The organism is Ideonella sp., assembly GCF_041287625.1.
Taxonomy (GTDB): Bacteria; Pseudomonadota; Gammaproteobacteria; order Burkholderiales; family Burkholderiaceae_C; genus Ideonella.
In genome coordinates, this window is sequence record NZ_JBGGNH010000063.1 from 1 (window position 1) to 55,482 (window position 55,482).

Here is a 55,482-nt window from a genome sequence, read left to right on the forward strand (position 1 = left end):
ACCGACCATGTCGTCCATGCCCTGCACCATGCCGCGACGGCTGGACAGGTCGCCCATCACGTTGCCGGCGTAGTCCTCGGGCGTCTCGACTTCCACCGCCATCATCGGCTCCAGGATGACCGGCGACGCCTTGCGCATGCCATCCTTGAAGCCCATGGACGCGGCCATCTTGAACGCGTTTTCGTTCGAGTCCACTTCGTGGTACGAGCCGAAGGTCAGCGTGACCTTCACGTCCACCACCGGGAAGCCGGCCAGCACGCCGTTCGGCAGCGTGTCGATGAGGCCTTTCTCCACCGCGGGGATGAACTCGCGTGGCACCACGCCACCCTTGATCGCGTCCACGAACTCGAAGCCCTTGCCCGGCGCCTGCGGCTCGATCGTCAGCACCACGTGGCCGTACTGGCCCTTGCCGCCGGACTGGCGCACGAACTTGCCTTCCACATCGGAGACCGACTTGCGGATGGTTTCGCGGTAGGCCACCTGCGGCTTGCCGACGTTGGCTTCCACGCCGAATTCACGCTTCATGCGGTCGACGATGATTTCCAGGTGGAGCTCGCCCATGCCGGAAATGATGGTCTGGCCCGACTCTTCGTCGGTGCGCATGCGGAATGACGGGTCTTCCCGGGCGAGCCGGCCCAGCGCAATGCCCATCTTTTCCTGGTCGGCCTTGGTCTTGGGCTCGACAGCCTGCGAGATCACCGGCTCGGGGAAGACCATCTTCTCCAGCGTGATGATGGCGTCCGGGTCGCACAGCGTCTCGCCGGTCGTCACGTCCTTCAAGCCCACGCAGGCGGCAATGTCGCCGGCCAGGATTTCCGAGATTTCCTCGCGCTGGTTGGCATGCATCTGCAGGATGCGGCCAATGCGTTCCTTCTTGCCGCGGATCGGGTTGAAGACCGAGTCGCCAGACTTCAGCACGCCCGAATACACGCGCACGAAGGTCAGCTGGCCCACGTACGGGTCCGTCATCAGCTTGAAGGCCAGCGCGGCGAACTTCTCGCCGTCGTCTGCCTTGCGGACCACGTCCTTGTCGTCTTCGTCATGCCCCGGCACCGGCGGAATGTCCAGCGGCGAGGGCATGAAGTCGATCACCGCGTCCAGCATGCGCTGCACGCCCTTGTTCTTGAACGCGGTGCCGCACAGCATCGGCTGGATCTCGCCGGCGATGGTGCGCGCGCGCAGCGCCTGCGTGACCTCTTCTTCGCTCAGGTCGCCGCTTTCCAGGTACTTGTCCATCAGCGCCTCGCTGCTTTCGGCCGCAACCTCCAGCATCTTCTCGCGCCATTCCTGGGCCAGCTCGGCCAGCTCGGCGGGAATCTCTTCGTAGCTGAACTTCATGCCCTGGGACAGGTCGTCCCAGAGGATGGCCTTCATCTTGATCAGGTCCACCACGCCGCGGAACCCGTCCTCGGCGCCAATGGGAATGACCACCGGCACCGGGTTGGCCTTCAAGCGGTCGATCATCATCTGGCGCACGCGGAAGAAATCGGCCCCCACGCGGTCCATCTTGTTGACAAAGGCCAGGCGCGGCACCCGGTATTTGTTGGCCTGGCGCCAGACGGTTTCGCTTTGCGGCTGCACGCCGCCCACCGCGTCGTAAATCATCACCGCGCCGTCCAGCACGCGCATCGAACGCTCGACCTCGATCGTGAAGTCCACGTGGCCGGGCGTGTCGATGATGTTGATGCGGTGCTCCGGCCGGGCCAGGTCCATGCCTTTCCAGAAGCAGGTCGTGGCCGCCGAGGTGATGGTGATGCCACGCTCCTGCTCCTGCTCCATCCAGTCCATCGTCGCCGCGCCGTCATGCACCTCACCCAGCTTGTGGTTGATGCCGGTGTAGAACAGGATGCGCTCGGTGATGGTGGTCTTTCCCGCGTCGATGTGCGCGGAAATGCCGATGTTGCGGTAACGCTCGATGGGGGTTTTGCGGCTCACGGTGCGACCCTGGAAAGTTGGCCTTGGAGAGGTGTCTCGGGTCTGGCGGCCCGAAACGCTGGCTTCGGCCGTTTCGCGGGGGAGACGGCCGGGACACCAGTATGCCGACAGATGGCGCGTCGTGTCATGGCGGCCACGGTCATGCGGGCTTGCGCAGGCGGCGATGCCGATGAAACCCGGCTCAGCGGCGCGCGCGCTTTGCCGGCAAGGCCAGCCCTTGCTGTACCGTGCACTGGATGTCCCGCACCGTGCGTTCACGCAAGGCATCGCGGTCATGGAGTGGATAACGGGCCACGCCCAGCGACAGCAGCAGGTAGCCCAGCATCTGCGCCACCATCGCGTCGGTGCTGAGGCCCAGCGCCGCGTCGCTGGGAGGCGTGGCGGCGCAGGCGGCCACGCGCTCGCGCGTCAGCTTCACCATCTGCACGTAGACCGGCTGCTGCTCCATGTCCACCGTGTCTCCGCCCGCGGTCTGGCCGGCGGACATGTAGATCATGCGGAACTGGTCCGCGCGCTGCTCCCAGAAACCCAGGAAGCTGCGCACGTGGGCTTCCAGCAGCCTCAGCGGCGTGCGCCGCCCTTTCTTCACCGCCTGCAGCTCGGCCAGCAGCGCCTCGAAGATCTCCATCCACAGGCCTTCGAGCAAGGCCTGCTTGTTGGGGAAGTAGCTGTACAGCGCCATCGTGGAGAGCTTGAATTCCTGAGCCATGCGGCGCATCGACAGTGCGGCCAGGCCTTCGTCGCGGTAGATCAGGCGCGCACGTTCCAGCAGCGCGTGCTTGAGGGCCGCCATCTCGGCCGCGCTGCGGCGCAAGCGGACGGGTGCGGGCGGCTTGCGCAAGGGCTTGCTGCTCATTGGGGAGGGGGTGGACTCGGCCATTTGGGGTAGCCCCACACGGTAGTGCAAGCGCGATCTCGGCCAAATGGGCGAGAACCCCTGTGCTTTTATGGGGTTTCCACTATCGTACGCGTACAACAATATCGATTAGCAGGCATGCTTGTGACATTGCATGCCGGATCTGTCCTTCTGTATCGAGACCCACTTCATGCAATTCCTCCACCGCATTTCTGTCGGGGCCAAGCTGGGCCTGGCCTTTGCCGCTGTGCTGCTGATCACCGGTGCATTGGGCGTGCTGTCCATCGTGCAGCTGGGCCGGGTCAGCGACACCGCCAGCGACATGGCCGACAGCTGGATGCCCTCGATGCGTGCCGCGCAGACCGCCAGCCTGGAAGTGGCCCGGCTGCGCACCCGCGAGTACCGTTTCCTGCTGACCGACGAGGCGCAGCGCCCGGCCGTCATCGAGCAGTTGAAATCGGCCGCCGCGGCCGTCGAGCTGCAGCTGGCCAACTACGCCAGGCTGGTCCAGTCTGATGACGAGCGCAACCAGCTCACGCGCACGCAGGAAGACTGGGCCGCCTACCTGAACAGCGACCGGGCGATGCAGGACGCGATGGCCAGGGGCGACAAGGACCTGGCCAGCGAACAGCTGCTCAAGCGCGGCGTGCCCAGCTATGACGCGCTGCTGGCCAGCCTGAATCAGCTGACCAAGATGAACGCCGATGGCGCCGAGGCGGCCAATGACCTGGGCGACCGGATCTACGCCAGCAGCCGCTGGATGGTCATCGGCATGACGGTCGTCGCAGTGCTGCTGGGCGCGGGCCTGGCCTTTGTCATCACCCGCCTCATCACCCACCCGCTGGCCGACGCGGTGCGTCTGGCCGAGGCGGTCGCCCAGGGCGACCTGACGCGCAGCCTGCGCGTGGTCGGCCAGGACGAACTGGCCCAGTTGCAGGGCGCGCTGCTGCGCATGGTCGAGCGGCTGAAGTCCGTCGTGACCCAGGTGCGCAACGGCGTGGATTCCGTCTCCAGCGCCTCGTCGCAGATCGCCACCGGCAACCATGACCTGTCGGCCCGCACCGAGCAGACGGCGGCCAACCTGGAGGAAACTGCGTCCAGCATGGAAGAGTTGACGGGCACGGTGGGGCAGAGCGCCGACACGGCACGCCAGGCCAACCAGTTGGCCAGCTCCGCCGCCGAGGCGGCCGCACGTGGCGGCGCGGTGGTCGGTGGCGTCGTGCAGCGCATGCAGGAAATCAGCGATTCGTCCCGGAAGATCGCCGACATCATCGGCGTGATCGACGGCATCGCGTTCCAGACCAACATCCTCGCCTTGAACGCCGCGGTTGAGGCCGCCCGCGCAGGCGAGCAGGGCCGCGGCTTTGCGGTCGTCGCTTCCGAAGTGCGCTCGCTGGCGCAGCGTTCGGCCGAAGCGGCCAAGCAGATCAAGGGCCTGATCGCCAAGTCGGTCGAGACGGTGGAGGCCGGCTCTACCGACGTGGCCCAGGCTGGCCAGGTGATGGACGAAATCGTGACTGGCGTGCGGCGCGTCACCGACTTGATGGCCGAGATTGCCGCGGCGGCTTCCGAGCAGCGCGACGGCATTGGCCAGGTCAACCAGGCGGTGGCCAACCTCGACCAGATGACGCAGCAGAACGCGGCACTGGTCGAAGAGTCGACTGCTGCGTCTTCCTCGCTGCAGGAGCAGGCGCAGCGCCTGGCCGAGGTGGTGGCTGTCTTCAACGTGGGCACGCCAGCCAGGGTTTGAGTGGCATTGAAGGCCTGCCGGCGTGCAGGACGGGCGAAACAACAACAAGGTTCAACACGATGCGGTTCATCCGGTCAATTTTTACGGCCCCGCTCTTTTCCGGGGCTGCGGGGTGGGCGATGTGGGCCTGCATGGGCGCTGCCCATGCGCAGGCCGCTCCGCCAGACCAGGCGCTGATCGAGCAGGGCCGCAAGCTGGCAGTCGCTGCCGATTGCGCGGCCTGCCACACCACTCCCAAGGGTGGCGCGGCCTTCGCTGGCGGCTACCCCATTGCGTCGCCGCTGGGAACGATCTACGCGTCCAACATCACGCCGTCCAAGGCCGGCGGCATTGGTGACTACACGCTGGCCGACTTCCAGCGGGCGCTGCGCCAGGGCATTCGAAAGGACGGGGCGCATCTCTATCCCGCGATGCCGTACACCTCGTACACGCAGCTCAGTGACGCGGACACCAACGCGCTGTACGCCTACTTCATGCATGGCGTTGCCGCGGTCGACCAGAAGGCCCCCGAGACCGAGCTGCCGTTCCCGTTCAACGTGCGCCTCTCGATGGCTGCGTGGAACAGCATGTTCCTGAAGGACGAGCGCTTCGTGCCGGATGCCTCGAAAAGCGCCGAGGTGAACCGTGGCGCCTACCTGGCTGGCGCGCTCGCGCATTGCAGCGCCTGCCACACGCCACGCAATGCCTTGATGGCCGAGCAGATCGGCAAGTCGTTCCTGGCGGGCGGCTCGGTCGGCCCCTGGTTCGCACCCAACATCACGCCGGACACGGCCAGCGGCATTGGCGGCTGGACCGAGGCCGAGCTGGTGCAGTACCTGAAGACCGGCCGCGTGGACGGCAAGGCCCAGGCTGCCGGCCCGATGGCCGAGGCCATCGAGCACAGCCTGCAGCACCTGCCCGACGAGGACCTCAAGGCCATCGCGGTCTACCTCAGGCAGGCGCCGGCGGTGCACGGCGGTGAAGCCAAGCCGCGATATGCCTACGGCGAGCCATCGAAGGCCGAGGTCGAGATGCGCGGCTTGAAGGCCGGTGACGCCGGTGCCGACGCTGGCTGGCGCGTCTTCAGCGGCAGTTGCGCCCACTGCCACCAGGCCAACGGCGATGGCAACGGCCAGTACCCATCGCTGTTCCACAACACCGCCACCGGTGGCGACCGGCCGGACAACCTGATCGCCACCATCCTCTACGGCGTGGACCGCACGGTTCAGGGCCAGCCGCATTTCATGCCGGCCTTTGGCGACGGCGCCTCGTACGTGGACCGCCTGAGCGACCAGCAGATTGCGGACCTGAGCAACTACCTGCTGAGCCACCACGGCAACGCCGCGGTGAAGGTCAGCGCGAGCGAGGTGCAGACCTTGCGCGCTGGCGGCAAACCGCCGCTGCTGGCGATGGTGCGGCCGGCCATCCTGCCGAGCGGCGTCGTGCTGCTGTTGTTGTTGATCGTGCTGGTGGTCCGTCGCCGCCGCGCCCGCTAGGAGCCAAGCCATGAGTCCATCCGATCCAGACGGCTTCGAGCCCGTCCAGTTCCCCTTGTCCCGCCGCGCACTGATCGGCGGCGCTGCCATCGCAGGCGCTGCCTTTGCGCTCGGTGGCGCGGCCTTGCTCGGCACCAGCAATGCCTTTGCCGCGGCCGCGGCGAGCGCGGACTTCCTGCGCCTGTCCGAATTCCTGACCGGCGGCCAGCCGCTGGAGCCAGGCCTGGCCACGCGCTACCAGGCCGCGCTGGCGCGCCATGACGCCAAGTTCGGCGAGGCATGGTCCGCGCTGCAGCGCTACGTGGCCGACAGCAAGGAGACCAGCGTCGACAGCCTGCTGGCCCGCGCCGACCTGGGTGAGCCGCTGCGCAAGACCATCACGCAGATCGTCTCCGCCTGGTACCTCGGCATCGTCGGCAACGACGTCGACGCCGAGCTGATCAGCTACGCACAAGCCTTGATGTACCGGCCCACGCAAGACGTGCTGGTCATTCCCACCTACGGCGGCGGCCCCGACTCCTGGGGCCGGAAGCCGGCCGGGGTGGTGGCGCCAAGTACCGAGAAAGCAGCATGAGCAGCCAAGAATTTGATGCAGACCTGATCGTCATCGGATCGGGCGTGATGGGTGGGCTGATCGCCAGCCGGCTGGCTAAGGCTGGCAAGTCGGTGATCATCCTGGAAGCCGGGCCGCGTGTGCGCCGCGCCGAGATCGTCGAGACCTTCCGCAATTCGCCGGTCAAGCTCTCGCTGGCCAACACCAAGGCCCAGGGCGCCGGCTCGCCGTTCCCGAACCCGCCGCACATCCCGTCCACCTATGGCGACTACCTGCAGCAGACGGGGCCGGTGTCGTACCCCACCAAGTACCTGCGCGTGGTGGGCGGTACGACCTGGCACTTCGGCTCGGCGCTGTGGCGCATGATCCCCAACGACTTCAAGCTGAAGACGCTCTACGGCCGGGGCCGGGACTGGCCCATCGGCTACGACGAGCTGGAGCCGTATTACTGCGAAGCCGAGGCCGAGCTCGGTGTGTCGGGTGTGGATGGACAGGACGAAAGCGGCCATGGCGGCCAGGCCTGGCCGCCGCGCTCGAAGCCTTTCCCGATGAAGGGCCTGAACGAGCCGTATTTCATGACGCGCATGGCAGAGATGCTGGCGCCCGGCGGCTACAACCCGGTGATCGAACCCCACGGCCGAGCCACCCGGCCTTACGGCAACCGCCCGGTCTGCGCCGGCAACAACAACTGCAACCCGGTCTGCCCCATCGGCGCGAAGTACGACGGTTCGATGCACATCGACCTGGCCGAGCGGCATGGCGCCAGGCTACTGGACAACGCCGTTGTCTACAAGATCGAGCACGGGGCCGACAACAAGATCACCGCCGTCAACTACAAGCAGCCCGACGGTACTTCGCACCGCCTCACGGCACGCCATTTCGTGCTGGCGGCGTACGCGATCGAAGGCCCGAAGCTGCTGTTGATGTCGACCTCGGAGAAGTTCCCGAACGGCATTGCCAACTCCTCGGACCAGGTCGGCCGCAACCTGATGGGCCACACCGGCATCAGCGTCAACGCGATGATGAACGAGGACGTCTGGCCGGGCCAGGGGCCGACCGAGCTGCTGGTCTACCTGAACTACCGCGACGGCGAATTCCGCAAGGACATCCCGAGCTACAAGACCAAGTTCCGCAACACCGTGCCGACCTCGCAGATCGCCTCGGCGCTGCTGGCCAAGGGTGTGCTCGGCAGCAAGCTGGACGCCGAGATCCGCCGCCAGTCCGCGCGTTCGATCAACATCGCGGTGGACCTGGAAACCGAGGCCCAGCCGCAGAACCGCATCGTGCCGAGCAAGAAGCGTTTCGACGGCATCGGCCTGCCGGTGCCGGAGATCTACTACAGCGTCAACGACTACTGGAACGCCGGGCGCGACTTCGCGGTCAAGGACCTGACGCGCATGACCCAGTTGCTGAACGCCGACATCCTGAAGCTGGACACCAGCCACCAGGACCGCCAGCACATCATGGGCACCACCATCATGGGCGACGATCCGAAGGACTCTGTGGTCGATCGCGACTGCCGCACGCACGACCATCCGAACCTGTTCATCGCCGGCACCGGCGTGATGCCTTCGGCCTCCTGCATGAACCCGACGCTGACCGGCGCCGCGCTGAGCCTGCGCATCGCCGAGGCTTTGCTCAAGGAGATCTGAGCAAAGCCACACTGCGGCCAATCGCCGCAGCGCCGCAGGCCAGGACGGTCAGTCGTACTTCAGGTACTTGAAACGCGGATCGTCGGGCGTGCCTTGCAGCGCCGAACCCTCCGCGGCGCCCGGCTGCCACAGGACGACCTCCTCGATCTTCTTCGCGAGCTCGAAGTCCTTGTCGGTGATGCCCTTGGCGGCGTGGTTCATCAGCTTGACCGTGACGAAGGCATACGAGACGGTGAGGTCCGGATGGTGCCAGGCTGCTTCCGCGAGGTGGCCCACCGTGTTCACCACCATCAAGGTGCCTTTCCAGCCGCTGGTCTTGAACTTGCGGCGAATCCAGCCGTCTTCGAAGGACCACTTCGGCAACTCTTCGGACAAGCGTGCCGTGATCTCCTCCACGGTGTAGACCTCGTCTGCAGTCTGTTTGCGCCAGCTGGTCATGTCAGTCTCCCACGGAAAGAAGCAAGGGGACGGCCATGCTACCGCCCGTGGCGCCGCATGACACACTGTCCCTCTGGCGATACAGCGGGGCGGATCGGTGCCTGCCTCGCCGGGGCGGGTCGTCCCGAAGGCGCCAGGAACGGAGATTGCTCCTGGGTTGTCGCGCAGATGCCGTTTGACAGGGCGGCGCCTCACGATCATGGGCCATGCCGTTCTCGCCGTTCCGCCTCGGATGCACTTCGATCTCTCCAACACAGTCACGCTGAGGGCGCCGGGTCGCCTGCATCTGGGGTTTCTGGATCCATCTGGCTCACTGGGACGTCATTTCGGCAGCATCGGGTTGGTGATCGAAGGCTTCGAGACCGAGGTCGAAATCAGCGCTGCACTTGCGGATCGCATCACCGCCGACACGCCCGAAGGCGACACGCAGATGGCCCGCGCCGGCGCTTACCTTTACACGCTGCGCGAGCGCAGCGGCCGGCGTGAGCCGTTGCACCTGCGGCTGCTGCGGGTGCTGCCCGCGCATGGCGGATTCGGGTCCGGCACCCAGCTCGCGTTGGCGATTGCACGTGCATTCGCCCAGTGGCATCGGCTCGACGTGAGCACGCCCACGCTGGCGCACTGGCTGGGCCGCGGCCAGCGTTCCGGCATCGGCATCCACGGTTTCGACCAAGGAGGCCTGCTGGTCGACGGTGGGCCGACCGCGGATGGCCGGCCCGCACCTTTGCTCTCGCGCATCGCGCTGCCCCAGGCCTGGCGCATCGTCGTCGTGCAGGACGGACGCGAGCGCGGCCTGTCGGGCGGCGATGAGAAGGGCGCGATGGCCGGGCTCGCGGCCATGCCGGCCGAGCGTGCCGCCGAGATCTGCCACGAGGTGCTGATGCGCGTGCTGCCCGGCGCCGCCAGTGCCGAATTCGACGTCTTCGCGCGCGGCGTGTCACGCGTGCAGCAACTGCTGGGTGAACATTTCGCGCCGGCCCAGAACGGGTGTACCTACACCAGCGCCGCGGTCGGGCGCTTGATGGATTGGGTTGGCGCAAGTGCGCATCAGGCCGCGATCGGCCAGAGTTCCTGGGGCCCGACCGGGTTTGCCATTGTCGAATCGCAGGCGCATGCCGAGTCGCTCGAACGTGCCATGCGCTCGGCCGATCTGGTAGAACCCGGGCTGGTGCTGCGCATCGTCGCGCCGCGCAACCGTGGCGCCGAGATCACCGACCTTCGCGTGGCGCGGCGCGCGCGCTGAGCGAGCGCCATCCGTCCGCCCTTCTCATTCACGCCTACCGATTCAAGCCATGGAACGTCCCCGCATCCTCCACCTGTTCACGCCCGGGCGCCAGGCGAGCCCGTTCGACGTCAACATGGCGGCCGATGCCGGCTACCAGGTCATCACGCCTTACACCGATGTCGGTGTTGACGGGGTCACCGCGCTGACGCAGGACGCGATCTTCTCGCGCGGCCCGAAAGGGGTGTCGCGCACCGGCATCTTCATCGGTGGGCGCGATGCACTGCTCGCGGCCGACATGCTGGAACGCGCGAAGAGCGCAATGTTCAATCCCTTTGTCGTGTCGCTGATGGCCGACCCGAGCGGGGCCTACACCACTGCTGCTGCGATGTTGGCGTGCGTCGAGGCGGCCATGCAGCGTCACCACGGGGTGGACCTGAGCGGTCAAAACGTCCTGGTGCTTGGCGGCACGGGGCCGGTCGGCCGCATCGTCGCCGTGCTCGCGGCGCAGGCCGGCGCCAGCGTGCGCGTGGCCAGCCACAGCGGCCTGGAGGTCGCGCAAGCGGCAGCGCAAGAGACCGGCAAGCGCTTCGGCGTTGCGCTGCGCGGCGTGTCGGGCACGGGCGCCGAGGCCGTGCGCGCGGAGCTGGCCGAGTCGGCAGTCGTGCTCGCCTGTGCGGCGGCCGGCGTGCAGGTCGTGTCGACCGAAGACCTTGCGTTCGCGAAACGCCTGAAGGTTGCGGCCGACGTGAACGCGGTGGCGCCGGAGGGCATTGCCGGCGTCGGCGTGATGGACGATGCCAAGCCTCTGGCGGGTGTCGAGGGTGCGGTAGGGATCGGCGCGCTGGCGGTCGGCAATGTCAAATACCAGACCCAGCACCGCCTGCTGATGAGCATGCACCAGGGCAAGAAGGCGGTGGTGCTGAGCTTTCCGGAAGCGTTTGCTGCCGCGCGCGCGTTCCTCGCCGAGCAGGCCGCGCAATCCGCGTCCGAGCCGACCGCCTGAGGCGATCGCCCCCTGTGGCTGCGCTGCTGGCCGTCGCGGCCCTCTCTGCCCGCATGCTGGCCGAGGCGGCTGTGCTCGACGGCCATCAGGTCATCGCACTCGACTTGTTCGGCGACGCCGACACGCGGCGCGCCTCGCAGCGCTGGCAGCCGATCGGCGCGGCGGGTTCGGTTCAGATCGACGGAACACGCCTGCTCGATGCGCTGCAGGCGCTGGCGCGTAAGGGTGGGGACGAGGTCGTCGGCTGGATCCCTGGCAGCGGCTTCGAAGGGCAGCCCGACCTGCTCGATGCCGGGGCGCAGTTGCTGCCGCTGATTGGCACGCCGGCCGAGGCGGTGCGCCGCGTGCGTGATCCCGCCTTGTTCTTTGAGGTGCTCGAGGCGCATGGCATTGCGTACCCGCCGGTGCGGGCCGATGCCCCGGCCGACACCGATGGATGGCTGCTGAAGGACGCGCGCGCCAGTGGCGGCTGGCACATCCGCCACGCGCACACTGCCCGCGACGGCGCATCGGCCAGCGTCTGGCACTACTTCCAGCGCGCGATGCCGGGTGTCCCGATGTCGGCGACCTTCATCGCCAACGGCGACCGGGCGAGCCTGCTGGGCTTCAACGAACTGATCGTGCGACCCTTCGGCGCGCACCCGCACGTGTACTGCGGATGCATTGGGCCGGTGCCCGTGTCTGCAGACCTGGCGCAACGCGTCGGTGAGGCGGTGCAGTTGCTCACAGCGGAGTTCGGCCTGCGCGGCTGGTGCAGCCTTGATTTCATCCGCGGCGGCGGCGACAGCATCGGCGTGCTCGAAGTGAACCCTCGACCGCCAGCCAGCCTGCTGCTGTACGCGCAGCCTGGCCTGATCGACGCGCAACTGCGCGCCTGCCTGCAGGCCGAATTGCCGCCGCCAGCGGCGTTCGCGCCTCGGCACATCGCGGGCAGCGAGATCGTCTATGCCCGGCAGCCGTTGAAGATCGACGAGCGCTGCGCGCGTTATCTTGCAGGCCGGCCCGATGTGCACGACCTGCCGCTCGCAGGCGCATGCTTCGATGCCAGCGACCCGATCTGCAGCCTGAGCGCCGCAGGCGACACTGCCGAGCACGTCCGAGCCTTGCTTTTTGCAGCGCGCGATGCCGTGCTGCACACCCTGGAGAAACCGTCATGACCGATGCCCGTCCACCGCTGGCGACCTCGTCGCTGAGTGTCAACGACCTGACACGTCCGCTGGTCGAACGACTGCTCGCCGGCGCCGAGGCGCTCGAGCTGAACGTGGCGCGCTTCGACAACGGCACCTGCATCGTCGATGCCGGGATCGCGGCCCGCGGGAGTGTCACGGCCGGGCTGCTGATCGGCGAGATATGCATGGGCGGGCTCGGTCGGGTCGGCCTGCGCAGCGGCGCAGACGAGGGCTGGCCGACCTGGGTCGAGGTGCGCAGTTCGCAGCCCGTGCTGGCCTGCCTGGCCAGCCAGTACGCGGGCTGGAGCCTGGCAGCGAGCAAGGAGGAAACGGGCGGCAAGAAATTCTTTTCGCTCGGCTCGGGCCCTGCACGCGCGCTCGCCGCCAAGGAGGCCTTGTTTGCCGAACTCGGGTACCGCGACCGGTCTGACACCGGCGTGCTCGTGCTGGAGGTTGACCGGCCGCCTCCCCAGGTCGTGATCGACAAGCTGCTGCGCGACTGCAACCTGCGGGCCGACGCGCTGACCCTGATCCTGACCCCGACGACCAGCCTTGCAGGCACCACGCAGGTGGTTGCGCGCGTGCTTGAGGTCGCGCTGCACAAGGCGCACGAACTCGGCTACGCGCTTGGCAACATCGTCGAAGGCGTCGCCACTGCGCCGCTGCCGGCGCCCAGCCCTGACGGCGTCGTCGCGATGGGCCGCACCAACGATGCGATCCTGTACGGAGGGCGCGTCCACCTCAGTGTGCGCGGCGACGACGCCGCGGCGCGCCAGCTGGCGCTGCAACTGCCGTCGCGCAACTCGCGCGACTACGGGCGTTCGTTCGCCGACATTTTCAAAGAGGTCGAGTACGACTTCTACAAGATCGACGGCGCGCTGTTCGCACCGGCCGAGGTGTGGGTCAGCAACCTCGACAGCGGCAACACCTGGCATGCCGGCGCGTTGAACATGGCGCTGCTGCAAGGCCTGTGGCTGCAGGAGGCGTGATGAAGTTCCCTGCGGCAACGCAACCGGGGGCCGAGCGCCGGGCCGCTCCCAAGCCGGCCCGCATCCCCTCGGGGGATGGCCCGATGTACCCATCGGGCGAGGGGCTCCATGTCGCGATCATGACTGACGAGACCGGCTGGCACACGCGGCAGCTGCAGGCAGCGCTGCGTGCGCGCGGCGCGAGTGGGCGTTGCATCGACCTGGCCGATTGCCACATTGACACGACGCAGGCCTGGCACGGTCTCGTGATCCCCGGCTTCGGCCGCCACCTGCCCGATGCGGCGCTGGTGCGTGGCATCGCCGGCGGCAGCTTCGAGCAGGTCACCAAGCGGCTCGGCGTGCTGCATGCGCTGCGTGAACTCGGCGTGCCGGTCTACAACGACGCGCGTGCGATCGAACGCAGCGTCGACAAGTCCATGACCAGCCTGCTGCTGCACGCCGCGGACATCCCGACCCCACCGACCTGGGCGACCGAGTCGCTGGCCCAAGCCCGGCGCATCGCCATGCGTGAGGGCGCGGCCGGCCACGCGGTGGTGCTCAAGCCGCTGTTCGGATCGCAGGGCAAAGGCTTGCAACTTGTCGGCGATGTCGCCGGGGTTCACCATCCGGTTCCCGAACTCGGCGAGGCCTACGGTTCCCTGGCTTACATGCAGCGGTTTGTGCCTGCGACCGCGAACCCAGGGTTCGACTGGCGCGTCCTCGTCGTCGGCGGCCGCGCAGTCACTGCGATGCGGCGGGTCAGTGACGGATGGATCCACAACATTGCGCAAGGCGCGCGTTGCGAACCCGCTGAGCTGACGCCGCCGCTGGCCGCGCTGGCGGAACGCGCCGCAGCGGCGCTGGGCTTGGACTACGCCGGGGTGGACATGATCCCTTGCGCTGGCGGCGCCGTCCAGGTGCTCGAAGTCAACGGCGTGGCCGCGTGGCGGGGTCTGCAGCGTGTGACGGGCTTCAACATCGCACGCGCCATCGTTGACGATCTGCTGGACCGCAAGTTGGCCGCAGCGCGAGCCGACGGCATGGCGGGCGCGGGGCGGCGTGCGTGAAGCCGGCGCCCACGTCCACTGCAGCTCAGGCAACCGAGCGGGCCCGGGCCAGTTATCTCGTCGCCTGTGAACTGGATGTCGCGGTCCGCAAACCCGGCAACGTGAGCCGGCTGTCTGCAGGCCATGGCATGCAGGCGGCGTTGTTCAGTGACAGCGCGCGGGCGTCGGTCGGGCCGATGTTCCGGCCGGGCGCTCGCGTGGGTGATCGCATCGAGGCCGCGGTGGCCGCCAGCTGGGAAGCAGCAGGCTGCAACACCAACCTCGGCATCGTGCTGCTGTGTGCCCCCATCGCGCGCGCCATCGAGTTGCATCCGCAGGCCGAAGACGCGGCCGCGTTGCGTGCGGCAATCGAAGAAGTGTTGGCCGATCTCGACCTGGCCGACGCCCGCGCCGCCTATCGCGCCATCGCCCAGGCCCATCCTGGCGGGCTGGGCTCTGCCGCGGCTCAGGATGTCCATGACGTGCCGAGCATGGGCCTGCGCGCGGCGATGGCGCTGGCCGCCGATCGCGACAGCATCGCGCGCCAATACCGTGACGGGTATGACGAGCTGTTTGAACTCGGCGTTCCGGCCGCAGTCCTCGCACTGCCTGGCGGCGCTTTCACGCGGGACGGTCTGGCATCCCCGGCCGTCAGCGCAGCCGTCCAGCGCACCTACCTTGCATTTCTGGCCACGCTGCCCGATTCACACATTGTGCGGAAACACGGCGCGGCGCTGGCACACACTGTCATGCGCTCGGCGCAGCGCTGGCAGACGCGTGCATTGAACGGGGAGAACCTCGATGCCGATCCCGACTTCGTCGCCTGGGATCTCGAACTCAAGGCAGCCGGGCTGAACCCGGGGACCAGCGCCGATTTCACCGTGGCGGCGCTGTTCGTCGCGGGCCTCGTTGCGCAGGGGACCGCAGCGCGCTGACGGTGCGTGGCGGTCCCCGGCGGTTCCCGGCGCGAGGGCCCGGTGGATGGCACGGATCGTGATACGTACTGCGTCGCGCTGGTTGATTTGGCCGGTGTCGTGAATACCCTCAAGAACTGCTCACAGGAGACGGAAGAAATGGCAAAAATTGATCGCATGATGGTTGGCGAGTCGCTCGTTGGCGACGGCAACGAAGTGGCCCACATCGACCTGATCATCGGGCCGCGCGGTAGCGCTGCCGAGACGGCGTTTGCCAACGCCCTCACCAACAACAAGGACGGATTCACCTCGCTGCTCGCCGTGGTGGCGCCGAACCTGTTGACCAAGCCGCCGACGGTGATGTTCAACAAGGTCACCATCAAGGGTGCGAAGCAGGCCGTGCAAATGTTCGGCCCGGCTCAGCGCGGTGTCGCGATGGCGGTTGCCGATTCGGTCGAAGACGGCACGATTCCGGCAGACGAAGCCGACAACGTGTTCATCTGCGTTGGCGTTTTCATCCACTGGCTCGCCGAGGACGACACGAAGATCCAGGATTACAACTACCGTGCCGTTCGCGAGTCGATCCAGCGCGCTGTTGCGGGCTCCCCGACCGCGGCGGAAGTGGTCGCCAAGAAGGGCACGGCGGCACACCCGTTCGCTGCCCATTCCTGATCTCCGACGCTCACCTGGGCCGCTCGCGGTCCCAGTGAAAGCGCGCCACAACTGCCGTTGAGTCAGGGCGCACCATTGAAAAACGGCCGCTGAGCGGCCGTTTTTTTGTCCGGTTGATGGGTGGTCAGCGCTTGCCGGGGAGCATGCCGCTGGCGAGCAACTGGACCACGGCCGCGCTGTGCCCAGGGCGCCTGGCTTCGGGTTCGGGCGCAACGCGTTCGATCTGCACGCCGACCGCACTCACGTCCGCGAATTTGCGCGGCTTCACGACCTTGACGCGAACCCAGCGTGCGCCGAACTCGTCGATCAGGATTTCGGCGATCTTTTCGGCAAAGGCCTCGAGCAGCGTCAGGCGGTGCTCGACCAGCAGGCGGCGCAGCCGCTCGGTGACAACGCCGTAGTCGATCGTGTCGGCGATGTGGTCGGTGTCGCAGGCTCGGGCATGCGGCAGGCCGGCGTGCACATCGATCAACAGCGGCTGGGGGCAATGCAGCTCGGATTCGTGGATGCCGATCACCGTTTCGCCGACAAATCCCTCGATGAAGATCAGGTCCATGGCTTGCGGCGTGGCAGCCTGGGTTGTCGAAGCCCTCATGATGGGCAGGGAGAAGCTGTTGGACATGGTGGGGCCGCTGCGAAGCGCTGGTCGCCGCGAACCTGCGGCTGGGAAAAAATGCAAGCGGCGTGCCAATATGATCCCGCGACTTCGACTGCGCGGGTACTCGCGTTTCGCCCGGTTGTGCGGGGCCTGCACTTGGATGAGGATAGGGCCCTAGAGCCCAGGCGGCCTGAACATTTGGAGACAGAATGGGAACGTTGTTGCGGGAGACAGACCGTCACGCCGAACGGATCATGGTGATGGTGAAGAACGGGACACACGAGCCAGGCAACGACGCGATCATGCGTTCGTGGAGCCGGTGTGTGAACGAATACCGTCTTCACCCTGATCGCCCACGCACGCCGTCGGTGATCGATCGTGCCGCGCTCGAGAGCCGCTGCGAGCGCAAGGCCGATGTGATCGACTGCGCGCGCTATGAAATGACCACGCTCTACCAGCAACTGGCCGACGCCGACCTGGCGGTCCTGCTGACGGATACCGATGGCGTGATCATCCACATGGTTTCGTCGCCGGCGTTCAGCGCCGAGGTCGCGCCGCTCGGGCTGCGCACCGGAGGCCTGTGGAGCGAGGCCGAGGCCGGCACCAACGGCATGGGCACCTGCATCGCCGCGGCGGCACCGGTCGCGATCCGCCGCGAGGATCACTTCTTCACGCAGTTTTCGAACCTCACCTGCTCGGCCGTGCCGGTGTACGACCCCTCCGGGGAGATCGCTGCGGTGCTCGACGTGTCGAGCCGCTCGAAGCAGATGCAGCAACATCTGCTGGTACTGCTGGGCATGACCGCACGCATGATCGAGAACCGCCTGATCGACCAGCGCTTTCGCAACGCTCACCCACTTCACTTTCACAGTCGGCCAGAGTTCGTTTACACGCTGCACGAAGGCAAACTGGCTGTCGACGACGACGGCCACATCCTCGCGGCCAACCGCAGCGCGCTGTTCCAGCTCGGCCTGCAGTCCATGGATGAAATCCGTTCGCGCCGCATCGAGGACCTGTTCCAGACCTCGCTCGAAGACATGCTGCAGCGCAGCATGTCTTCGTCGTTCCACCCGGTCGTGACTTACCGGGCGAATGCAGCCCTGCGTTTCTTCGCCGTCGCGCGCCGTCCTGCCTCAAGTGCGACGGCAAATGTGCACCCGATCTCGGCGACCGCCGCTGCCGCGCTGGGCAACCCGACGCCGTCGCATGAGCGCAGGCCAACGCACCGGCCGGTCGCACTGCGCGCCGTGTCGCCCAGCCGCGCGACTTTCAAGGACCAGCGCCTGCTGGCGCATCTCGAAACCGCGCGCCGCGTGATCGCACGCCAGACCCCCGTGCTGCTGTGGGGCGAGACCGGTTCGGGCAAGGAGGTTTTCGCCCGCGCCACCCACGACGCCAGCCCTCACGCGGACGGTGCGTTCGTGGCGGTCAACTGCGCCAGCCTGCCCGAGACGCTGATCGAATCGGAACTGTTCGGCTACCGGGCCGGCGCCTTCACGGGCGCGCAGCGCTCCGGCCGGCGCGGCAAGATCCTGCAGGCCGACGGCGGCACCCTGTTCCTCGATGAAATTGCCGACATGCCGCTGGAGCTTCAGGCCCGCCTGCTGCGCGTGCTCGACGAACGCCAGGTCACGCCACTCGGCACCGAAGACACGCAGCCGGTGGACTTCCAGCTGATCAGCGGCAGCCACCAGAACCTGCCGGCCCTGGTGCGGGAAGGGCGCTTCCGAGAAGACCTGTACTACCGGCTCGCCGGCATCGAACTCGAACTGCCTGCGCTGCGCGAACGCAGCGACAAGCGCGAGCTGATCCACGACATGTTGAAGGCCGAGTCGGGTGGTGACAGCCGCCTGAGCGCCGACGCCGAGCGTCTGCTGATGGACTACCCGTGGCCTGGCAACATCCGCCAGCTGCGCCACGTCTTGCGCAGCGCGTCGGCGCTCGCCGACGGGCAGGCGATCACACGCGATCACCTGCCGGCGCTGATCCTGCATCCGGCGCCCATGTCTGCGCATGCCCATGCGCCAGTGCAGTTCGCCATGTCGGGCGACACGCCGGCCGGCGCCGAAGAAGACGCGCCGCAACCTGTCAAACTCAATCCGATCCAGGCCAACGAGCGGCAGGTGTTGCTGCAGATGCTGGAGCAGCACCGTTGGAACGTGAGCAATGTCGCCAAAGCGCTCGATGTCAGCCGCAACACCCTGTACCGAAAACTCCACAAGCTCCACATTGAGGTTTCGCATCCCGAGTAGATGGAGCCCCCGGCCCCGCGGGTACGCAGGGCCACCCCCCGAGGGGGTCGCCGGCCGCTTCGGGGCGGCCGGGCGCTGGCCGGCGGGGAGCCCCCTGGCGCGCGGGTACGCAGGGCCACCTTCCGAGGGCGGTGCCGGCCGCTTCGGAGCGGCCGGGCGCTGGCCGGCGCATGCTGGGGAGCGCTCATGTCTTCGGTAGAGCCGCGCTCCCGCTTCGCCTGGTGCATCACCGGCTCCGGCCACTTCCTGGAAGAGTCGCTTGCGCTCGCGGCGCGCTTGCCGCAGGTGGACCTGTTCCTGTCGGCCGCCGCTGAGGAAGTGCTGCCGATCTACAAGATCGGCCTGGACGAACTGCGTCCCGATTTCAGGATCTTCCGCGACAAGACTGCCAGCGCGGTGCCGGTCGGCACGCTGTATGAGAACGTGTATCACACCGTCGTCGTCGCGCCGGCCACGAGCAACACGGTCGCGAAGTGCGCGTTTGGCATCAGCGACACCTTGCCGACCAACATGTTCGCGCAGGCCGGCAAGCTCGGCATCCCGGGCATCGTGTTTGCATGCGACACCGAGCCGGTGGTCGTGACGCGCTCGCCGCACGATTGGGTCACGCTGCGGCCGAGGCGCATCGAGTTCGACAATGTCGATCGGCTGCGCGACATCGATTTCTGCCAGGTCGTGGCCTCGCCCGCCGAACTCGAAGCCGCGCTTGCCGCGCGCCTGAAAGAACTTTCGCTCGCATGGAACACATCGTCTTCCTGACTGGACGCCTCGCCGAGGCCAGCCTTCGGCGCGTTCTGGGCGGGATGGATGCGCTGCCGTTCAGCTGGGAGGTGCGTGAAATCGGGCTGCAGGTCGCCGCGCTGATGACGGCCGAGATGATCCAGCGCCGCGTGCCTGCGCCGCTCGGCGCTGACCGCATGATCGTGCCCGGCCGCTGCCGGGGCGACATGGCCGCGCTGACGCGCCACTACGGGATTCCGGTCGAGCGTGGCCCCGAGGAGCTGAAAGACCTGCCGCGCCACTTCAACCGCGCCGCCAAACCGATCGACCTGACCGAGTACGAGGTCGCGATCTTTGCCGAGATCGTCGACGCGCCGCAGCTCAGCGTGGCGCAGATCGTCGCGCGCGCCGGCGTGCTTGCGGCCGATGGCGCCGACGTGATCGACCTCGGCTGCCTGCCCGAAACGCCTTTCGATCACCTGGCCGAGAGCGTGCAGGCCTTGAAGGCGGCCGGCTTCACCGTCAGCGTCGATTCGATCAATGCCGACGAGCTGCTGCGCGGCGGCCGCGCAGGTGCCGACTACCTGCTGAGCCTGAACCTCGACACGCTGTGGGTGGCCGACGAGGTCGCGGCCACGCCGGTGCTGATCCCGCGCGTGCCCGCGGACGAAGCCTCGCTGTTCGAGGCTGTCGAGGCGATGCAGCGGCGCGGCCGGCCGTTCCTCGCCGACTCGATCCTCGATCCGATCCCGTTCGGGCTGACCGCCTCGATCGTGCGCTACCACCGCCTGCGCGAGCGCTTTCCCGATGCGCCCATCATGATGGGCGTGGGCAACCTGACCGAGCTCACCGAGGCCGACACCAGCGGCATCAACGCGCTGTTGTTCGGCATCGCGGCCGAGTTGAATGTCGCGGCCGTGCTGACGACGCAGGTCAGCGCGCATGCGCGCCGCGCGGTCCGCGAGGCCGATTGGGCGCGCCGCATCATGCATGCCGCCGCGCGTCACCAGACCTTGCCCAAGGGCATGAGCGGCGCACTGATGACGGTGCATGCCAAGCACCCGTTCCCTGACACGCCGCAGGAGATCGAACAGGTCGCCGCCCAGGTGAAGGACCCGAATTTCCGCGTGCAGGTGTCGGCGAGCGGCCTGCACGTCTACAACCGCGATGGCCTTCGCCTCGGCCAGGGCGCGTTTGAACTCTGGCCGCAGCTCAAGCTCGAGGGCGATGCCAGCCATGCGTTCTACATGGGCGTCGAACTCGCGCACGCCGAGATCGCCTGGCAACTGGGCAAGCGCTATGTGCAGGACCAGCCGCTGGACTGGGGCTGCGCGGTCGCGACCGATGCCGGCGACCTCAACGCCTGGTGTGCACCCGGCAGCACGATGACGACTGCGAAAACCGGCCGCGCGCGCGCCGCGGCTGCCGCTTCCCCGACCGACCCGAACAATGAATGACGTGATCTTTGAAACCGTGATCAGCACGGTCGCCCCTGATGGCGCGCCGCATGTCGCGCCCATGGGCATCCGCTACCGCCAGGCCGAGACCGGCAGCGACGTGATCCTGATGCCGTTCAAGCCGTCGACCACGCTGGCGAACATTGTCGCGAGCGGCCATGCGGTGCTCAACATCGTGACCGATGCGCGCGTCTTCGCCGGCTCGGTCACGGGACGCCGCCACTGGCCGGTGCGGCCGGCCGAACGCATCGAGGGCGTGCGGCTCGCCTGCGCGCTCAGCCACGTCGAGCTTGAACTCGCCGAACTGCAGGACGACGCGCAGCGCCCGGTGCTGCGCATGGCGCGCGTGTTCGAGGTGAGCCATGCGCCCTACATCGGCTTCAACCGCGCGCAGGCGGCGGTGATCGAAGGCGCGGTGCTGGTGAGCCGGTTGCACATGCTGGCCGCGGCGAAGGTGGATGCCGAGATGCGTTACCTGCAGATCGCGATCGACAAGACCGCCGGCCCCGAGGAGCACGAGGCCTGGGGCTGGCTGACCGAGGCCGTCGCTCGCCACCGTGCGGCGGCAGCCGATTCGACGCCCCCATCCTCCCAGGAGATGCGGCCATGATGCGCATGCTAGTCAGCGTTCGCGATGTGGCCGAGGCGCGCATCGCCGCGCGCGGCGGTGCGGATTTCATCGACCTCAAGGAGCCCCGCGACGGCGCACTTGGCGGTCTGCCAATCGATGCGATTGCGCAAGTCGTGCAGGCCTTGCAGGAGCAGGGCAGTCCGCTGCCCATCAGCGCCACGATTGGCGACCTGCCGATGAACGACTTGCCGGCGATCCTGGCGCGCGTCGAAGCGGTCGCCGCCTGCGGCGTCGATTACGTGAAGGTCGGCATCGAACGCGAGGTGGCCGCTGGCGCGGTGCTGGACGCGCTGGCCGCGACCGGCCACCGGATCATTCCGGTTTTCATTGCAGACCGCGGGCTCGACTTCGAGCAGGTCGCGCACGCGTGTGCGCTGAAGTTCCCCGGCATGATGGTCGACACGGCCGACAAACCCGCAGGCAGCTTGTTCGATCTGGTGTCCGGCGCCGATTTGCGGCGTTTCGTCGCCCGGGTTCGCGCCAGCGGCGCGCTGGTTGGCCTGGCCGGCGCGCTGCGCCATGCGCAACTCCCAGCCTTGCAGCAACTCGCGCCCGATTTCGCGGGCTTTCGCAGCGCGGTGTGCGCGGGCGACCGCAGCGGGGCGCTCGATCCTGAACGCCTGCGTGAGCTGGCCGCGCGGCTGCACGCTGCGCCGGCACCCGTGAGCGCCTGAGAAGAGGCCTGAGACGCCGGAATCGGTTCAACCGCCGAGGTCGCGCGTGCCGCCGAGCAACAGCGAGCGCATGCGCGGCAGTTCGTGCTTGGCCATGACCTCGATCGGGAATGCGGCGCCGCGCGCGCCGCCTTGGAAACTCTCGTCCAGCACGCCCGCCGCACCGAGTTGCGCCAGCGTCTGGGACCGGTCGATCTCGCACGACTTGATGACCACCAGGCGCTCCGCGTTCAGCTCATGCGCCAGATCGAGCGCGATGGTGTCGGAGGTGGCATCCCAGTTGGTTCGCGCATCCGGCGCGTCGCGCTGCAGCTCGAACGGCAGCCAGATCGCCGCGCGGCCCTTGTGCAGCACGCCGGCGATCTCGGCCTTGCTCGCGGCGAGCTGCAGCGCAGGGTTCATCGCGTGCAGCTGGTAGCCGGTTTGCACCATGGCCAGCACCGCCATGTTGTGCGCGGCCAGGTCGTTGAATTGCCACAGCGCCTGCGTGCGCCGCACTTCGTCGGCGAGGCCGCCGCCACCGCAGACGATGGTCACGCGCCCGCCGCCGAGCTTTGCGAGCAGGTCCAGCCAATTCGGCAGCGCCGGATCGGCCATGAGACTGCCACCGAGCTTGACGACCCACATCAGCGCAGCCCGGTGTCCAGCAGCGCGGCGACGGCGACCGCTGGGGCGCACACCTGGGCCCAGCGCGCGGCGGCGTCGGTGCCCGGCAAAGCGTCGGCGGCGATGCGCGCCACGTCGACGCCGTAACGCAGGTGTTCGCGGGTCGGGCCGGCTTGCGCGACCACGTCGGCGATGAGAAAGTCGCCGCAGCCCGCGCTCAGCGCCACCGCCGTGTCGGACAGGCTGTGTGCGGCCACCACCCTGCGCAACTGGCCTGCAAGCTCGTCGACCTGCCGTGCACGCCAGGTGTGGGCAAACGCGAGCCAGTCGTCCGAGCTGGCCTCGCGTGCATCGAGGCCGATCATCCGGGCCAGGCGCTTCTCGGTGGCCGTCCGGTCCTTGGGCGCGTTGTCGGCGGCCGCGTGCAAGTCATGCGCGGGGTCGAGTTCGCCGGTGAGCCGGTAGACATCGGCAGTGGTCGCGAAGAACTCGTTCATCACATTCATCTCCACACCTCGCCACGCGACGCGCGGCCCGAGCGCGCACAGCGGCGTGCGCACGGCGCCCTGGTAGACGAGTTCGCCGCTGGCCAGCCGCTGGGCATCGCTGCGGCTCGTGCCGAGCACGCGGCCGGCGCGGAAGGCGATCAGGTCGGTCGTCGTGCTGCCGATGTCGATCAGCACGCCTTCGTCGATGCACTGCGCGGCGTGCGACGCGGTCGCGCGCCAGTTGGCCGACGCGATGTGCGCCCAGTGCGCACCGACCTCTGCAGCCGCACACCACGAGTCCTCGCCGGTGAAGAAGCGCAAGGCAACCGCGGCCGATGGCGCCAGCGTGTCGGCCAAGGCCGTTGCGATGCGTTGCACGCCCTCTTCGCGGTGTTCGAACAAGTCGGTCATCTCGCCGGTCATCGTGACCGCGTGCGTTGCCGACACGAGCTGCGGCCAGCGGGCCCGCGCGATGTCCAGCACATGCACCAGGTGCTCGATGCCTTGCCAGAGCGGGCAGGCCCATTGCGCCACGTCGACGACGCGGCCACTCCGCATCAGGCAGGCCTTGACATGCGCGCCGCCGATGTCCCAGCCAACGATGTGAAGCGGTTCAGGCGAGGGCATGGGCAAGCTCCTGGTCATGCGCATCCAGCACCGCTGCCGCGACGTTGCGACCGAGGGTCGCCGACAAGCCCACATACGCCATCGTCGCGCGCGGGTTGATCTCGATCAGCACCGGTCCGCGCTGCGCGTGCCAGACCAGATCGATGCCGACGTACCCGCGCAGCCCGGGGAAGCTTCGGGCGAGCGCCTGGGCCCAGGTGCGCAGGGTTCCCATGCGCGCATCGGTGCCCTGCAGCGCATGGATCTGCACGCCTTCGAAGCTCACGGCCCCGAGCGCATCGACCGCGAGATGCTGCCGGTTCACGCTCAGCACCTCGGCGCCTCGCGCGCTGCAGAGCAGCGAGAGGCTGAACGGTTCGCCAGCGACCCAGGCTTCGAGCACCACGGTTTCGCCGCGCTCACGGCGAGCCGCCATGTCGTCGAGTGCTGCAGCGCGCGTGTTGTGCACGCGGGTGGCGACGGCGCCAGCGCCGTCGTCCGGCTTGACGACCCAGCGGCGCGTGGCCGGCGACGCTGCGAAGGCGAGCGGTGTCGTCACGCCGTGCTCGGCGGCATGCGCGATCGTGGCGCGTTTGCTCGAAGCGAGTGCGATTGCTGTGCCGTCGCAGCCCAGCCAGCGGCTGGCATCGACCGCGCGCTGCATCTGCGCCAGCACGCCGTCGGTCTCCGGCGCGATGACCCAGGTTCGCTCGTGTTGGCGCGACTGCTGCGCGACGAACTCGGCCGCGCCGATGGCGCGCTCGCCCGGGGCTCGCAGCGGTGCCGCAATCGGGGTCGCGCCTTGCGGCACATCCGTGGCATCCGTGGCATGTGGGCCAGTCGCGACCGAGACCGCACAATCGCCGCTGTGCAGCAGATCACGCGCCACCGCGTCGCGCATCTCGCGGCCAGCGGCGAGCAACTCTTCTGATGCCTCCGCTGTGCCGCCGGCGCTCAGGTGCTCGTAGACGAACACGCGCATCATCGCGGTGACCGCAGCGCGCGATCTCTGCAGGAGACCCACGTGAGCACAGCCTTTGAAATGAACGGCAGCATGACCCTGATTCCGGTGATCGATCTGTTGAAGGGCCGGGTCGTGCGCGGGGTGCGCGGCGATCGGCAGGCATACCGGCCGATCGAGTCGGCCCTGTGCGCGAGCAGCGACCCGTTGACGGTTGCGAAGATCCTGGTCGACCATTGCGCGGCGCGCCAACTGTACGTGGCCGACCTGGACGCGCTGACGGGCGGCACACCCCAACACGGGTTGCTGCGCGAGCTGCTCGGCGCGCTCGACGGCATTGAGCTGTGGGTCGATGCGGGTTTCGCGGATGCCGATGCAGCCGCGTCGCTCGCAGCACAGCTTGCGCCGCATTCGGAACGCATCGTCCCGGTGTTCGCCAGCGAATCGCTGCGCTCGCGGGCCGCGCTTGAAGATTGCTGCACCCGCTTCGGCACCGCCGGCGCGGTGCTGTCGCTGGATCGCCGCGAGGGGAAGCGCCTCGACCCGGCAGGTTGCTGGGATGCTGTCTCGCTGTGGCCGCAGCGTGTGATCGTGATGACGCTGGAGCGGGTCGGCTCCGGCGCCGGGCCTGACCTGGAGACGATGGCCGCGCTGCACCGCGTGTCGCCGGGCACGACTTTCGTCGGCGCCGGTGGGGTGCGCAGCAGCGATGACCTGGCCTGCGCCCATGCCGCCGGGGCCGGCGCCTGGCTGGTCGCCAGCGCCTTGCACGATCTCCAGTTGCCGCGCCAGCCTCGGTGATCGGCGGGGCAGGGTGGCCAGAGCGGTGTCGCTGTCATGACCGGGTCGGATCACGAATCGTGCCATCACGATGCCGGCTGGCGAGGCCGTCGAATCCGTCAAAAGCGCCACAGTGTGTTCCAGAAATGGCCATGCAACCGGGCTTCGACCGGCCTTGCCCGCCCGCTTCGCACCTGCCGAGGCGTGTGCCGCGTGGTGTGCGCGATGAATGGCACATCGCTTGCGTGGTGATTGCCTGATGAGTGCCCTCGAATCGTCTTCCAGCCACGCCCCGGCGCCCTGGACCTGCCCGTTCTGCCCCCTCCTGTGCGACAGCTTTTCTGTCGCCGGGAGCGAGGGTGCCTGGGTGTTGGAGGGCAGCGACTGTGCCCGCGCACGCGCCGGCTTGTCGCGGTTCAGCCCGGTCGAGGCGCCGGTCGTGCGTGCGCAGATCGATGGTGTCGATTGCGAACCGCAGGCGGCCATCGCCGCGGCGGCGCGTCTGCTTGCCGCCAGCCACCAGCCGCTGTTCGGCGGCCTCGGCACCGACGCGGCGGGCGCCCGCGCGCTCTACCCCTTGGCATGCCGCACCGGTGCCATCTGCGATCCGGCCGGCGGCGCTTCGCTGATGCAATCGCTGCGCGCGCTGCAGGACCGCGGCGCGTTCACGACCACGCTGGCCGAGGTTCGCACCCGCGCCGACCTCATCGTCTGCGTCGGCTCGATGCCGAGCGAGCGCTACCCTGAGTTCCTGCGGCGCTGCGGCATCGGCGAGGAAGGCGCCGCGCGGCTGGTGTTGCTGCAGCCGGCCACGAGCCAGGCAGCGGCCCCTGCCATCGACGGACTGGAGGTCGTCCATTTCGACGCTGACCTGTTCGACACAGTCGCGATGCTCGCGGCCAGCGTGGCCGGCCGCTCCGTTGCCTCCGATGTGGCGGCCGGGGCGCTCGCCAAGCTCGCCGATGAATTGCGCCTGGCGAAGTACGCTGTGCTCGTGTACGAGGCCGGGCAGATGCCATCCCAAGCCGCCTTGATCATCGAAGCGATCAACCGGATCGTGTCGACGCTGAACTTGAAGACCCGCGCCGCCGCCTTGCCGCTGGGTGGCGGCGACGGCGCCTCGACCGTCAACGCAGTGTTCACCTGGCTCGGCGGCCTGCCCCTGCGCAGCCGTGCTTCGCCGGCCGGCCTGGAGCATGAGCCGCTGCGTTTCGACGCGAAGCGCCTGCTCGCCGACGGCGCAGTCGATGCACTGCTCTGGATTGCCAGTTTCGGCAGCGAGCCTGCGCCGCCGGAGACCGGCTTGCCACGCATCGTGCTCGGTCACCCGGCATTTGCCGATGCAACACGTGGGAGCGGAACTGTGTTCATCCCCGTGTCCACGCCCGGCATCGGATCCGCCGGGCATCTGTTCCGCACCGACGGCTCGGTGCTGATGCCCTTGCGCGCGCTTCGGACCGATTCCCTGCCTGCCGTGGCCGATGTGCTGAAGCGCATCACGCAGGCGCTGCAACAGCCGCTTCATCAGCCGCCTCATCAGCCGCTTGAGGCCGACGCATGACCAAGACACTGCGCCTGCGCGGCGGCCGCATCGTCGACCCCACCAACGGTGTCGACGGTGAAACCCGCGACCTGTTCGTGCGCGACGGCCGCATCGTGGCCCTCGCGCCCGGCGAGGTGGCGACCGAAGAGATCGACGTCAGCGGCTGCATCGTGATGGCCGGCGGGATCGACATGCACACCCACATCGGCGGCGGCAAGGTCAATCTCGCGCGCATGCTGCTGCCGGAGTTCCAACGCGCCGGTCCGAACCCGATCGCGCTGCCCGACAACCCGCTCGAACTCGCCTCCTGCGGTGGCTGCGCGCCGGGCACGCTGGCGACCGGCTACCGCTATGTAGAGATGGGCTACACGGCGGCGTTCGAGCCGGCCATGATGGCCTGCAACGCGCGCCACACGCACATGGAGATGGGCGACACGCCCATCCTCGACCATGGCGCCTACGTGATGCTGGGCAACGACGAGCTGTTCCTCGAAATGCTGAGCCGCGGCGCAGATTTCGAGCGCATCCGCGACTACGCCGGTTGGACTCTCAACGCCACCAAGGCGATGGGCATCAAGGTCGTCAACCCGGGCGGCATCTCGGCCTTCAAGTTCAACCAGCGCAAGCTCAATGTCGACGAAGACCATGTGCACTGGCGCGTCACGCCGCGGCAGGTGGTGCACACCCTCGCGAAAGCGCTGCGCGAGCTCGGCGTGCCGCACCCCTTGCACATCCACGGCAGCAACCTCGGCGTGGCCGGCAACATCGAGTCCACGCTGGAGACCATCGCGGCACTCGAAGGCCTGCCCGCCCACCTCACGCACATCCAGTTCCACGCGTACGGCACCGAGGGGCCGAAGAAATTCTCGTCGGCCGCGATCCAGCTGGCCGAGGCCGTCAACGCACACCCGAATGTGAGCATCGATGTCGGCCAGATCATGTTCGGCCAGACCGTCACCGCCTCGGGCGACACGATGCGCCAGCACGCGCAGTCGAACCTGGCGAATCCGCGCAAGTGGATCGGTGCCGACATCGAGTGCGAGGCTGGCTGCGGGGTGGTGCCGTTCCGCTATCGCGACCAGAACTTCGTCAACGCGCTGCAGTGGGTCATCGGCCTGGAGATCTTCCTGCTCGTGAACGACCCCTGGCGCGTGGTGCTCACCACCGACCACCCGAACGGCGGCCCGTTCACCAGCTACCCGCACCTGATCCGCCTGCTGATGGACCGCAGCTTCCGCGCCGAGCAACTGGCGAAGCTGCATCCCGAGGTGGCGGCGAACGCCGCGCTGAAATCGATCACGCGCGAGCTTTCGCTCTACGAGATCGCGATCATGACGCGCGCCGCGCCGGCCCGGCTGCTCGGCCTGACCGACCGCGGCCACCTCGGAGCAGGGGCGGCAGCCGACATCGCGGTGTACCGGGAAGACGCGGATCGTGAGGCGATGTTCGCGACACCGGCCTACGTCTTCAAGGACGGCGCGCTGGTGGCGCAGGCGGGACGCATCACCGCCGTGCCGGTCGGCGGCACGCATTTCGTCGCGCCTGAGTACGACCGCAGCATCGAGACCCTGCTGCGCAAGCACCTGGCCACGCACGGCGGCGTGAATTTCGATCAGATCGCCATCGGCCACGACGAACTGTGCAGCTGCTGCAACGGTGGGCGCCTGCTGCCCGCCGCGTGCTTCGAGGTCAGCCCGTGAGCGATTCACGTGTGATCAACGGCGTCGTCATCGACGACACCTTTGCCGAAGCCTTCCCGATGAAGGCCACGCGCCTGATCGTCACGGCCCACAACATGACCTGGGCCCGGCACGCGGCCGCCAGTACCACCGGCTTCGCCACTTCGGTGATCGCCTGCGGCTGCGAGGCCGGCATCGAACGCGAACTCGGCCCGGAAGAAACGCCCGACGGTCGCCCTGGCTGTTCGCTGCTGATCTTCTCGATGTCGGGCAAGGAACTCGCAAAGCAGGTGGAGCGCCGGGTCGGCCAATGTGTGTTGACCTGCCCGACCACCGCGGTGTTCGCCGGCATCAGCGAAGGCGAGGCCATCGCGCTCGGCAAGAACCTGCGCTTCTTCGGCGACGGCTGGCAAATCTCGAAGGTGATCAATGGCGTGCGCTACTGGCGCGTGCCGGTGATGGACGGCGAGTTCGTCGCGCAGGAAACGACAGCGGTGACCAAATCTGTCGGCGGCGGCAACCTGTTGATGCTTGCGACGAACACCGAGGCTGCGCTGCATGCCGCCGAGTCAGCAGTGGCCGCGATGAAGCGCCTGCCGAACGTGGTCATGCCATTCCCCGGTGGCGTGGTGCGCTCGGGCTCGAAGGTCGGCAGCAAGTATGCGGCGCTCAGCGCCTCGACCAATGACGCCTTCTGCCCCGGCCTCTACGGCCTGGTGGCCAAGAGCGAACTCACGCCCGAGGTTCGTTGTGTGCTCGAAATCGTGATCGACGGCCTCACCGAGGCCGATGTCGGCGCGGCGATGCGTGTGGGCATGGACGCCTGCATCGAGATCGGCGCGGCCGGCGGGATGCTGCGGGTCTCGGCCGGCAACTATGGCGGCAAGCTCGGGCCGTACCACTTCCATCTGCACAAGCTGCTCGATGCCGGGGGCAAGCCATGAGCCGCGTGCGCTTCGTCCTGAAGCAGGCACCCGCGCTGCGGGTCGACCTGCGCGGCGTGACGCCGGCAGCACTCGCAGGGCTGACGCTGGCGCAGATCGAGCGGCTGCCCGTGACGCATGGCATGCAGACCTTGCCGCTCGCCGAGTTCTTCTCGGTCGCCTGCGACGACTCGCCCGATGCGGGCGGCGAGCTGGTGTTCGAGGGTGACCTGTCGCGCTTCGACCGCATCGGCTGGCAGCTCGCCGGTGGGCGGATCGTGGTCGCGGGCCCGGCGGGCGATTACGTTGGCGCCTGCATGACCGGTGGTGACGTCCAGGTGCAGGGCAACGCCGGCTTGCTGGCCGCGTGCGAGATGGCGGGCGGCATGCTGACGATCACCGGCAATGTCGGCGACCACGCCGCCAGCACCTTGCCCGGCAGCATGGACGGCATGCGCGGCGGCACGCTGATCGTGCGCGGCAATGCCGGCGATCGATTCGCTGACCGCATGCGGCGCGGCACGGTGCTGGTGTTTGGCAATGTCGGCGACTTCCTCGCATCGCGGCTGGTCGCCGGCACCATCGCCATCGGTGGGCAAGCCGGCGCGCACGTGGGCTACGGCATGCGCCGCGGCAGCGTCGTGTTCGCGGGGCCGGCGCCGGTCCTGCCGCCGACCTTCGTGCCGGCACTGGTCGATGCTGCGGTCGCGTGGCAGCTGATCGCGCGCGACATCGCCCGCCACGGTGGGCCGTTCGCCGGCCTGCCGGCGCGGCGCACCGTGCGCCACCTCGGGGACCTGGCGGCCGATGGCCGCGGCGAGTTGATCGTCACCGTGTAGGCTTGCGGCTGCGGTGCCGCGCGGCAACCGACAATTCCCCTGACGAAAGACCCACGATGAGCAACGATTACCTCTTCCACGCCGGCGAGGCGACCGTGCTGGCCCGCGAAGGCCAGTTCACCGATGCGATGCCCGAGATCCTGATCGGCCGCACCAACGGCCCGGTCGGCCAGGCCTTCGCCAACATGATGGCGCAGAGCAAGGGCCACACCGCGATGTTCGCCATCCGCGCCTGCAACCAACTGGTGCGGCCCGCCACGATCGTCGTGCCCAAGGTCACGCTGAAGGACTTCGCGAACATCGACCTGTACGGCGGCGTGGTGCAAAGCGCCACCGCCGATGCGGTGGTCGATTGCCTGATCGAAGGCATCATCCCCAAGGACATCGCCAACGAGCTGTGCATCATCAGCCTGGTCTGGATCGACCCTCGCTGCGCGACCGACCCGAACCTGGACAAGCAGGACATGTACCGCACCAACCACGAGGCGACGATGCTCGCGATCCGCCGCGCGCTGAACAACGAGCCGTCGGTCGAGGAGCTGATCGCGAACCGCCACAAGATCAAGCACGACATGGACGACTGGTCTTGAGTGTTGCCGGGCGTTCGACGATGGCCTGCTTCGCGCTGCTCGACGACCGCGCCGCGACCAATGCGCGGCCGAGCAGCCGCCTGTACGAGGGCTTCGAGCGCGCGCATGTCTGCGCCGACCCGGCACTGCTCGATGCGACCTGGGCGCAGGTCGACGCCGACCTGAGCGCAGGGCTGCACGCGGTGTTGCTGGCCGACTACGAGTGGGGCGCGAAGCTGCTGAAGGCTGGCATCCGGGCGGGCGACGACAAGCCCGGCGAGCACTGCGCGCTGCGAGTGCTGATGTTCCGCTCGCTGACCCACCTGTCTCGCGACGCGGTCGATGCCTGGCTCGCCGAGCGCGACACCTCGGGTGCGGACGAACCGGTCGGCACCATGAACCTGCGGCCGAGTGTCGACCGCGCCGAATTCACGCGATCCATCGAGGCGATCCACGAGGCGATCCGTGCCGGCGAGACCTACCAGGTCAACTACACGTACCGGATGAACGGTGCGGCATTCGGATCGCCCGTCGCGCTGTACCGGCGGTTGCGGGCGCGCCAGCCGGTCGACTACGGTGCCTTCATCGCCTTGCCGGAAGGCTGGGCGAGCACGCATGTGCTGTCGCTCTCGCCCGAGCTGTTCCTGCGCCACGAGGCCGGCCTGCTGACGGCACGCCCGATGAAGGGCACGGCCGCCCGTGTCGCCGCACCGGAGAGCGACAGCGAATCGGCGCGCCTGCTGGCCCTCGACATCAAGAACCGCGCCGAGAACCTGATGATCGTCGACCTGTTGCGCAACGACCTTGGCAGGCTTGCGCAGACCGGCTCGGTGCGGGTGCCGGCGCTGTTCGCGATTGAGCCGTACGCCACCGTGTTCCAGATGACCTCGACGGTGCAAGCGCAGATTCGTCCCGAAGTCGGCGTGCCGGAACTGCTGCGCGCGGTGTTCCCGTGCGGCTCGATCACCGGCGCGCCGAAGCACCACACGATGGCGCTGATCGCCGGCCTGGAGAGCACGCCGCGCGGTCTCTACTGTGGCGCGATAGGCTGGCTGGATGCACCGTCCGGCGAAGCGCGCATCGGCGACTTCTGCCTTTCAGTGGCGATCCGCACGCTGACGCTGGGCGCCGAGGCCAGCGGCCTGCGCGCGCTGCGCATCGGCGTGGGTGCCGGCATCGTGCTCGACAGCCGCGCCGACGACGAGTTCGACGAGTGCCGCCTGAAGGCGCGCTTCCTGACCGGCCTCGATCCCGGCTTCGAGCTCTTCGAGACGATGTTGTGGCGCCCGGGCGAGGGCGTGCGGCACCTGGAGCGTCACCTCGCCCGGCTCGCGCACAGCGCGCGCGTATTTGGCTTCGCGTTCGAGCGCGAGACCGTGTTGCAGAAGCTGCTGGCCTTTCAACCGAATGCCCCCGTCGAGACGCGCTTGCGCCTCGCGCTTGCGCACGGCGGGCGTACCAGCCTGACCCACGCGGCGCTCGCCCCGCTGCCTGCCGGCCCGGTGCGGCTGCTGCTCGGCGACGACACCTTGCCCGAGGCCGACGCGCTCGCGGCCCACAAGACCACGCGTCGACAGCACTACGACGCCGGCGTGCGGGCGGCCGAAAGCGCCGGCGCGTTCGACACCTTGTTCTTCAGCCGTGCGGGCCGGCTCGTCGAAGGCGGGCGCAGCAACGTGTTCGTTCGCATCGACGGCCGCTGGTGGACGCCGCCGGTCTCCGACGGGGCACTCCCGGGCGTGATGCGCGGCGTGGTGCTCGACGACCCGGCCTGGAACGCGCAGCTGCGCAGCCTGACGCGCGCCGATCTCGCGCAAGCCGAGCGCATCGTCGTTTGCAACGCCTTGCGCGGCGCGCTGCCCGCCGAACTCGCGGCACTGCCGCGGCATGTTGCTGCATGAACCTCGCGCTGTTCGACCTCGACCACACGCTGATTCCGTTCGACAGCGGCATGGCCTGGACGCAGTTCCTGGTCGAGCGAGGCGTTCTGCCCGCGCAGGCCGAAGAAACCTACCTCGGCTACTGTCGGCAGTACGTGGCCGGCACGCTTGACATTCACGCGATGCACTTCGCCAGCGTTGCGCCGCTGGCGAGCGTGCCGCGGGTGAAACTGGCGCAGTGGGCGAACGAGTTCGAGCGCGCGCTGCGCCCTCGCGTGCCAGAAGCCATGCTGGCGCTGGTGCAGCGCCACCTCGACGCCGGCGACCGCTGCGTCCTCGTCACCGCGACCACCCGCTTCATCGCGGAGCCCTGCGCTCGCCTGTTCGGCATTGCGCATGTCGTCGCGACCGAGGCGGCGACCGTTGACGGCCACCCGGACGGTGCGCTGACCGGCGCCATCGACGGTTTGCCCTGCTTCCGCGAGCACAAGGTCACGCGGGTGCGGCAATGGTTGGCGCAGGAGATGCCGGGCGGCGCGGATGGCCTGCTGGCGTTCGAGCACAGCTGGTTCTATTCGGATTCGGCGAGCGATTTGCCGCTGCTCGGCGCAGTCTCGAACCCGGTCGCCGTGCGGCCGGACGCCCGCCTGCGCCAGCACGCGCGGCAAGCGGGCTGGCCGGTCATCGACGCGGCCTGATTGCCCCCCAGACCTGCCGCTTCGCGTCCAGCCACCCTCGAAGGCCGCGACCGCGTGGCGTGACTTATTCGCTTAAGTCGAAGCCGATGCTGCCGAAACTTCCCTCAGCGGGAAAGAACAGGGCATCGCGAGCATGGGATGCCGATCGGTGTTTATCGGAGACACACATGAGTTGGATTCGCAGAGTGAGCCTGGTGCGCCGGGTGACGATTGGCTTTGGCTGCACCGCAGTCATCATCGCAGGCATCTGTGCCGGCGCAGCCTGGGCCCTGCAGGGCGGAGTGCCGGCCAGCACTGCGGTCTGGCTGCTGGGCTTCGCCGCGCTCGGTGGCTGCGGGTTCTCGCTGGTTGCGGGCATGGTGATCCGCAGCAGCATCAAGGAATCGGTCGAATCGACGGTGCAATGCGTGATCCGCATCGCGGGCGGCGACCTGGAAAGCGCGATCGAATCGCCCGGCAAGGACGAGATCTCGTGGCTGCGCGCCGAACTCAATTCCATGCGCAAGAAGCTGCGCAAGACTGTGTTGGCGGTGCGCGAGACGGTCGGCGGCGTGAACATCGCCTCCGAGGAGATCGCCAACGGCAACCTCGACCTCTCGACCCGCACCGAAAACCAGGCCAGCGCACTGCAGCAGACCGCCAGCTCGATGGAACAGCTCTCCAACACGGTGCAGAGCAATGCCCGCAGCACGCAGGAGGCGCGTACCGTCGTCACGCAATCGAGCGAGGTCGCAGCGCGCGGCGAGAAGACGATGCGCGACGTGATCTTGAGAATGGGTGAGATCAACGGCAGCGCGACCAAGATCTCCGAGATCATCGGCGTCATCGACGGCATCGCCTTCCAGACCAACATCCTGGCGCTGAACGCCGCGGTCGAGGCGGCACGGGCCGGCGAGCACGGCCGCGGTTTCGCGGTCGTGGCTTCCGAGGTGCGCAGCCTCGCGCAGCGCAGCTCGACCGCCGCACGTGAGATCAAGACCCTCATTGGCGACTCGACCCAGAAGGTGGAGGCCGGCTCCAAGCTGGTCGACGATGCGGGCCGCACGATGAAGGAAATCCTGGAGAGCGTGAAGCGCGTGTCGGCCCTGATCAGCGACATCGCCGACGCCGGTCAGTCACAGAGCAACGGCATCGAGCAGGTGCACAGCGCGATTGCCCAGATCGACACGATGACGCAGCAGAACGCCGCGCTCGTCGAGGAACTCGCGGCAGCGGCCCAGTCGCTGAAGGGTCAGTCGGGCAAGCTGACGGCGTCGATGAGCTCGTTCCGCGTCGTCGCCTGAATTTCGCCCGGCCACCGGGCCGGTTGCTGCGCATCAACGGCTCGCATCGCTGCGAGCCGTTTTCCCGTTCCGGGATGGGTCGGCGTGTCGCGGATCACGCCGAAATGCGTCAGCGCGGCGCTCGCGTCCTGCAGGGGCTGGCTTGACCCGAGCGCGAGCATGTGCAGCGTCCGCAGCGCGAAAGCGTCGGCCTCCAGCTCCTGGCGATGGCCGAGCCCGGAGGCATCGCGCCCGAGCAGCGCCGCCACCGGCTCGGTTTGGTCCGGGGTGACCGCGCCGGGCACCCACTTCTGGTAGAGCTGCTGCGTCTGTTCCCAGTGACGCAGCTCGATGTGCCCGAGCTCGTGCGCGAGGATGAACAGCCGCTCGCCTTCGCTCAGATCGGCCAGCGATTCGTTCGCCAGCAGGATGCGGCCCTGGAGAGTTTCGGCAACCGTCTCGCCCGCGGTCACACGCAGTTCCACCGGGTGCCGGAGCGGCAGCGCGCGCGCCAGGGTCTCGAGGCTGGCGCGCACCATTCGGGCGCGTGCACCGGCCGGGTTGGCGGACGGGGCCTGGTCCAGACGCGCGAGTTGCGAGCGCGCCAGCACGCCGAGGATGCCCTCGTCGGCAGCGGCGGCACGCGCTGCAAGCAGCAGGATGAAGGCGACGAACCACCAGCGCATGTCGGACGCTCCCTCGGCGGGCGGGAGCCGGCCGTACCTGGGCCAGCGCAACAAACATGCCAGAGATAAGGGTTGACCCGAATACGTCCCCAGATTCGGGGGTCAGGCTTCGATCAGACCCCAGCGCAGCGCCACCAGCGTCAGCTCCGATTGGTTGCTGGCGCCGAGCTTTTGCTTGACGTGGAACAGGTGGGTGCCGACGGTGCTGGGCGAGAGGCTCAGGTTGTCGGCGATCTGCGCCACGCTCAGACCTCGGGCAAGCTGCACGAAGACCGAGAACTCGCGTTCGCTGAGCGCCTCGGTCGGGCTGGTGCCTCCCCCCACTTCGGCGACCGCGAGCGCCTGCGCCGTGTGCGCATCCACGTAGGGCCGGTTGGCCGCAACTGAGCTCACCGCGGCGATCAGGGCCTCGGGGGCGCTGCGTTTGGCCAGGTAGCCGAGCGCACCGGCACGCAGCACGCGCCGCGGGTGCGCGGTGTCTTCGAAGGCCGAGAGCGCGAGGATGCGCGCCTTCGGGTCCTGTGCGATCAGCCGCCTGACAGCCTCCAGCCCGCCCATGCCGGGCATCGACAGGTCCATCACCACGACATCGGGCCGCACGCGGGCGTAGTCGGCGCAGGCCTGCTCGCCGGTGTCAGCCTCCGCCACGACCTCGACCTGCGCGTCGGCGAGCAGCATGCGAAAACCCATGCGCACGAGCGCGTGATCGTCAACCAGCATCACACGGATCATGTGGCGCTTGCCTCCATCAAAGGCAGCCGCACCTGCATCTCGACGCCCTGCGGCATGCGGTTGGCGATGCGGAAGCTGCCGCCCAGGCCCTCGGTGCGCTCGGCGAGCCAGCGAAGGCCATGGTGGCCGCTGGGCGTCGGTGCAGCCGGCAGGCCCTGGCCGTTGTCGGTGACCGTGAGCAGCGCGGCATCGGCCTCGCGCCGCATCGACACGGAGATCTGCGTCGCGTGGCCGTGTCGCAGTGCGTTTGTCATGCCTTCTTGCGCGCCGCGGTACAGCGCCAGCGCGACATCGGCCGCCAGGTTCGCGTCGCCCAGTCCCACCTGCAATTCAATGCTTGCGCCTGGCTGGCTGCGCCGCGTGCGTTCGACGAGGTCGCCGAGCGCATCTGCGAGGCCGAAGTTGTCCAGCATCAGCGGCGCGAGGCGCGGGATGATGCCGTGCATGGCCTCGTAGAGCCGCGACGACTCGTCGGCGATGGTGCGCGCCGCCTGCTCTGCCTGCGCATCGAGGCCGCGCACACGCTGGGCAATCGAAATTGCCATGCTGTGCATTGCGGTGATGGACTGGCCGAACTCGTCGTGCAGTTCGTGCGCAATGAGGCGCCTCTCCTGTTCGAGCTGGCGCTCGATCCAGCGGGTGAGTTCGCGGTTGTCGACCAGCCGGCTCTCGGCCAGCGCAGCGCGGCGTTCGGTTTCGATGTTCTGGCGCAGGCGGCCGACCATGCGATTGAAGGCCGCGCCGATCAAGCTCGCCTCGGTGCCAGCCAGCGGCGGCAACTTTGCGTCGAAACGACCGGCCTCCAGCGACTCGAGCGCACTCAGGATTTGCCCGAACGGCCGCACCGCGCGCCCGACCAGCCAGAACACCAGCGCGTTGACGACCACCAGCAGCACCGAAGCGCAGGCGCCCAGCACCAGCAGGTAGTCCCAGGCGTCAACCGCGGCGCGCGACGCGTTGGACTGCGTCACCAGCTTGCCGCCAGGGAAAACGATGGACTGCACCGAGGGCGCCGGTGCGATCAGCCGCTCGAACCAATCGGGCGCATCGCGGCCTGCCTTGTAGGTGGACGCCGGAGAGCGATACAGCACCAGGTCCTGCTCGTCGTACAGCACGATGTCGTTCGAGCGCACGCGGCCAATGCCCTGCAGGTAGGCGAGCATCGCCGGCGTGCCCTGTGCCGCATAGAGCAGGGCGTTGCGCTGCAGCATCTGCGTGGCGACGCGGTTGGCGGCCACCACTTCCTCGTGCACCGACTCGCGCATGCTGCGCAGTTGCAGCCCGAGCACGGCCGCGACAAACAGGATCGTCAGCGCGCCGACGATCAGGTTGATCTTCAGGCGCAGCGTCATGGCATGGGCGTCGGCGCGTCGCAGGTCGGAAAGGTGAGCACGCGCCATGGTAACCATCGAGCCGCGCACACGTTTGCTCACGACGCAGGAACCGGGTCGACCCTTGGGTGCAATCATGAAAATCATGAGGCGCGAATCATGGTGCGGAGACTGGCGCGCAGCTGCGCGCCGAGAGATGCTTCATCAGGGGACGCAACACGCATCCTTGCGCAGGTCAACCGGCCTGCGTGTCGTTCACTTCCGGAGACTCACCATGCAATGGACCACCCCGACCGCTTCTGATTTCCGCTTCGGCTTCGAGATCACGATGTACGTCAGCGCCCGCTGATGAAACCGGCACCGGACTGCGCGCAGGCGCGGCTTCGGTGCCTTCCTCTTTCAAGGCACGCGCAACGCGCGCCTTTCCGGTGTTCAACAAACAATGCGCATCAGCGTGCTCGGATCTGCCGCCGGCGGCGGTTTTCCGCAATGGAACTGCAATTGCCGCAACTGCGCTGGCGTTCGATCGGGCAGTGTGCGGTGCAAGCCGCGCACGCAGTCGTCGATCTTCGTGCGGGCCGACGATGCCTCGGACGGCGTGCTCTTCAACGCTTCGCCCGACATCCTGGAGCAGATCCGCGCCCGCCCTGAATTGCAGCCGGCGCGCGCGCTGCGCGACACCGCCATTGCCGGCGTTGTGTTGATGGACGGGCAGGTGGACCACGCAACCGGCCTGTTCATGCTGCGCGAGCGCGGCTCGCCGCTGCCGCTGTGGTGCACCGACCCGGTCGCCGAGGACTTGAGCCAGGGCAACCCGATCCTGCGTGTGCTCGGCCACTATTGCGGCGTCGAGCGGCACCGCATCGAGCTGGATGGCACGCCCTTCAGCGTGGCCGGTGTGCCGGGCCTGCGCTTTCGCGCGCTGCCGCTGTCGAGCAAGCCGGCGCCTTATTCGCCGCATCGCGAGGATCCGGTGGAGGGCGACAACATCGGCATGCTGATCAGCGACGAGAAGACCGGCGCAACCGTTTTCTACGCGCCCGGCCTCGGCGCGATCACGCCCCCAGTCTTCGACGCGATGGCCAGTGCCGATGCGCTGCTGGTGGACGGCACCTTCTGGACCGATGACGAGATGCCGCGCCTGGGCTTGAGCAAGAAGACTGCGCGTGACATCGGCCACCTGCCGCAGTCCGGCCCTGGCGGGATGATGGAATGGTTCGCGAAGCTGCCGTCGCACACACGGCGCTGCCTGATCCACATCAACAACACCAACCCCATCCTCGACGAAGACTCCGAAGAGCGTGCCGCGCTGACTGCTGCACGCATCGAGGTCTGCGAGGACGGCATGCTGATCCAACTCTGAGGTGCCGATGAAGGCCGAGATCCTCCAAGCGCGGCGCGAAGCCGTGCCCGCCGATGCGCCCGCCTGGGGTGGCGCCGAGTTCGAAGCGAAGCTGCGCGAGCGTGGTCGTGCCTACCACATCCACCACCCTTACAACCTGATGCTCAACGGTGGCCGCGCCAACCGCGAGCAGGTGCAGGGCTGGGTCGCGAACCGCTACTACTACCAGATTGCTATTCCCGTCAAGGACGCCGCGGTGCTGTCCAACTGCCCCGATCCGGCCGTGAGGCGCGGCTGGGTTCAGCGCATCCTCGACCACGACGGCTTTGAGCTGAACGGCGTCCGCGATGCCGGTGGCATCGAGGCTTGGTTGCGGCTGGCCGAGGCGGTCGGCCTGAGCCGCGAGGAAGTCACCGACCTGCGCCATGTGGCGCCCGGCGTGCGCTTCGCGGTCGACGCGTACGTGAACTTCGCGCGGCGCGCACCTTGGCAGGAGGCGGTGTGCTCCTCGCTGACCGAACTGTTCGCGCCAGAGATCCACAAGCAGCGTCTGGCGACCTGGCCCGAGCACTACCCGTGGATCGAGTCCGAAGGCCTGCACTACTTCCGCAGCCGCGTCAGCCAGGCGCGGCGCGACGTCGAGCAAGGCCTCTCGGTCACGCTCACGCACTTCAGGACCCGCGCTGCGCAGGAGCGCGCGCTCGAGGTGCTGCAGTTCAAGCTCGACATCCTGTGGACCATGAACGACGCGATCGCGTTGAAGTACGGGGTGTCGGCATGACGGCACTTGCGACCTCCATCCGGCCGCGCATCGGCGCGGGCTTTCGCATGCAGTGGGAGCCGGCGCAGAATTGTCATGTGCTGCTCTACCCCGAAGGCATGGTCAAGCTCAACGGCAGCGCCGGCGAGATCATGGTGCGCTGCGACGGCGAGCGCAGCATCGAGGCCATCATCGGCGAGCTGGAGCTGGCGTTCAATGCCAAGGGTCTCGGGCCCGAGGTGGTGTCCTTCGTCGAGATCGCCGGACGACAGAAGTGGCTGACATGGGAATGAACGATTCCGCGAGTACGCGTCCAGGCCCGCCACTGTGGCTGCTCGCCGAGCTGACCTACCGCTGTCCGCTGCACTGCGTGTTCTGCTACAACCCGATCGATTTCGCGAACCAGGCTGACGAACTCTCGACCGAAGACTGGCTGCGTGTGCTGCGAGAGGGCCGCGAACTCGGCGCCGTGCAATGCGGCCTCTCGGGCGGCGAACCGCTGTTGCGTGATGACCTGGAGGTGATCGTCGCCGAAGCGCGGCGCCTGGGTTATTACACCAACCTGCTGACCTCTGGCGTTGGCCTGACCGTGGAGCGGGCGCGTGCGCTGAAGGCCGCCGGCCTTGACCATGTGCAGCTCTCGTTCCAGGACTCCACCCGCGAGATGAACGACTTTCTCTCGCACACCAAGACCTTCGAGCTGAAGAACCGCGTGGCCCAGATCATCAAGGACCAGGGTTGGCCGATGGTGATGAATGTGGTGCTGCACCGCCTGAACATCGACCACATCGACCGCATCATCGGCATGGCGGCCGAGCTGGGCGCCGAGTACCTCGAACTGGCGAACACGCAGTACTACTCCTGGGCTTTCAAGAACCGCGATGCCTTGCTGCCCACGCGTGCGCAATTGCAGCACGCCGAAGCCGTGGCCGATGCCTGGCGCGTGAAGCTGGGCGACCGCATGCGCATCTTCTTCGTGGCCCCCGACTATCACGAGGGCAAGGCGAAGAAATGTGTGAACGGCTGGGGCAGCATGTTCCTGACCGTCACGCCCGACGGCACCGCCGTGCCTTGCCACACCGCGAAAATGCTGCCTGGCCTGAGCTTTCCGAACGTGCGCGAGCACTCGGTGCGCGACATCTGGTTCGACTCCGAAGGCTTCAACCGCTACCGCGGCACCGGCTGGATGAAGGAGCCGTGTTCCAGCTGCGAACACCGCGAGGAGGACCTGGGCGGATGCCGTTGCCAGGCCTATCTGCTCGCACACGATCCCACGGTGGCCGACCCGGTGTGCGTGAAGAGCCCTCACCACGGCCTGGTGCAAGAGGCCGTGCAACGCGCCGAGGCTGGTGTGGCGACGGTCACCGAACATCCGCTGGTGTTCCGCGACGCGAAGAACTCGCGCCGGCTGAGCACGTCGTCGACATAGTCGCGCGGCGCGAACGCTGCGCCATTGCCGTTGCGCTACTGCACCAGGTGCAGGATCTCGAGCTGCTCTTCGATGGTCTCGAAGGTGCCGGTGCCCGCGGGCATCTGCATCAGCGGCTTGAGCTGCGGGTCGAACAGCCACACGCTGGGATAGACCAGCATGCGGGTGCGTTCGTCGCCGATGGAACGCTGGAACTCGAGGTAGGGCAGGGACTTGTTGCCCACGCGGATGAACAGCTTGTTCGCCGTCGTCGACAGCGCGCTGCGCAGGTCAACGAAGATCCAGGGTTTGAAGTGCGACACCAGTTCCCCGGCATGCTTGCCGAGGAAGTTCTCGTAGCGGCGGCAGTACGGGCAGTCGCTCGCGCCGAGGTAGACGTACAGGCGCTTGTTCTCGCGCTGGGCACGCGCCAGCGCCGGCCCGAGATCGAACTCGGCGCGCTCCGGGCCGCCGGCAGGTTCGACGATGATCGGTTCGTAGGCCGGCGGGATGCCGAGGGCATGCGTTGCGCCGCTCAGCAGCGTGATCATCGCGGCACAGAAAACGCGTGCCAACAGCCGGCCCAGCCCGTGGCGGGCCATCATCCGACCCTCAGCGAGCCGGTGAAATGGTGCTCTTTCGAGTCGGAGACCTCGGCGCGCAGTTCACCCGGGCCATGCGGCACGAAGTTGAAGCGCCAGGTCGGGTTCTCGCTGATCGAAAAGTCGAGATCGGCATCGAAGATCTTCCGGCCCGCATAGCTCACGGCGATCGTGCGCACGAAGTATGAGGGGATGAACATCACCGTCACGTTGTTCAGCTCGAAGCCGGTGTCGTTCGGGTGGATCACCGTCACATCGGCGGCGGTGGGTGCGTCCATCGTCGGTGGCCCGGGAAGCTTGAAGATCGTCCTGCCGATCAGCTCGGGTGTGTCACGGTTCGGTGGCGCGGAGCAGCCGCCGGAGGTCTTCACGTAGCGCGAGTCCATGTGCAGCTCGCCGTTCGAGAGCTCGCTGACGACGCGCACGTGGCTGTATTCGTCGACCCGCAGACGCGTCTCGAAATCGGCCTGGCCGACTTCCGGCGTCAGCTCGAGCGTGGCAGCCAGCGGTGACGGGTTCTTGTCGACCAGCAGGTGCATGCGCTTCACGTAGAGCTCTGGCGTCTGCGCCAACTGCGAGACGATCTTCACCGGCACTGCTGCACCGTAGGCGGCGCGCAGGGGCGCGATCAGCTGCACGCGGCTGGCAGCACCGGTGGTGATCGGCCGCGTGCCGAAAATCCGGCCGCGCAACAGCTCCCATTCGGGCGAGAAGTCGGCCGGGCCGGTGTTGCTCGGCAGGCCGCCGATGGCGGCGCGCACTGAGGGCGCCATCGCGAGCGGCAGGGCGCCTACGCCGAGCATGAAGGCGCGGCGCTGGCGACGCATGAGGTGGCGTGGGCGGGGCTTGATCGGCGACGGCATGGTTTCGAGACTCCTACTTCAACAGCTGCTCGCGCTCATAGCGCAGGTAGACCAGTGCCGCATTGCGCCTGTGCACCGTGGCGTACTGATCCCAGGCCGCGAACTCAGGCAGCGCGGTGGCGTCTGGGACCTCGCTCAACGGCGCGCCGGCGGCCAGCAGCGCGCGCACGCGCGTCGTCAGCTGATCAAGGTAGCGCTCGGTCTGCGTGACCAGGCGCTTCGTGCCGGCCGGCCCGTGGCCGGGCACGATGACTTCCAGCGGCAGCGCCTGCAGCGTGTGCAGCGCCTCGCCCCAGGCCGGCAGGTCGCTGTCGAACACATCGGGAATGCGCTGGGCATCCAGCAGGCCGCCTGCGAACAGCGTGCCGGTGACCGGGTCGAACACCGCGACATCGCCGGGGCCGCTGGAGTGGCCGAAATACAGCACCTGGATCGACCGGCCGATCAGCGTGGCCGCGTCGAGCCCGGGCGGGGTGGTGAAGCGGATGTCGGGCTCGAACATCGTCGTGCCGCGCATCTCGTCCTCCCCCAGCGTCGAACGCAGGGTCTTCAGGCAGCTCTCGCAACGTGAGGCCATCAGGCCGGCGGCGGCTTGATGCATCGCGACCGGAATGCCTTGTTCGCGGAACGCCGCGGCGCCGAACAGGAACTCTTGCCGCGTGTGCGTGACGATGGCCAGGCGCACCGGCTTGTCCGTCACGCTGCGGATCGCGTCGAGCAGCGCGCGGCCGTGCCGGTACGAGGTGCCGGTGTCGATCGCCAGCACGCCTTTGCGGCCGACGATGAAACCGGTGTTGCCGATGCGGCCCAGGTTCGCGCCGTCCGGCTCGCCGCCGGTGCCGGCCACCATGTAGACGCCGGACGCCAGTTCGATGGCAACCGGCGCTGCGGCCCGCGCCGCCATGGTGGCACAGGCGAGCAGGGCTGCGGCCAGCCAGCAGCCCGCTGTGCGCGAAAGGGCACGCATGGGACTCACGCTACTTGGCCTCGACGAGCTTCTTCAGGTTGGCCAGTCCGCTCTGGTACACCCCGGTCACCGCTTTCAACGCGGCCTCGTCATTCTGTTCGGGAGGCGGGTCGTTGTGCATGTAGGCGCGGTAGAACGCACCGCGCCACTCGACGGTCGAGGTGTTGCCCTCGCCGGTCACGGTGATCGTCGAGGTGTAGTTCGAGACCGGCAGCGCACTGCCGTCTTTCAGGCGGTAGCTGTAGCGCATCTGCGCGTCGTCGTAGCGTTCCAGCGTCTCGACCAGTGCGCCACCGCCCTTCAGCGCGACCTTGCGCTCCGAGCCTTCGGCGTTGCCCTTGTCGGCCGGGCTGGATTCGACGGCCGGGTGCCAGTCTTTCAGCGCGTCGAAATTCTTGATCTTGGCCCAGACCACCGCAGCGGGTGCGTCGATCTTGATGGTCTCGACGGCCTTCTGGCGTGTCGGCCCGTGGGCGCTGGCGGGCAATGACATCGCGCTGCCGAGAACGGCGATTGCAAGCGCTGGTTGAAGCCATCGACTGGCGAATCTCAGGAACATGGGAAAGGGCCTCCGGTGCTGGGGTCGTTGAAGATCATGGTGAATTCATGGCGGGGTTGGCGAGCCGATGAAGGCCCCGAAGCCGCGGCTGTTCCTGCCGGTGGCGATGCGGGCCAGCGTGCGGCCGCTGGTGGCGTCCAGCACGCTCACGTCGTCGTCCATCCAGTTGACGACGTAGACGCGGTCGGCGTGCACGGCCACCCCTTCGGGGTAGCCGAAGCCCGGCAGCGTGCGCACGGTCTCGAGCCGCTGCGCATCGACGACGCTGACGCTGTCGTCATGCTGGTTGGTCACATACAGCAAGGCACCGTCACGGGTCAGCGCCGCGCCGTAGGGCGCCTTGCCGACCTTGACGGTGGCGATCACCTCGAGCCGGCGCGTGTCGATCACCGAGATGTCGTCGCTGAGCACGTTGAGCGCGTAGAGGCGCTCGCGGGTGGCATCGATCAGCAGCGCAAAGGGGTGTGTGCCGACCTTCACGCGGCCGCGCACGCGCGAGGTCGCGATGTCGATCGCGGCGATGCTGTCGTCGTCGCGTTCGGCGACGAAGACGGTTGCCCCGGCAGTGTCGACCGCCACGCCCGCAGGCGCGCGGCCGACCTCGATGGTGGGCAGCGCGGTGCCCGCCACGGTGTCGAACACCAGCAGCCGGTTCGCGTACCAGTCTGCGACGAACAGGCGCGAGCCGTCCGGCGACGCGTCCATGCCGACCGGGCCGCTGCCGGCCGCCAGCGTGCCCGTCACGCGTTGCGTGCGCATGTCGATCACCGAAATCGTCTTGCTGTCCGGGTTCGACACGAACACCTTGCCAGCGCGGCTCGACGCGACCACGCCTGCTGGCGCCAGGCCGACAGGCACCGTGGTGACCACGCGCTGCGAGGCCAGGTCGATCACCGACACATCGTTGCTGCCCTGGTTCGTGATGTAGGCGAACGGTGCGGCGAAGCAGGGCGTACCGGTGCCGATGAGCCAGAGCGACAGTGCGGTGACCAGGGCGGCGTGGCGCATTCGTTCAGGCGGCGGACGGCGTCACGTCGAGGCTGCTCTTCCAGGTGGCCTGGTGCGTGTCGACGACCTCGGCCGTGAGTTGGCCCGGCGCGTTCGGCACGAAGTAGAAGCGCAGGTTGGGGTTCTCGCTGATCGAGAAATCCAGATCCGCGGACAGCACCGGCTGGCCAGCGTAGGAGACCTTGACCGTGCGCACGAAGCGGCGCGGTGTGTAGGTGCGCGTCAGCTGGTCCATGACCATGCCGGAGTCGTTCGGGTGGCTGATCATCAGCTGCGCCAGCGTCGGCTGGTGCAGCACGACCTTGCCGTCGACGCGCATCTTGATCTTGCCCAGCGATGCGAGCGCGGCCTGCGGGTCCTTGCCCGGCGGCGCCGAACAGCCGCCGGATGCCTTGACAAAGCGCGTGCGCATCAGCAGCCGCCCGTCGTTGGTCTCGGCGATTGCGCGCACGAAGGTGTATTCGTCGACGCGCACGCGGGTCTCGACATCGGCCCGGCCGCTGTTTGGCGTGAACGAGAAGATCGCCGAGATCGGCGACGGGTTGTTATCGATCACGAGGTACAGTTTTTCGACATGGCGTGAGGCCGTGTGCGGCAGCTTCGCTCGCATCGCGATCGGCACTACAGCGGCGTCTTCAGCGCGCACCGGCGCGTCGAGTACAAGTGCCTCGTCGCCAACGTCCTCGATGGGGCGAGCCTCGAACAGGCTGGCGCGCACCTTCTGCCAGATCTCGCTTGCCGCCGGGTCATCGCCGGACATGATCGCGGCGCGTGCATCGCGCACGCCGCCGAGTGCCAGCGAGGCGATCAACGCGCCGCCAGTGGCGGCGGCTTCGCGCCGGGTCATCCGGATCGGTCGTGTCGGGCGGCCTGTCATCGTTGCACCTCAGTCTTCCCACTCCAGCTCTGCAAACGCTGCAGTGACGTTGCGGCGGTGAAAGCGTTCGGCGAGCTGCCACTGGGTGGCAGCCTGAATGCCGACGGTGTCGACCGCCTGGGACAGCGTCTTGCGCGCCTTGAGCGCCGCGCGGGTTTCGCGCAGCAGCGCCTCAAGATACGCCTGTTGCGGCTTCCACGCATCCGGGCCGCCCGCCAGCGTGGGGCCGTGGCCAGGCACGATCCGGGCCGCATCGATTTTCGCGAGCTGCTGCATCGTCGCGAGCCAGCCGCGCAGGCTGCCGTCGACGACCGGGATGTGCTGCACGAACAGCAGGTCGGAGGCGAACAGCGTGCGCGATGTCCGGTCGTAGACGGTCAGGTCGTTGTCGGTGTGCGCGGTTGGCCAGGTTTGCAGCACGACGATGCGGTCGCCGAGGTCCAGTTCGCGGGTGCCATCCACGGTCAGTGTCGGATCGGCCATCGTGCCGGGTGCGACGCTGACGCCAAAATCGCGCGCCAGCGCATTCAGGAAATAGGGCCGGCGTGCGGCCATCGCCGCGTCGAACTTCACGCTTGCGACGAAGCGGGTGTCGGGGCCTGTGAAGGCGGCGTTGCCGAGCACGTGGTCGGGATGGGCATGGGTGTTGATCACGAAGCAGACCGGCAGGCGCGTGATGCGCTCGATGGCCGCGCGCCAGCGCTGGCCGACCTGCGGGGTGCCGCCGCTGTCGATCACCGCGACGCAGCGGCTGCCGACGACCAGGCCGAGATTGGCGACGTCGCCGCCGTTGCCCGGCAGCCAGTCCTCGACCAGACCCGCGTGCACGTAGACGCCAGGCGCGATCTCGGCCACACCGAGCGGTGGTGCATCGGCCACGCCCTGCGCGGCCGTGACCCCATGCAGCAAGGCAGCCAGCAGCAGGGCGGTTGCGGAGCGGTGCAGGGCGGGGCGCATGGTCGGTGAAAGGCGATGCGTCGGGGTTACTTGGCGTCTTTGATGAAGCAGCTCTTTTTCACCTTCGCCTGCAGCTCGCGATACTTCTTCAGTTCGGGTTGCAGCCCGGGCGTGTCGCGGATCGTGTTGCCGCGTTCACCACCGATCGTCATGCCATTGCTGATCGTCTGCATCGTCGTGAACTCGTCGTAGTCGACTTCCTCGGCGAGTGCATCCACCGCACAGGCGCATTTGTTGACCATTTCGAAATACGGACCGGGGTTCGCACGGATGCAGTCCTCCACGTACAGCACGCGGGCCGAGGTCGGGTAGTCGTTCGCAGCGTGCGCAGTGCCGCTGGCGATCAGCAGCGCGGCGAGCAGGGTTGCGCTTGAAGTTGAGGAGCGCAGGCGGGCATGGTTCATGGCTTGTCCGTGGAATCGTTAGAAGCTGATGGCGACGAAGGAAAGGGCAGCGTGGGCAGCGGTCAGGCGCCGGGCTTTGGCGGCGTTGCCTCCGCCCCTTCGATGAGCAACTCGTCGGCGACCAGCGGCGGCGCGTCCGCGCCCTTGGCAGCATCGGTGATCACCGAGCGGATGGCGTAGACGCCGCCCGGCACGGCGTCCGACATCGTGAACACATAACGCTTGTTCGAGAGCTGTTCGAAGCGCGGGCGGTTCGGGTCGTCGCGGTAGGGGTCGATCGTGAACTCCTGGCCCGCGACAGCGTTGCCGCGGTAGCGCAGCGTCACCGCGCGTTGCTGGGCGCCCTGGTAAATCGCCATGCGGATGCGCTTGCGAAAGTAGGCCTGCTTGCCCTTTGTCAGCCGCTCCATCTCGCGCACGTCGCGTTCGAGGAAGTAGAGCATCACCGGGTTGCCCGTGACCCCCTCGACTGGCGGCAGCACCACGGCGTGCTCGCCGCTGAGGAAGTCGCCGCTCGCGTCGCAGCACTGGCCGTTTGCCTGCGCCTTCAGCGAGATCGAGACCTTGTCGTCAAAGCCGGGCTCCAGGCTGCCGCTGCGATGGAAGGCGTAGTGCAGCGTCATCGGCGGGCGCAGCTTGGTGAACTGGTTCGTCATGAACAACGCGCGTTCGGCGGCAGAGAAATCCTTGGGCCCGTCTTCGGCGCGAACAGGGGCGCCCGGCAGCGCAAAGATTGCGATGGCTGCGGCGGCGAGCGTGGTGGTGAAGCGATGAGAGAACGGCGTCATGAGAGGTGAGTTCGCATCAATGGCGGCAAGAGATGCCTGCCACATGGGTTTCGGATTGCGCGTCGCGCGGCAGTGCGAGGCGTTGGAGTTCGTTTCGCGCCGCCGCGTAGTCGGGCGAGATGGCAAGCGAGCATTCCAGCGCAAGGCGAGCATCGCGCGGCTGGTCCAGGCGTGAGAGGGCGAGGCCGAGCAGGTACCACGGCTCGGGGTCGCCAGCGTCGAGCAGGGTCCACTCTGCGGCCAGCGGCTGCAGCCCACGCCAGTTGCCCTCGACTTCAAGCGCAGCGGCCCGCAGGAAGGTCGGTTGTGCGTTGGCCAGCCGTTCCCAGAAGGCCAGTTCGCCGGGCGCCAGCGGGCCGATCTGTTGCGCAGCCTCGCTGTCCATGCGCGACCGTGCGAGCCACTCGATCGGCGCCGCGAAGTAGTGGGCGTTGCCGCCGCGCAGGCGGAAGGTCAGGATGCCGACAAGATGGAGGTCGGCGTCGAACAGCCCGCCGCCGCTCGCGCCCGAACTGAAGAAGTTGGAGGCCTGGATGACCTGGGCGCCGTCCATCCGGTGCAGGGCCAGGACTTCGCCACTGCTGCCCTGGAACGCGCCCGCCGTGTGGCCGACAGCCGTGACGACCTGGCCTATCGTCAATCGTCCTGCCGGACCGAAGGCCACGGCGCGGCTGCCCTCGATGCCGCGCACATGCAGCACGCACAGGTCGTGGTACGCGTCAACCTGCTGCGACTGGGCTGGCAGCCTCAGCCCGCCCTGCAGCACCGAGATCAGCCGCGCATCCCGCGTGACGTGACAGTTGGTCACCACGCGGTCCTCGCCAATCACCACACCCGAGCCCAGCGAATAGCCACCCTGGGTGCGCATCACTTCAACCTTGAGCACGCTGGTCGAAAGCTTGATCAGCGTGGCTGGGTCGGGCTCGGCGAATGCCATGCCGGGCAGCAACAAGCTCGACAGCCTCAGGGCGAGCAGGCACGACCCTGCCAGCGTCCGGCCTGCGCTGGCGCCCCTGCTGATGAACCGACGGCACATTCGTTGGCACTCAGTTCTTCGGCGCCCCGTACGAAGCGTCGACCATCGGCACGCCATATGCCTTCAGGATTGCTTCGATGTCCGCTTGATGCGACTCGATCAAGCCTTCGACTTGCTGCTTCCACTCGCGCTCGCCGAAGCGCACGCCCATTGCCATCTGGTAATCCAGCTTCAGGCCCGGCTCGGACTTCAATGGCAGCACGACCAACTGCGGTGACTTCACGCGTTGTGCGAAGTAGCCGGCGATCGGTCCCCAGACGATGGCCGCATCAAGCTTGCCCTGCGCGAGGTCTCTCTCGATGATCTCGCCCGGGTATTGCTGCGGGTCTGCATTCATCATCTGGTAGGGAACGCCGTTCTCCAGCAATTGGTGCCTCGACAGCCATTCCCCGGCCGGAGACCGGTCGTACACGCCGATGCGCAGCGAGCGAAGCTTCTCGGGGCCGAGTGCGAGGAACGCGTCGACGGTGGTGACGTTGTCCAGGCCCTGGCCTTTCGGGAACACCAGCGCATAGGTCGAACGATAGTAGGGCTTCGTGACCGAGACGCCTTCATCGAATCCCACCGGCACGCCGATGATGATGTCGCAAGGGTAGTCCTGGCCCGGCAGCTTGTAGCGCAGCGTGTTGCGGACGAACGCCAGCCGCTGCGGGAAAGAGTAGTAGGTGACCGGCAGGTTCAGCGCCTTGCCGAAGACCTCCGCGATGCGGTTCTCCATGCCTTCTCCCTTGGTGTTGGAGAACGGCAAGTTGTTCGGGTCCTGGCAGACGCGAAGTTCGGTCCGCTTCGGCGGCGCCTCCTGCGCCTGGGCGGTGGCTGAGAGCGCCGCGAGCGCGGCCGCGACACTCAGGCAGGCCACACAAGCATCGCGAGGCGACCTGGATCGGCTCATTGCATCGCCTCGACGCGCGCCTTCGTGATCGCGCCGTCAGACCGGCCCTTCAGGTAGCTGTAGAGCTGGTCGATGTTCTTCATCACTTCCGGATTGCCGCCGAAAGGAACCATCTGCGTGTTCGGCCGGCCGTTCTTGACGGTCTGGACGAAATCGTCTTTCGAGAGGGTCTTCAAACTGTTGATCAGTGATGGGCCGACCAGGCCTTCCTGGTTCGCGCCGTGGCAACGGTCGCAGGCGGCGGCGCGCCAGGTCTTGAAGCCGACCAGGGTGTTGGCGTCGACCTTGTAACCGTCCACCACCGTGTAGGGCTTGGCCCCGGCGGCAGGCGCAGGCGCAGGCGCAGCTGCGGTCTGGGCAAACGACGTCAGGGTCGAGGCGAGCAACATGGCGGCGCCGAGGGTCTTGAAGTGCTTCATGGGATGTTGAATGAGTCAAAAAAAATGGGGAAGGCGTTCCTGCGAAAGCCCTCCCCGTTGTCAGGCGCGCGCCGAGTATGTTCGCGGCTGCGCTACCTCTTGCGGCCTCAGTTCGGCAGCGCGAAAACAGTCAAAGAGCCACCCAGTTCGGTGTACTTGGCCAGATCGCGGTAGCCGCCCACAGCGCCCAGGCCGTCCTGGTCCTTCTCGAGACCTGCAGCCATGCCGATGCCGGCCCAGCCGCCGATGCCCGAGAACACGCCGATGTACTGCTTGCCCTTGTGCATGTACGAGAACACGTTGCCGATGATCCCGGAAGGCGTCTTGAACTTGAACAGTTCCTTGTTGATGTCCTTCTTGTCGACGCACTTCAGGTAACCCTCAAGCGTGCCGTAGCAGGACAGTCCGCCCGCGGTGTTGAGCGCGCCGCTCCAGACCGAGAACTTCTCGGCATGGCTCTGCACGATCTTGCCGGCGCTGGCGTCCCAGGTGATGTAGTTGCCCATGCCGCCATGGCTGCCCGGTGCCGGGTACATCGACAGCGTCGCACCCACATACGGCTGGCCCGCGGTGTACTCGACCTTGAACGGCTCGTAGTCCATGCAGACGTGGTTCGTCGGCACGTAGAAGAGCTTGGTCTCGGGGTCGTAGGATGCCGGCTGCTGGTCCTTGCTGCCGAGCGCCGCCGGGCAGATGCCCTTGGTGTTGACGTCAGGACCGCCCTTCGCGGTGGAGTACTTCGCAACCACTTGCGGCCGACCGGTCTTCATGTCGACGTGGGTGGCCCAGTTCACTTGCGGGTCATATTTCTCGGCCACCAGCAGGGCGCCGGTGACGCGGTCCATGGTGTACGCGAAGCCGTTGCGGTCGAAGTGCACCAGTGCCTTGGTCGGCTTGCCCTTCACGTTGATGTCGGCCAGGATCATTTCGTTGATGCCGTCGAAGTCCCACTCGTCGTACGGCGTCATCTGGTAGACCCACTTGGCCATGCCCGTGTCGACATCGCGAGCCCAGATGGTCATCGACCACTTGTTGTCGCCAGGCCGCTGTGCCGGGTTCCAGGTCGACGGGTTGCCGCTGCCGTAGTACATCAGGTTCAGCGCCTTGTCGTAGCTGTACCAGCCCCAGGTCGTGCCGCCACCGGTCTTCCATTGATCGCCCTTCCAGGTCTTCAACGAAGAGTCCGGGCCCACTGGCGCCATCTTGCCGTCGGTCCAGGTCATGGTCTTGGCCGGGTCGATCAGCATCTCGGCGTCAGGGCCGACGCTGTAGCCCTTCCAGGCCAGCTTGCCGTCTGACAGGTTGTAGGCAGCGATGAAGCCACGCACCCCCCACTCGCCGCCGCTGATGCCGGTGATGACCTTGTCCTTGAAGATGTGGGGTGCGTTGGTGTTCACCGCGCCGAGCTTCGGGTCACCGTTCTTGACGCTCCAGACCACCTTGCCGGTTTTCGCGTTCAGCGCCACCAGCGTGCTGTCGGCCTGCTGCATGATCACCTTGCCCTCGGCATAGGCGACACCACGGTTGACCGTGTCGCAACACATTTGCGCAATCACCGACGGGTCTTGCTTGGGCTCGTACTTCCAGATCATCTCCTGGGTATCGAGGTTCAGCGCGTACACCTTGTTCGGGAACGGCGAGGTCATGTACATGATGCCGTCGATCACCAGCGGCGAGCCTTCGTGACCGCGCAGCACGCCGGTCGAGAAGGTCCAGGCGACCTGCATCTTGCTGACGTTGCCTGTGTTGATCTGCTTCAGCTGGGAGAAGCGCTGGTTGTACATGTCTCCCGCTTGCATGGCCCAGTTGCTGGAGTTCGCGATGTTCTTCTCTACGTCGGCGTTGGCGGACGCCAACATCGGTAGAGCGAGCAACGCGAGCCCCATGTGCAGCACGAGGCTTGCGCCCGATTGCCGAGGAATTCTCATCGATGTCTCCTTGCTTTTGAGGTGGTCTGCAGTCTTGCGAAGGTCGCCACCAAGACCTCCGCACGAGCCGTCTGGCGTTCGGTCAAATCGCAACATCCATGCCTGTCGGGAAGTCTTCCCTGTCTCACTTGACCTGATGCGCCGGACCACCATAGGACAACGCGCCAGCCATCGTTTTCGTACTAGGCGAAACCCTGTTTTATCGACTTCAGTCTTGGGAAACGTGAACGGGTTCGCGTTCGTTGCTGGCCACACACCGCTCGAAATACGGGAAAGCCCTTGGGTGCCTCAACCGCGGCGCACGTCGCCGCACGGCGCCGTCTCCCGCCGGCGCCGCGCATCGCGCAACGTTTGTCGTCACTTTTGGCGCAGAGTGTTCCACTGAGTGCTGGACCGCGAGACGCAGCGCCTTGTTGCGCCGCAGTAATGAGTGCAAACGCTCGGTCAACGGCGCGGAAGTTGCGGTAGCGTGTCGCCGGAAGACGCCGCGCTGAACCCGCTGTTCAAGGCGATCTGGAACCTACGACCTTCATGCTGCGAACCATTGATCTCACGAAACGCTACGGTCAGACCATTGCATTGAAATCCTTGTCGCTGCAGATCGGTCGCGGCGAGTTCGTTGCGCTGCTGGGCCCCAACGGGGCCGGCAAGTCCACGCTGTTCCAGGTGCTCACCGGCTTGTTCGCGGCCGACGGCGGCGAGGTCGAAGTGGCCGGACATTCGCTGCGGCATTCGGCGCGCATCGCGTTGCGGCACATCGGCGTCGTGTTCCAGCAGATCGCGCTCGACCTGGACCTGAGCATCCGGCGCAACCTGCTGTTCCAGGCGGATCTGCAGGGCGTGCCGCGGCGCGTCGCGCTGGCGCGCATCGAGGCTGGCTGTGCGCGCCTCGGCCTTCTCGCCGATCTGGACCGAAAGGTGCGAGAGCTCTCCGGCGGCAATCGGCGGAAGGTGGAACTTGTGCGTGCCGGGCTGCATCAACCCTCGGTGCTGCTGATGGACGAAGCCACCGTGGGCCTGGACCCGAAATCGCGCCGCGACCTGCTGCAGGCCTTGCACGCCGATGTGCGCGAGCGCGGCGTGAGCGTGCTGTGGGCCACGCACTGGGTCGAGGAGGCCGAGAGCGCGGACCGGGTGCTGGTACTGCACCAGGGCACGCTGCTGGCCGATGGCACGCCCGCCGAGGTGACCCGCTTGCTTGGCGAGCCGACGCTGGAAGCAGGCTTCATCAAGCGGACCTCGTGAAGCAGTGCAAGAAAGACCTGGAGACATGGATTTGAAGCTGATCCGGAAAACGACGCGCCTTGTCGGCCTGACGCTGTTGCTTGTGGGCAGCGCGTTCGCACAAGCGACACCTGGCACGGTGTATGTGTCGAGCGAGAAGGACGACGCGTTGACGATGATCGACCTTGCCACGCTCACCGTCAAAGGCACGATCGCGACCTGCAAGCGCGGCCGCCACCTGCAGCTCACGCCTGACCGCAAGCTGATGCTCGCGTGCTCGGACTCTGGCGTGGCCGACCTGATCGACCCGGCAACCGGCCAATCGCTGCGGCGCATTCCGCTCGGCGACGACCCCGAGGCCTTCGACCTGTCGCCCGACGGCAAGACCATCTACGTCTCCAGCGAAGACGACGCGTCGGCCGTGTTCGTCGATGCGGCGACCGGCAAGAAACTCAAAGAGGTCAAGGTCGGGCAGGAGCCCGAGGGCGTGAAGGTCAGCGCGGACGGCAAGGTGCTGTACGTCACTTCCGAAGTCGCCAGCCTCGTGCATGCGATCGACACCGCGAGCGGCAAGATCATCAAGAACATCAAGGTCGGCAAACGGCCGCGCCGCATGGCGATCACGCCCGATGGCAAGGAGCTGTGGGTCACCTGCGAGCTCGACTCGGGCGTCACCATCGTCTCGACGGCTGACCATTCCGTGCTGGCGACGCTGAAGTTCGAGGTCAAGGGCGCCCGCGCGCAGGACATCACGCCGGTGGGCATCCAGATGTCGCGCGACGGCAAGCGCGCGTACGTCGCGCTGGGCCGCGCCAACCATGTTGCCTTCGTCGATGTGCCGGCGCGCAAGGTCAGCGATCTCGTGCTGGTCGGCAGACGCGCATGGAACGTCGCGCTCGACAAGGATGAGAAGCGCTTGTTTGTCGTCAACGGCCTGAGCGATGACCTGACCATCATCGACGTGCCAGGCGCGAAGGCGATCAAGACCGTGCCGGTCGGGCGCGTGCCCTACGGCGTGGTGGTCGTCGAATGAGGGGCGCGCTGCTCGCACTGATCCTGTCGTCGGCCTGGTTTGGCGCCGCCGGGGCGACCTTGAAGGCCACGCTGATCAGCCCCGAGAACGACCCGCGACTGGATCGCACGAGGACGGAGCGGGCCTACCTCGGTCATCCGGGCGGTCCCGCCGCCGACGGGGTGCAAGTCGCGCTCGACGAAGGTGGCTTCGAGCTCGAAGCCGCCGGCGCCTCGGTGATGCTCAGCCCGGCCTCGGCAGGCTCGGTGGAGGCCGCGCGCGCCGCTGCGCTGGCAGCCGAGAAGGCCGGCGCCGCGCTGATCCTGACCGACCTGCCGGCCGCCTGGACGCTCGCGGTGGCCGATGCCGTGAAACTGCCGGTGCTCAATCTCGGCGCACCCGACGACCGGCTGCGCCAGCAGGATTGCCGGCCGCGCCTCTACCACCTGCTGCCGAGCGAGCGCATGCGCGCCGACGCGATTGCGCAGACCCTTGTGTCCCGGAAATGGAACAAGCTGTTGCTGCTGGTCGGCCCGAGCGCGCAGGACCAGCTGCGCTCCGCCACCGCGCAGGCCTCGATCAAGCGCTACGGATTGCAGGTGGTGGCATCCAAACCCTTCAAGCTCTCGACCGACCCGCGCGAGCGCGACCTCGCCAACCCGCTGCTGCTGACTGCGGGCAACAACTACGACGCGGTCTGGATCGTCGACAGCGACGGTGAATTCGCGCGCGGGCTGCCCTACCGCACCGTGCTGCCGCGGCCGGTGGTTGGGGACGCCGGCCTGGTTGCGCTGGCCTGGCACGCGCAGTTCGAGCGCTACGGCGCGCCGCAGGTCTCACGCCGCTTCTTCAAGGCCGCGAAGCG

Annotated in this window: 56 protein-coding genes (1 of these 56 only partly in view); 33 read left to right on the forward strand and 23 right to left on the reverse strand. The window is 67.6% G+C overall.

Going from position 1 to position 55,482, the window contains the following annotated elements; all coding sequences use genetic code 11:
• Together fusA and ACAH41_RS23110 are read right to left on the reverse strand one after the other, a co-directional pair.
• Positions 1–1,935, reverse strand: a 1,935-nt coding sequence (gene fusA / locus ACAH41_RS23105) for an elongation factor G (RefSeq protein ID WP_370538495.1), incomplete at its 3' end; no start/stop codon positions are given.
• A 181-nt stretch (positions 1,936–2,116) separates the two neighbouring features.
• Complete coding sequence (locus ACAH41_RS23110) at positions 2,117–2,791, reverse strand: TetR/AcrR family transcriptional regulator (protein WP_370538496.1); 675 nt, start codon at positions 2,789–2,791, stop codon at positions 2,117–2,119.
• Positions 2,792–2,981: 190 nt separating this feature from the next.
• Here ACAH41_RS23110 and ACAH41_RS23115 point away from each other — a divergent pair, with 190 nt between their 5' ends.
• From ACAH41_RS23115 to ACAH41_RS23130, 4 genes are all read left to right on the forward strand, one after another.
• On the forward strand, positions 2,982–4,541 hold the full coding sequence (locus ACAH41_RS23115) for a methyl-accepting chemotaxis protein (protein ID WP_370538497.1): 1,560 nt from the start codon (positions 2,982–2,984) through the stop codon (positions 4,539–4,541).
• 131 nt (positions 4,542–4,672) lie between these two features.
• A complete protein-coding gene (locus ACAH41_RS23120) occupies positions 4,673–6,016 on the forward strand; it encodes a cytochrome c (RefSeq protein WP_370538498.1) in 1,344 nt (447 codons plus the stop codon).
• Positions 6,017–6,026: 10 nt separating this feature from the next.
• Entirely contained in the window at positions 6,027–6,590 is a 564-nt protein-coding gene (locus tag ACAH41_RS23125; RefSeq protein WP_370538499.1) for a sugar dehydrogenase complex small subunit, read from the forward strand.
• Positions 6,587–8,221, forward strand: a complete 1,635-nt coding sequence (locus ACAH41_RS23130) for a GMC family oxidoreductase (protein ID WP_370538500.1) — start codon at positions 6,587–6,589, stop codon at positions 8,219–8,221. Before ACAH41_RS23125 ends, ACAH41_RS23130 begins: the two co-directional genes overlap by 4 nt.
• A gap of 48 nt (positions 8,222–8,269) precedes the next feature.
• Here the strand turns inward: ACAH41_RS23130 and ACAH41_RS23135 are convergent, their stop codons facing one another.
• Positions 8,270–8,659 carry a 4a-hydroxytetrahydrobiopterin dehydratase gene (locus ACAH41_RS23135; protein WP_370538501.1) on the reverse strand — a complete coding sequence of 130 codons (390 nt, stop codon included), beginning with the start codon at positions 8,657–8,659 and terminating at the stop codon, positions 8,270–8,272.
• Between the two features lie 97 nt (positions 8,660–8,756).
• On the opposite strand from ACAH41_RS23135, the gene ACAH41_RS23140 reads away from it, so the two are divergent.
• The 7 genes from ACAH41_RS23140 (at position 8,757) to fae (ACAH41_RS23170) (ending at position 15,656) form a co-directional block, all read left to right on the forward strand.
• Positions 8,757–9,902 (forward strand): beta-ribofuranosylaminobenzene 5'-phosphate synthase family protein, encoded by a 1,146-nt coding sequence (locus tag ACAH41_RS23140; RefSeq protein WP_370538502.1) that lies wholly within the window; start codon positions 8,757–8,759, stop codon positions 9,900–9,902.
• 49 nt (positions 9,903–9,951) lie between these two features.
• Entirely contained in the window at positions 9,952–10,887 is a 936-nt protein-coding gene (locus tag ACAH41_RS23145) for an NAD(P)-dependent methylenetetrahydromethanopterin dehydrogenase (RefSeq protein WP_370538503.1), read from the forward strand.
• A gap of 14 nt (positions 10,888–10,901) precedes the next feature.
• A complete protein-coding gene (locus ACAH41_RS23150) occupies positions 10,902–12,044 on the forward strand; it encodes an ATP-grasp domain-containing protein (RefSeq protein ID WP_370538504.1) in 1,143 nt (380 codons plus the stop codon).
• Positions 12,041–13,045 (forward strand): methenyltetrahydromethanopterin cyclohydrolase, encoded by a 1,005-nt coding sequence (gene mch, locus ACAH41_RS23155; RefSeq protein WP_370538505.1) that lies wholly within the window; start codon positions 12,041–12,043, stop codon positions 13,043–13,045. Before ACAH41_RS23150 ends, mch begins: the two co-directional genes overlap by 4 nt.
• Before the next feature lie 83 nt (positions 13,046–13,128).
• Positions 13,129–14,091 carry a RimK family alpha-L-glutamate ligase gene (locus ACAH41_RS23160; RefSeq protein ID WP_370538555.1) on the forward strand — a complete coding sequence of 321 codons (963 nt, stop codon included), beginning with the start codon at positions 13,129–13,131 and terminating at the stop codon, positions 14,089–14,091.
• A complete protein-coding gene (locus ACAH41_RS23165; protein WP_370538506.1) occupies positions 14,088–15,005 on the forward strand; it encodes a triphosphoribosyl-dephospho-CoA synthase in 918 nt (305 codons plus the stop codon). Before ACAH41_RS23160 ends, ACAH41_RS23165 begins: the two co-directional genes overlap by 4 nt.
• Before the next feature lie 138 nt (positions 15,006–15,143).
• Positions 15,144–15,656 (forward strand): formaldehyde-activating enzyme, encoded by a 513-nt coding sequence (fae, locus tag ACAH41_RS23170; protein WP_141289915.1) that lies wholly within the window; start codon positions 15,144–15,146, stop codon positions 15,654–15,656.
• 124 nt (positions 15,657–15,780) lie between these two features.
• On the opposite strand, the gene ACAH41_RS23175 is transcribed toward fae (ACAH41_RS23170), so the two are convergent.
• Positions 15,781–16,251 carry a dihydroneopterin aldolase gene (locus ACAH41_RS23175; RefSeq protein ID WP_370538507.1) on the reverse strand — a complete coding sequence of 157 codons (471 nt, stop codon included), beginning with the start codon at positions 16,249–16,251 and terminating at the stop codon, positions 15,781–15,783.
• Positions 16,252–16,463: 212 nt separating this feature from the next.
• On the opposite strand from ACAH41_RS23175, the gene ACAH41_RS23180 reads away from it, so the two are divergent.
• The 5 genes from ACAH41_RS23180 to ACAH41_RS23200 all read left to right on the forward strand — a co-directional run bounded on the left by ACAH41_RS23180 (position 16,464) and on the right by ACAH41_RS23200 (position 21,988).
• A complete protein-coding gene (locus tag ACAH41_RS23180; protein WP_370538508.1) occupies positions 16,464–18,506 on the forward strand; it encodes a sigma-54-dependent Fis family transcriptional regulator in 2,043 nt (680 codons plus the stop codon).
• Between the two features lie 186 nt (positions 18,507–18,692).
• Complete coding sequence (locus ACAH41_RS23185; protein ID WP_370538509.1) at positions 18,693–19,265, forward strand: flavoprotein; 573 nt, start codon at positions 18,693–18,695, stop codon at positions 19,263–19,265.
• Positions 19,244–20,683, forward strand: coding sequence for a DUF6513 domain-containing protein (locus tag ACAH41_RS23190; RefSeq protein ID WP_370538510.1), 1,440 nt, complete (start codon positions 19,244–19,246; stop codon positions 20,681–20,683). Before ACAH41_RS23185 ends, ACAH41_RS23190 begins: the two co-directional genes overlap by 22 nt.
• The gene (locus tag ACAH41_RS23195) at positions 20,676–21,293 is read left to right on the forward strand and encodes a DUF447 domain-containing protein (RefSeq protein WP_370538511.1); all 618 of its coding nucleotides are present in this window, start codon (positions 20,676–20,678) and stop codon (positions 21,291–21,293) included. The genes ACAH41_RS23190 and ACAH41_RS23195 overlap by 8 nt, the downstream gene beginning before the upstream one ends.
• A complete protein-coding gene (locus ACAH41_RS23200; RefSeq protein ID WP_370538512.1) occupies positions 21,290–21,988 on the forward strand; it encodes a (5-formylfuran-3-yl)methyl phosphate synthase in 699 nt (232 codons plus the stop codon). Before ACAH41_RS23195 ends, ACAH41_RS23200 begins: the two co-directional genes overlap by 4 nt.
• A 27-nt stretch (positions 21,989–22,015) precedes the next feature.
• On the opposite strand, the gene ACAH41_RS23205 is transcribed toward ACAH41_RS23200, so the two are convergent.
• From ACAH41_RS23205 to ACAH41_RS23215, 3 genes are read right to left on the reverse strand one after another with little or no spacing between them, the layout of a single operon-like run.
• Positions 22,016–22,615, reverse strand: a complete 600-nt coding sequence (locus ACAH41_RS23205; protein ID WP_370538513.1) for an aspartate kinase — start codon at positions 22,613–22,615, stop codon at positions 22,016–22,018.
• Positions 22,615–23,709 carry a hydantoinase/oxoprolinase family protein gene (locus ACAH41_RS23210; protein ID WP_370538514.1) on the reverse strand — a complete coding sequence of 365 codons (1,095 nt, stop codon included), beginning with the start codon at positions 23,707–23,709 and terminating at the stop codon, positions 22,615–22,617. The genes ACAH41_RS23205 and ACAH41_RS23210 overlap by 1 nt, the downstream gene beginning before the upstream one ends.
• Positions 23,696–24,589 (reverse strand): ATP-grasp domain-containing protein, encoded by an 894-nt coding sequence (locus tag ACAH41_RS23215; RefSeq protein WP_370538515.1) that lies wholly within the window; start codon positions 24,587–24,589, stop codon positions 23,696–23,698. The genes ACAH41_RS23210 and ACAH41_RS23215 overlap by 14 nt, the downstream gene beginning before the upstream one ends.
• A gap of 123 nt (positions 24,590–24,712) precedes the next feature.
• Between ACAH41_RS23215 and ACAH41_RS23220 the strand changes: the two genes are divergently transcribed.
• The 9 genes from ACAH41_RS23220 to ACAH41_RS23260 all read left to right on the forward strand — a co-directional run bounded on the left by ACAH41_RS23220 (position 24,713) and on the right by ACAH41_RS23260 (position 34,843).
• On the forward strand, positions 24,713–25,450 hold the full coding sequence (locus tag ACAH41_RS23220; protein WP_370538516.1) for a HisA/HisF-related TIM barrel protein: 738 nt from the start codon (positions 24,713–24,715) through the stop codon (positions 25,448–25,450).
• 238 nt (positions 25,451–25,688) lie between these two features.
• Entirely contained in the window at positions 25,689–26,990 is a 1,302-nt protein-coding gene (locus ACAH41_RS23225; protein WP_370538517.1) for a formylmethanofuran dehydrogenase, read from the forward strand.
• Positions 26,987–28,672 carry a formylmethanofuran dehydrogenase subunit A gene (locus ACAH41_RS23230; protein WP_370538518.1) on the forward strand — a complete coding sequence of 562 codons (1,686 nt, stop codon included), beginning with the start codon at positions 26,987–26,989 and terminating at the stop codon, positions 28,670–28,672. Before ACAH41_RS23225 ends, ACAH41_RS23230 begins: the two co-directional genes overlap by 4 nt.
• Entirely contained in the window at positions 28,669–29,595 is a 927-nt protein-coding gene (fhcD, locus tag ACAH41_RS23235) for a formylmethanofuran--tetrahydromethanopterin N-formyltransferase (RefSeq protein ID WP_370538519.1), read from the forward strand. The genes ACAH41_RS23230 and fhcD overlap by 4 nt, the downstream gene beginning before the upstream one ends.
• Positions 29,592–30,413, forward strand: a complete 822-nt coding sequence (locus tag ACAH41_RS23240; protein ID WP_370538520.1) for a formylmethanofuran dehydrogenase subunit C — start codon at positions 29,592–29,594, stop codon at positions 30,411–30,413. The genes fhcD and ACAH41_RS23240 overlap by 4 nt, the downstream gene beginning before the upstream one ends.
• A 56-nt stretch (positions 30,414–30,469) precedes the next feature.
• On the forward strand, positions 30,470–31,003 hold the full coding sequence (gene fae, locus ACAH41_RS23245; RefSeq protein WP_370538521.1) for a formaldehyde-activating enzyme: 534 nt from the start codon (positions 30,470–30,472) through the stop codon (positions 31,001–31,003).
• Between the two features lie 20 nt (positions 31,004–31,023).
• Positions 31,024–32,883: an aminodeoxychorismate synthase component I gene (gene pabB, locus ACAH41_RS23250; RefSeq protein WP_370538556.1), complete on the forward strand. Its 1,860-nt coding sequence runs from the start codon at positions 31,024–31,026 to the stop codon at positions 32,881–32,883.
• Positions 32,880–33,560 (forward strand): HAD family hydrolase, encoded by a 681-nt coding sequence (locus ACAH41_RS23255; protein ID WP_370538522.1) that lies wholly within the window; start codon positions 32,880–32,882, stop codon positions 33,558–33,560. Before pabB ends, ACAH41_RS23255 begins: the two co-directional genes overlap by 4 nt.
• 86 nt (positions 33,561–33,646) lie before the next feature.
• Positions 33,647–34,843 carry a methyl-accepting chemotaxis protein gene (locus ACAH41_RS23260; RefSeq protein WP_370538523.1) on the forward strand — a complete coding sequence of 399 codons (1,197 nt, stop codon included), beginning with the start codon at positions 33,647–33,649 and terminating at the stop codon, positions 34,841–34,843.
• Here the strand turns inward: ACAH41_RS23260 and ACAH41_RS23265 are convergent.
• The 3 genes from ACAH41_RS23265 to ACAH41_RS23275 form a co-directional block, all read right to left on the reverse strand.
• Positions 34,792–35,508, reverse strand: coding sequence for a M48 family metalloprotease (locus ACAH41_RS23265; protein WP_370538524.1), 717 nt, complete (start codon positions 35,506–35,508; stop codon positions 34,792–34,794). The two genes, ACAH41_RS23260 and ACAH41_RS23265, sit on opposite strands and share 52 nt — an antisense overlap.
• A gap of 102 nt (positions 35,509–35,610) precedes the next feature.
• Positions 35,611–36,240 carry a response regulator gene (locus ACAH41_RS23270; protein ID WP_370538525.1) on the reverse strand — a complete coding sequence of 210 codons (630 nt, stop codon included), beginning with the start codon at positions 36,238–36,240 and terminating at the stop codon, positions 35,611–35,613.
• Positions 36,237–37,640, reverse strand: coding sequence for an ATP-binding protein (locus ACAH41_RS23275; RefSeq protein WP_370538526.1), 1,404 nt, complete (start codon positions 37,638–37,640; stop codon positions 36,237–36,239). The genes ACAH41_RS23270 and ACAH41_RS23275 overlap by 4 nt, the downstream gene beginning before the upstream one ends.
• 205 nt (positions 37,641–37,845) lie before the next feature.
• Between ACAH41_RS23275 and pqqA the strand changes: the two genes are divergently transcribed.
• From pqqA to pqqE, 5 genes are all read left to right on the forward strand, one after another.
• Complete coding sequence (gene pqqA, locus ACAH41_RS23280; RefSeq protein ID WP_370538557.1) at positions 37,846–37,920, forward strand: pyrroloquinoline quinone precursor peptide PqqA; 75 nt, start codon at positions 37,846–37,848, stop codon at positions 37,918–37,920.
• A gap of 93 nt (positions 37,921–38,013) precedes the next feature.
• Entirely contained in the window at positions 38,014–38,934 is a 921-nt protein-coding gene (pqqB, locus tag ACAH41_RS23285; RefSeq protein WP_370538527.1) for a pyrroloquinoline quinone biosynthesis protein PqqB, read from the forward strand.
• Positions 38,935–38,941: 7 nt separating this feature from the next.
• Positions 38,942–39,694, forward strand: a complete 753-nt coding sequence (gene pqqC, locus ACAH41_RS23290) for a pyrroloquinoline-quinone synthase PqqC (protein WP_370538528.1) — start codon at positions 38,942–38,944, stop codon at positions 39,692–39,694.
• Positions 39,691–39,966, forward strand: coding sequence for a pyrroloquinoline quinone biosynthesis peptide chaperone PqqD (pqqD, locus tag ACAH41_RS23295; protein ID WP_370538529.1), 276 nt, complete (start codon positions 39,691–39,693; stop codon positions 39,964–39,966). The genes pqqC and pqqD overlap by 4 nt, the downstream gene beginning before the upstream one ends.
• Entirely contained in the window at positions 39,957–41,102 is a 1,146-nt protein-coding gene (gene pqqE, locus ACAH41_RS23300; RefSeq protein WP_370538530.1) for a pyrroloquinoline quinone biosynthesis protein PqqE, read from the forward strand. Before pqqD ends, pqqE begins: the two co-directional genes overlap by 10 nt.
• Positions 41,103–41,137: 35 nt before the next feature.
• On the opposite strand, the gene ACAH41_RS23305 is transcribed toward pqqE, so the two are convergent.
• The 13 genes from ACAH41_RS23305 to ACAH41_RS23365 form a co-directional block, all read right to left on the reverse strand.
• Entirely contained in the window at positions 41,138–41,686 is a 549-nt protein-coding gene (locus ACAH41_RS23305; RefSeq protein ID WP_370538531.1) for a thioredoxin family protein, read from the reverse strand.
• A complete protein-coding gene (locus ACAH41_RS23310) occupies positions 41,683–42,546 on the reverse strand; it encodes a quinoprotein dehydrogenase-associated SoxYZ-like carrier (protein ID WP_370538532.1) in 864 nt (287 codons plus the stop codon). Before ACAH41_RS23310 ends, ACAH41_RS23305 begins: the two co-directional genes overlap by 4 nt.
• Positions 42,547–42,559: 13 nt before the next feature.
• Positions 42,560–43,513 carry an MBL fold metallo-hydrolase gene (locus ACAH41_RS23315; RefSeq protein ID WP_370538533.1) on the reverse strand — a complete coding sequence of 318 codons (954 nt, stop codon included), beginning with the start codon at positions 43,511–43,513 and terminating at the stop codon, positions 42,560–42,562.
• A gap of 10 nt (positions 43,514–43,523) precedes the next feature.
• The gene (locus ACAH41_RS23320) at positions 43,524–44,006 is read right to left on the reverse strand and encodes an SRPBCC family protein (RefSeq protein ID WP_370538534.1); all 483 of its coding nucleotides are present in this window, start codon (positions 44,004–44,006) and stop codon (positions 43,524–43,526) included.
• A 111-nt stretch (positions 44,007–44,117) separates the two neighbouring features.
• Positions 44,118–45,080: a YncE family protein gene (locus tag ACAH41_RS23325; protein ID WP_370538535.1), complete on the reverse strand. Its 963-nt coding sequence runs from the start codon at positions 45,078–45,080 to the stop codon at positions 44,118–44,120.
• Between the two features lie 4 nt (positions 45,081–45,084).
• Positions 45,085–45,891 carry a quinoprotein dehydrogenase-associated SoxYZ-like carrier gene (locus ACAH41_RS23330; protein WP_370538536.1) on the reverse strand — a complete coding sequence of 269 codons (807 nt, stop codon included), beginning with the start codon at positions 45,889–45,891 and terminating at the stop codon, positions 45,085–45,087.
• A 75-nt stretch (positions 45,892–45,966) separates the two neighbouring features.
• Entirely contained in the window at positions 45,967–46,812 is an 846-nt protein-coding gene (locus ACAH41_RS23335) for a quinoprotein relay system zinc metallohydrolase 2 (protein WP_370538537.1), read from the reverse strand.
• A 128-nt stretch (positions 46,813–46,940) separates the two neighbouring features.
• Positions 46,941–47,318 carry a hypothetical protein gene (locus ACAH41_RS23340; RefSeq protein ID WP_370538538.1) on the reverse strand — a complete coding sequence of 126 codons (378 nt, stop codon included), beginning with the start codon at positions 47,316–47,318 and terminating at the stop codon, positions 46,941–46,943.
• Between the two features lie 62 nt (positions 47,319–47,380).
• A complete protein-coding gene (locus ACAH41_RS23345) occupies positions 47,381–48,106 on the reverse strand; it encodes a hypothetical protein (protein WP_370538539.1) in 726 nt (241 codons plus the stop codon).
• A 16-nt stretch (positions 48,107–48,122) separates the two neighbouring features.
• Positions 48,123–49,043: a trypsin-like peptidase domain-containing protein gene (locus ACAH41_RS23350; RefSeq protein WP_370538540.1), complete on the reverse strand. Its 921-nt coding sequence runs from the start codon at positions 49,041–49,043 to the stop codon at positions 48,123–48,125.
• A 109-nt stretch (positions 49,044–49,152) separates the two neighbouring features.
• A complete protein-coding gene (locus ACAH41_RS23355; RefSeq protein WP_370538541.1) occupies positions 49,153–50,001 on the reverse strand; it encodes a substrate-binding domain-containing protein in 849 nt (282 codons plus the stop codon).
• 29 nt (positions 50,002–50,030) lie between these two features.
• Positions 50,031–50,453, reverse strand: a complete 423-nt coding sequence (locus ACAH41_RS23360) for a cytochrome c (protein WP_370538542.1) — start codon at positions 50,451–50,453, stop codon at positions 50,031–50,033.
• Between the two features lie 107 nt (positions 50,454–50,560).
• Positions 50,561–52,312, reverse strand: a complete 1,752-nt coding sequence (locus tag ACAH41_RS23365) for a methanol/ethanol family PQQ-dependent dehydrogenase (RefSeq protein ID WP_370538543.1) — start codon at positions 52,310–52,312, stop codon at positions 50,561–50,563.
• 600 nt (positions 52,313–52,912) lie between these two features.
• Here ACAH41_RS23365 and ACAH41_RS23370 point away from each other — a divergent pair.
• The 3 genes in view from ACAH41_RS23370 to ACAH41_RS23380 are tightly spaced (at most 25 nt apart) and all read left to right on the forward strand, a layout consistent with a single transcriptional unit that may run on beyond the window.
• Positions 52,913–53,626: an ABC transporter ATP-binding protein gene (locus ACAH41_RS23370; RefSeq protein ID WP_370538544.1), complete on the forward strand. Its 714-nt coding sequence runs from the start codon at positions 52,913–52,915 to the stop codon at positions 53,624–53,626.
• Positions 53,627–53,651: 25 nt separating this feature from the next.
• The gene (locus ACAH41_RS23375) at positions 53,652–54,638 is read left to right on the forward strand and encodes a PQQ-dependent catabolism-associated beta-propeller protein (RefSeq protein ID WP_370538545.1); all 987 of its coding nucleotides are present in this window, start codon (positions 53,652–53,654) and stop codon (positions 54,636–54,638) included.
• Positions 54,635–55,482 carry the 5' portion of a branched-chain amino acid ABC transporter substrate-binding protein gene (locus tag ACAH41_RS23380; protein WP_370538546.1) on the forward strand. It continues 307 nt past the right edge of the window, so only the first 848 of its 1,155 coding nucleotides appear in the window; the start codon lies at positions 54,635–54,637; its stop codon lies beyond the right edge, outside the window. The genes ACAH41_RS23375 and ACAH41_RS23380 overlap by 4 nt, the downstream gene beginning before the upstream one ends.

Bases quoted from the DNA above. Each gene is read 5' to 3' on its own strand.
- ACAH41_RS23110 (WP_370538496.1), bottom strand. From the start codon at position 2,791: ATGAGCAGCAAGCCCTTGCGCAAGCCGCCCGCACCCGTCCGCTTGCGC.
- ACAH41_RS23115 (WP_370538497.1), top strand. From the start codon at position 2,982: ATGCAATTCCTCCACCGCATTTCTGTCGGGGCCAAGCTGGGCCTGGCC.
- ACAH41_RS23120 (WP_370538498.1), top strand. From the start codon at position 4,673: ATGGGCGCTGCCCATGCGCAGGCCGCTCCGCCAGACCAGGCGCTGATC.
- ACAH41_RS23125 (WP_370538499.1), top strand. From the start codon at position 6,027: ATGAGTCCATCCGATCCAGACGGCTTCGAGCCCGTCCAGTTCCCCTTG.
- ACAH41_RS23130 (WP_370538500.1), top strand. From the start codon at position 6,587: ATGAGCAGCCAAGAATTTGATGCAGACCTGATCGTCATCGGATCGGGC.
- ACAH41_RS23135 (WP_370538501.1), bottom strand. From the start codon at position 8,659: ATGACCAGCTGGCGCAAACAGACTGCAGACGAGGTCTACACCGTGGAG.
- ACAH41_RS23145 (WP_370538503.1), top strand. From the start codon at position 9,952: ATGGAACGTCCCCGCATCCTCCACCTGTTCACGCCCGGGCGCCAGGCG.
- mch (WP_370538505.1), top strand. From the start codon at position 12,041: ATGACCGATGCCCGTCCACCGCTGGCGACCTCGTCGCTGAGTGTCAAC.
- ACAH41_RS23160 (WP_370538555.1), top strand. From the start codon at position 13,129: ATGTACCCATCGGGCGAGGGGCTCCATGTCGCGATCATGACTGACGAG.
- fae (WP_141289915.1), top strand. From the start codon at position 15,144: ATGGCAAAAATTGATCGCATGATGGTTGGCGAGTCGCTCGTTGGCGAC.
- ACAH41_RS23175 (WP_370538507.1), bottom strand. From the start codon at position 16,251: ATGAGGGCTTCGACAACCCAGGCTGCCACGCCGCAAGCCATGGACCTG.
- ACAH41_RS23180 (WP_370538508.1), top strand. From the start codon at position 16,464: ATGGGAACGTTGTTGCGGGAGACAGACCGTCACGCCGAACGGATCATG.
- ACAH41_RS23185 (WP_370538509.1), top strand. From the start codon at position 18,693: ATGTCTTCGGTAGAGCCGCGCTCCCGCTTCGCCTGGTGCATCACCGGC.
- ACAH41_RS23190 (WP_370538510.1), top strand. From the start codon at position 19,244: ATGGAACACATCGTCTTCCTGACTGGACGCCTCGCCGAGGCCAGCCTT.
- ACAH41_RS23195 (WP_370538511.1), top strand. From the start codon at position 20,676: ATGAATGACGTGATCTTTGAAACCGTGATCAGCACGGTCGCCCCTGAT.
- ACAH41_RS23200 (WP_370538512.1), top strand. From the start codon at position 21,290: ATGATGCGCATGCTAGTCAGCGTTCGCGATGTGGCCGAGGCGCGCATC.
- ACAH41_RS23205 (WP_370538513.1), bottom strand. From the start codon at position 22,615: ATGTGGGTCGTCAAGCTCGGTGGCAGTCTCATGGCCGATCCGGCGCTG.
- ACAH41_RS23210 (WP_370538514.1), bottom strand. From the start codon at position 23,709: ATGCCCTCGCCTGAACCGCTTCACATCGTTGGCTGGGACATCGGCGGC.
- ACAH41_RS23215 (WP_370538515.1), bottom strand. From the start codon at position 24,589: ATGCGCGACGCGGTGGCGCGTGATCTGCTGCACAGCGGCGATTGTGCG.
- ACAH41_RS23225 (WP_370538517.1), top strand. From the start codon at position 25,689: ATGAGTGCCCTCGAATCGTCTTCCAGCCACGCCCCGGCGCCCTGGACC.
- ACAH41_RS23230 (WP_370538518.1), top strand. From the start codon at position 26,987: ATGACCAAGACACTGCGCCTGCGCGGCGGCCGCATCGTCGACCCCACC.
- ACAH41_RS23240 (WP_370538520.1), top strand. From the start codon at position 29,592: ATGAGCCGCGTGCGCTTCGTCCTGAAGCAGGCACCCGCGCTGCGGGTC.
- fae (WP_370538521.1), top strand. From the start codon at position 30,470: ATGAGCAACGATTACCTCTTCCACGCCGGCGAGGCGACCGTGCTGGCC.
- pabB (WP_370538556.1), top strand. From the start codon at position 31,024: ATGGCCTGCTTCGCGCTGCTCGACGACCGCGCCGCGACCAATGCGCGG.
- ACAH41_RS23255 (WP_370538522.1), top strand. From the start codon at position 32,880: ATGAACCTCGCGCTGTTCGACCTCGACCACACGCTGATTCCGTTCGAC.
- ACAH41_RS23260 (WP_370538523.1), top strand. From the start codon at position 33,647: ATGCTGCCGAAACTTCCCTCAGCGGGAAAGAACAGGGCATCGCGAGCA.
- ACAH41_RS23265 (WP_370538524.1), bottom strand. From the start codon at position 35,508: ATGCGCTGGTGGTTCGTCGCCTTCATCCTGCTGCTTGCAGCGCGTGCC.
- ACAH41_RS23270 (WP_370538525.1), bottom strand. From the start codon at position 36,240: ATGATCCGTGTGATGCTGGTTGACGATCACGCGCTCGTGCGCATGGGT.
- ACAH41_RS23275 (WP_370538526.1), bottom strand. From the start codon at position 37,640: ATGGCGCGTGCTCACCTTTCCGACCTGCGACGCGCCGACGCCCATGCC.
- pqqB (WP_370538527.1), top strand. From the start codon at position 38,014: ATGCGCATCAGCGTGCTCGGATCTGCCGCCGGCGGCGGTTTTCCGCAA.
- pqqC (WP_370538528.1), top strand. From the start codon at position 38,942: ATGAAGGCCGAGATCCTCCAAGCGCGGCGCGAAGCCGTGCCCGCCGAT.
- pqqD (WP_370538529.1), top strand. From the start codon at position 39,691: ATGACGGCACTTGCGACCTCCATCCGGCCGCGCATCGGCGCGGGCTTT.
- pqqE (WP_370538530.1), top strand. From the start codon at position 39,957: ATGGGAATGAACGATTCCGCGAGTACGCGTCCAGGCCCGCCACTGTGG.
- ACAH41_RS23305 (WP_370538531.1), bottom strand. From the start codon at position 41,686: ATGATGGCCCGCCACGGGCTGGGCCGGCTGTTGGCACGCGTTTTCTGT.
- ACAH41_RS23310 (WP_370538532.1), bottom strand. From the start codon at position 42,546: ATGCCGTCGCCGATCAAGCCCCGCCCACGCCACCTCATGCGTCGCCAG.
- ACAH41_RS23315 (WP_370538533.1), bottom strand. From the start codon at position 43,513: ATGCGTGCCCTTTCGCGCACAGCGGGCTGCTGGCTGGCCGCAGCCCTG.
- ACAH41_RS23320 (WP_370538534.1), bottom strand. From the start codon at position 44,006: ATGTCATTGCCCGCCAGCGCCCACGGGCCGACACGCCAGAAGGCCGTC.
- ACAH41_RS23325 (WP_370538535.1), bottom strand. From the start codon at position 45,080: ATGCGCCACGCCGCCCTGGTCACCGCACTGTCGCTCTGGCTCATCGGC.
- ACAH41_RS23340 (WP_370538538.1), bottom strand. From the start codon at position 47,318: ATGAACCATGCCCGCCTGCGCTCCTCAACTTCAAGCGCAACCCTGCTC.
- ACAH41_RS23345 (WP_370538539.1), bottom strand. From the start codon at position 48,106: ATGACGCCGTTCTCTCATCGCTTCACCACCACGCTCGCCGCCGCAGCC.
- ACAH41_RS23350 (WP_370538540.1), bottom strand. From the start codon at position 49,043: ATGGCATTCGCCGAGCCCGACCCAGCCACGCTGATCAAGCTTTCGACC.
- ACAH41_RS23360 (WP_370538542.1), bottom strand. From the start codon at position 50,453: ATGAAGCACTTCAAGACCCTCGGCGCCGCCATGTTGCTCGCCTCGACC.
- ACAH41_RS23365 (WP_370538543.1), bottom strand. From the start codon at position 52,312: ATGTTGGCGTCCGCCAACGCCGACGTAGAGAAGAACATCGCGAACTCC.
- ACAH41_RS23370 (WP_370538544.1), top strand. From the start codon at position 52,913: ATGCTGCGAACCATTGATCTCACGAAACGCTACGGTCAGACCATTGCA.
- ACAH41_RS23375 (WP_370538545.1), top strand. From the start codon at position 53,652: ATGGATTTGAAGCTGATCCGGAAAACGACGCGCCTTGTCGGCCTGACG.